Here is a 56,477-nt window from a genome sequence, read left to right on the forward strand (position 1 = left end):
GCACTGCCGGACCGAGCGGCACGTGGTCCCGGTCGGCCCGGACCGACCGAACGGCTCGGCGCCACTGACGGTGATGCTCTGCGGGATGTACCGCCTCGACCGGTCGCGGATCCATCCGCTGCTGCGGGAGTTGCCCGACGTCGTCCATCTCCCGGCTCGGCTCGGGCACCATCCGTCGCTGCGCGCGGCCGTCGACCTGCTGGGCGGTGAGCTGCAGAACCCCCGCTACGGAACGGACGCCGTGGTCCCCGCCCTGCTCGACATGCTGTTGCTCTACATCCTGCGAGCGTGGACGGAGGACCAGCCCTGCGACGAGGCGGATGGCGGGTGGGCCGCCGCGCTCAGGGATCCGGCGGTCAGCGCGGCCCTGTGCGGCATCCACCGCAGCCCCGAACGCCAGTGGACGGTCGAGAGCCTCGGCGCCGAAGCCGGCCTCTCCAGGGCGGCGTTCGCCCGCCGGTTCACCACGCTGATCGGACAGCCGCCGCTGGCCTACCTCACCTGGTGGCGGATGACGACGGCGGCGAAACTCCTTCGCGACACCGACATCTCGTTGCATTCGGCCGCACAGCGGGTGGGCTACACCTCGGAGTTCGCGTTCGCCAACGCGTTCAAGCGGGCTTTCCGCACCGCGCCCGGTGCCTACCGTCGCCAGCACGCGGGCGAGCCGGTCACGGCCGGCGACGCCGCCACTCAGCCGGGGGGGTCGGCCTCGAGCATGAACTGACCCGCGACGATCTCATGGGCCACGTAGCCGATCGACTGCTCGTGGCTGAAGGCGTGGAACTTCACCCGTGCGAGCGCGTCGTCGAGGCTGATGCCGAGGAACTCGGCGACCATACCGGTGGCCTGGTAGACCTCGGCGCGCTCGCCCAGTCGTACCGCCGCGAGACTGCTCCCCACGTCCTCCGGTCCGCCGGCGTGACCGAGGATCGACACCAGTGCGAGTTCCGCGCACATCGCGGCGTCGTGCAACTCGTCCGGGTCCACCAACCGTGGGGTGGTGCGGTACAGCTGGAGGACACCGACCCGGTTCCCGTCCGACGACAGCGGGAGTGCGGCGAGGGCGCGGATCCCCAGGTCGGCGGCCGCCGGAGCGAAGACCGGCCAGTCGTGCGCCGACGCCTCGCTCGCCACGTCCTCGACGATGACCGCGTGGCCGGTCTGCAGGGCATGGATCTTGGGGCCCTGGCCCAACGTGAACTGCAGGTCGGCGAGCGTCTTGGCAAGCTCGCCGGATGTTCCCAACAGCGCTGACCAGCGATGGGCGCTGATCAACGACAGGGCGGCGCCGTCGGCACCCGCCACCTCGGCGCAGGCGTCACACACGTGGTCGCCGGACTCCGGTCCGTCCGTCCGGTCGGCACAGTCGGCAAGCAACCGGTAGAGCCGTGCGTAGCGGGTAGTAGCAACGGCGGATCCCGCTCGAGGTTCAGCGTTCACGAGTGGTCCATTCCTCGCCACTCCGCCCGCGGTGTGGGGGCGCGCCGTTGGCGCACGCCGGCGGTCGACAGGGCGTCGAGAATCCTCGACGAGTCGACGGTTCCGTCGACCACCGACTCGGCGACCTCGACCAGACCAGTCCGGTGCTTGCGGGCGAAACGGAACAATGCCTGGAACGCCTGCGCGACGTCGATGCCGCCCCGTTGTGCCAGCATTCCCTTTGCCTGTTCGATGACGACGCGTGCGTCCAGGGCGGACTGCAGCTGGGTCACGCCACCGTGCAGGCCGTGCGCAGCCGTGTAGCGCTGCAGGAGCCCGACGACGGCGATGTCGGCGATCGCACCCACCAGGCGGACATGATGCACATCGAGACGGTCGTCTTTGGTCGCGAGCAGGCCGAGTGCGCCGATGCTTGTCTCGCGGTCATGAAGCGGAAATGCCAGAACGCCACGGACCCCAGCTTTCCGGGCATCTGTCGCGAACTCCGGCCATCGCCGGTCAGCCCTTGCCAGGTCCGTCTCGATGACGGGCTCCAGCAGGTGACAACTGTCCGCGCAGGGGCTCTCCTCGGGATGCGCGGCGAAGAGATCGCCCAACTCCGGCACGGCAGGGGCAGCCGTCGCCGCGGCGTGGAGGTCGCCGCCCGGGCCGACCAGCATCACGCCCGCCGCCGACACACTGAACAGGTCGGTGCAGTGATGGGCAACCCGGTCAAGGAATTGGTCGGAGTCCTGGGCGTCTTCGGCGGTCGCCGACTCGTCGAGTCCTTCGTATGTGGGGTGTTCGAGCTCCCCGAACATGCTCACCAGCCCTCGCCTGACGTTCGCGGGGGGACGGGTACCCCCGACGCTGATCGCTTCCACGCTCGCTGAGGTGAGGGCCAAAAGTCAACGGGAGTGAGGGGAAAACCCCAGGTCACGCCCTAGTATTCGTACACCTGTCCGAGATGAAGTGAGCCGACGCATTCCCGCGGGATGGTCTGCATAGGTGTCCCGCGACGACTGCCGTGTCCCTGCGGCCATTGTTGGCCATGTCCACTCATCCCCGAGAATATTGACAGCCGTTCGGGTCCGGACCATGCCGGCATTTCATTGAAACGATCCAGAATACTAGTGGACATGGCCGGTCGGGGCGCAGTGTCCGTGGTGGCACCATCCAGCGATCTGCGTCGGCTATGGCGGGGCGACCCTCCGGGTGGTCGTCACGGTCCCACCGCCGGTGCCGACGCCCATGTATGACTTCGAGGACGGCCCCGCCGGGTGGGCCCCGGGGCAGAACGTCGACTCCGTGGCGACGGTGGAGAGCTTCGCCAACGGACCCGGCTCACCGCACGGCGGGGACTGGGCACTGGAGGCGACCACGACGCCCGGGCCGGCGTCGGCCGCGAAGACCGTCGTCGTCGCACCCGCCACCCCACTGGATCTGTCGGCGGCAACCGGTGTCGTCGCCTGGGTCGACGCCTACGGCGGTGCACCCGGCGCGACCGGCTACGAAGCCACGCTCACCCTCGTCAGCGGAGAGGAGCGGCTGACCAGCACGCTCGATTCGTTCAAGCCGGACCAGTGGAACGCCCTCACCGTCGACGTGGCCGACTGGCCGCACCGTGGCCGGATCACCGCGATCGAGATCGGCTTCCGCGCTCTCGGCACCGACGCGCCGTGGGGAGCACGGTTCCAGGTCGACGACGTGGCGTATCTTCACTGAGCTATGTCCTACCCACCGATTCGCTACACCGGTGAGACCGGAGAGGTCAGCGCGACCTTCCGGCCACGTGACCACGAACCCGAGCTGTCGTACACCTCGGGTGGCTCCGTCGACTACCTCACCACCGGGGCGTCGACCGGCGGGGACTTCGGGCTCTACCGCTGGAACTTCGGCCCGAACGAAAGCGGACCCGGACCGCACTTCCACAAGACGATCTCCGAGTCGTTCTACATCCTCGACGGAGCCGTCCGGCTCTACAACGGAGAGCAGTGGGTCGAGGCGACCGCGGGCGACTTCCTCTACGTCCCTCCGGGTGGCATCCACGCCTTCCGGAACGTCGCCGGCGAGCCCGCGTCGATGCTGCTGCTCTTCACCCCGGGTGCCCCCCGGGAGGAGTACTTCGAGACCCTCGCGGAGCTCGCCCGGGGCCGGACGCTCACAGACGAGGAACGCGCCGAGTTCTACCTACGCCACGACAACTACTGGCTCGAGGAGTCCTGAGCCCGGTCCGTACGTCAGCGTCGTACGGCAGAATTTCTGGGGCCGGATGTCCAAGCCGGATCGCCCGCTCCGACGTCTCCGGCGAGAAGGGCCCGAGAGGGTTCGCAAACGTGAGGAGCGAGGACATGAAGTACATCATGCTGGCCTACACCAACCCCGAGGGCTGGGCCAACGCGACGCCGGAAGAGGTCCAGAAGGCCTGCGACTTCTACGCGCAGTTGGGCAAGGAGCTCAGCGAGTCCGGCGAGTTCGTCGCCACCGAGGGCCTGGGCGACCCGTCCCACACCGTGACCGTCCGGAAGCAGGACAGCGGACCGGTCGCCACCGACGGACCGTACGCAGAGGTGAAGGAGGTCCTGGTCAGCTTCGGCATCGTCGACGTGGAGAGCCACGACCGGGCCCTCGAGATCGCCGCCCGGATCGTGGACGCCATCGGGGACACCGTGGAGCTGCGCCCGTTGATGGCACCCGACGGCTTCGAGGCCTGACCGAAGTCCCGATGGCGTACGACACCAGCCTCGAGGACCTGCTGCGCGACCTCGCGCCGCAGGTCCTCGGCGCGGTCGTCCGGCGCTACGGGCACTTCGACATCGCCGAGGACGCGGTCCAGGAGGCGCTGCTCGCCGCGGCCGTCCAGTGGCCAGCCGAGGGTCGGCCGGACAGCCCGCGCGCGTGGCTGATCCAGGTCGCCGCGCGCCGGCTGACCGACCAGCTCCGCAGCGACCAGGCGCGCCGGCGCCGGGAGGACGCCGAGGGGCTGCGGGTCCCGCTGGAGGCCTACGTCGCCCCGGCCGCCGACATGCGGCTGGCGGCCGACGCCGACGACACCCTGATCCTGCTCTTCCTGTGCTGCCATCCCTCCCTCTCGCCCGCGTCGCAGATCGCGCTCACGCTGAGGGCCGTCGGCGGCCTCACCACGGAGGAGATCGCGCGGGCGTTCCTCGTCCCCGACCAGACGATGGGCAAGCGGATCAGCCGGGCGAAGCGGACCATCAGGGCCTCCGGCGTTCCGTTCAGCCTGCCCCCGCCCCACGAACGCGCTGCGCGGCTCGGCGCGGTGCTGCACGTGCTGTATCTGATTTTCAACGAGGGCTACTCCGCGACGTCCGGCCCGGACGCCTGTCGCGTCGAGTTGTCCGGCGAGGCGATCCGGCTCACCCGCATGGTGCGTCGGCTCCTGCCCGCCGACGGCGAGGTCGCCGGACTGCTCGCCCTCATGCTGCTCACCGACGCGCGGCGCCCCGCTCGCACCGGTTCCGACGGCGAGCTGGTCCCGCTCGCCGAACAGGACCGCAGCCAGTGGGACCGCGAGGCCATCGCAGAGGGGACCGCGCTCGTCACCGACGCGATGTCGCGCACCGCCCTCGGTCCCTACCAGCTCCAGGCCGCCATCGCCGCAGTCCACGACGAGGCCGCGCGCGCCGAGGACACCGACTGGCGCCAGATCGTCGCGCTGTACGACCTGCTCGCCCGCATCTGCGGGACCAACCCGGTGGTGACCATGAGCCACGCCGTCGCGGTCGCGATGGTCCACGGACCGCGCGCCGGGCTCGACCTCCTGGCACCTCTGGACGACGACGAGCGGACCGCGACGCATCACCGGCTCTCCGCGGCGCGGGCGCACCTGCTGGAGATGGCCGGCGACCACGAAGCCGCCAGTGAGCACTACGCGACTGCCGCCCGTCGTACGACGAGCCTTCCCGAACGCCGCTACCTCACAGCCCGCGCCGCCCGGGCGGGTAAAACCGCTCTATCGTGAGCGAATGGCGAAGTCGTCGCAGGTTCTGGAGGTCGCCGGTCGCGAGGTGACCATCACCAACCCGGACAAGATGGTCTTTCCGGTCGGCGGCCACACCAAGCTCGACCTGGTGAACTACTACCTCGCCGTCGCCGACGGTGCCCTGCGCGGCATCAACGGCCGGCCGATGATCCTCAAAAGGTTCGTCAAGGGAATCGACGAGGAGGGGTTCTTCCAGAAGCGCGCACCTGCCAACCGGCCCGACTGGATCGAGGTCGCCGAGTTGCACTACCGCTCCGGGACGTCCGCCGCCGAGGCCGTCGTCCGCGACGCCGCCGGCCTGGCGTGGGCGGTGAACCTCGGCTGCATCGACCTCAACCCCCACCCGGTGCAGGCGGAGGACCTCGACCATCCCGACGAACTGCGGATCGACCTCGACCCGGTGCCCGGCGTCGACTGGCGCCAGATCATCGACGTCGCGCTCGTCGCGAGGGAGGTCCTCGAGGACCACGGCCTGACCGCCTGGCCGAAGACCTCGGGCTCCCGCGGCTTCCACGTCTACGCGCGGATCGAACCGCGATGGGCCTTTCGCGACGTACGCAGGGCCGCCGAGACCGTCGCCCGCGAGGTCGAGAACCGCGCGCCCGACCTCGCGACCGCGCGGTGGTGGAAGGAGGAACGCCAGGGCGTCTTCGTCGACTTCAACCAGAACGCCAAGGACCGGACCGTGGCGTCGGCCTACTCCGTACGACCGAAACCCGACGCACGGGTATCCACACCGCTCACCTGGGCGGAGGTACCGGACTGCCGTCCCGAGAACTACACCCTGCCCACCGTGCTTGCGCGGTACGCCGAGCATGGTGACCCGTGGAAGGGCATGGAGGACTCGTCCGGGTCGCTCGACGCGCTGCTCGCCCTCGCAGACCGGCTGGGCCCGGCGGAGAAACCTCCGAAAGGCGTCGGCCGGCGCCAGTCGACGATGCCGCTGATCGAGATCGCGCGCGCGAAGACGAAGGACGAGGCCCTGTCCGGGCTGGAACGCTGGAAGTCTCGGCATCCCTTCGTCGTAGGCCACCTCGAACCCGCCGACATCCTCGTCGACGGCATGCGCGGCCGGAGCTCGGTGTGGTACCGGATCCGCGTCAACCTCCAGCACGTACCCGAGGGTGAACGCCCGCCGCAGGAACCGCTCGAGGTCGACTACGACCCGTGGGCCAATACTCCCTGGGCCCAACCCGACAGCTCGCGCACCGACGCCTGAGCGGCCCCGTCCGTTGGGCGCCCGGGCCGGTCACAGGTGGAGGACGACGTACTCCCGGTCGACCTCGACCCGGTAGGTCTCGGCTTCGTACGGGCCCTTCGCGTATCCCGCGAGGGACTCGTGGGTCTCCACGGTCGCGTCGTAGGACTGGACTCGCGTCTTCGCCGGGTCGAACCACGACTGCCCGGTCATGACGTCGAACTCCCAACCGTGCCACGGACACCGCAGGATCTCGCCGCGCCGGAGATAGTCGTATGTGCCCGCCCACGGCGACCGTACGAGGCCGGAGAGGACGCCTTCACACAGCGGTCCGCCCTCGTGGGGGCACTGGTTGCGCAGGGCGTAGTAGGCACCGTCGACGTTGAACACCCCGATCGAACGCCTCGCCACGGTGACGATCTTGCGGGAGCCCGGCGGGATCTCGTCGACGGTCGCGACGACGTAGCTCGGCATCGTCGACCGTCCCTCACGCCAGCCCGTACAACGCCTTGGCGTTGCCGGCGAAGATCTTCTGCCGGTCCTCTTCAGGCAGCCGCACCCGGAACGCGCGGTCCGGGTCGTCGTAGTCCCAGTGCGGGTAGTCGGTCGAGAACATCACCCGGTCGGTGCCGCCGAGGTGGTCGAAAACCTGCAGGATGTGGCGTGGGTCGTGCGGTTCCTCGATCGGCTGCGTGGTGACCCACATGTGGTCGCGGATGTACTCCGACGGCGCCCGCTTCAGGTGCGGCACCTCCTCCTTCAGCCGCCGCCAGTGCTTGTCGAGGCGCCACATCAGCGGCGGCAACCAGGCGAAGCCGCCCTCGATCAGGACGACCCGCAGTCGCGGGAAACGCTCGAAAACCCCTTCACAGACAAGGCTCACGACGTGTGCCTGGAACGCCTGCGCCATGTCGGTGTGGTCCTCGATGTAGTACGACGGCCAGCCGGAGGCCGTGACCGGAACTCCGCGGGCGCCGCCGCCGAAGTGGATGCCGACCGGAAGGCCGTGCCGCTCGGCCGTTTCGTAGATCTTCCAGTACTTCCGGCGGCCGAGCGGTTCGGCACTGCGCGCGACCAGCAGGACCTGGACGAAACCGGGATGGTCGGCGAACCGGTCGATTTCGGTGACCGCGAGGTCGGCGTCCTCGTAGGGGATCGCGACGCCGGCACGCAGCCGCGGCTCCTTGTCGAGCCACTCGACGATCTGCCATTCGTTGACGGCGCGGGACAGTGCCGCGGAGTAGTCGGCGTTGAGCTGGGTGCCGGCTGCGCTGAGGCAGTTGAGGATGCCGTAGGAGATGCCCTCGGCGTCAAGAAGCTGTTGGCGCATGAAGTCCAGGTCGCCGCCCGCCGGACGGCCCGACGGTGGCCAGGCGTCATGGCGCGCGGCGGCGGGACTTCCCTTCGGATACAGCGATCCCTGGTGCGTACGCGAGCCGAAGAGAGCGCCGTGGCGGCGCCACCGCTTCGGCAGGTACGCATCGAGCGCGCCCGGCCAGACGGCGTTGTGGATGTCGCAGTCGACGATCGGTGGCCGGGTCCGCTTCGCGGTGGTGCGGGTCGGGGCCATCGGCGTGGTGGCGGCCATGCGGCGTACTCCGTACTGTCTGACGTCGCTTTGTCAGAACCGGTAGGTGGCGCGGGCGTTGGCGGCGAGGATCGCGCGTTCGAGATCGTGGCGGAGTCCGGTGGGGAGAAGTCCTTCGCCGGAGTCGTACTGCCAGTGCGGGTAGTCGGTCGCGAACAGCAGCATCGCGTCGTCGCCGAGCTGTTGGATGGTCTCGACGAGCTGGCGCGGGTCGGCCGGTTCGTCGAGTGGCTGCGTGGTGAGGCGGATGTGCCTGCGGATGATCTCCGACGGGGGCTGGTCGACCCAGGGGATCTCCCGCCGCAGGCCCTTCCAGTTCTTGTCGAAGCGCCACATGAGGGCGGGCAGCCAGGTGAAGCCGCCCTCGATGAGCACCACCCGAAGCCCCGGGTGGGTGGCGAAAACCCCTTCGCTGACCAGGCTCACGACCTGGGCCTGGAACGCCTGGGCAATGCTTACGTAGTCCTCGAGGTAGTACGACGGCCAGCCAACGGGTGTGATCGGATTGCCGCTCACCCCGCCGGCATGGATGCCGACGGCCAGGTCGTGGCGTTCGGCGGCCTGGTAGATCGGCCAGTAGCGTCGTCTGCCCAACGGCGCCTCCGCGCGCACGGGGAGCAGGACCTGGACGAAGCCCGGATGGTCGCCGAGCCGGTCGATCTCCTGTGCCGCGAACTCCGGATTCTGCGGCGGTACGACGAGCGAAGCGCGCAGGCGTGGTTCCTGGTCGAGCCACTCCGCGACCTGCCAGTCGTTGACCGCGCGCGCCATCGCGAGAGCCCAGTCGTCGTTGTGGATCGCGGAGATCTCGATGCCGCAGTGGGTGACCGCGTGACTGGCCTGCCAGTGGTCGAAGACGTACGTACGAAGGAGATCGAGGCCAGCGGTGGTCGTGGAGGACGGGGGTGTGGCCACGATTCCAGGGTGGTGGGAAAGTGGCGCGTTCGGCGGATACAGCGGCGGGTTGACGGCACGAACACCGCTCTCCGTCATGTAGTCGCGCCAGCGCTGGTCGAGATGGCGCTCGAGCTGGTCGAACGACGGGACGGGGAGATGGACGTCGCAGTCGATGAGATCCGCGTCGCGCCATCGGTCCGGCCGGCAGGGGAGTGTCGTGTCGCTCGCCTCGCCTGTGTCGAGCATGCCGCCACCCTTGTCTTTCCGTGCCGGACGCGAGAACCGGTGCGGATGTCGCGCGCTGCGTGGAACGGAAATTCCACGATGCGACGAACGTAGGTATGCGCGTCGCGCGACGTCAAGGGTTCGTACAGATGCGGACACGCTCACGCCGAGAGGATTCGCCCGACATTCTCCTCGGAGAAGAACTCAACCGGCGACGTCACCCCCGCGTTCACCCGAACGAACGCGTCCATCGCCTCGCGGTTGCCCTGGATGGCGCCGAGCAGCTGCGCCATCTCCGGCGGCGGGGGCTCCAGCTTGGCGAGCTGGGTGGTGAACTCGTACATCGGCAGGGCGCGCTGGTCGCGGGCGGACTGGTAGCGCGCCATCGCGACCTCGAAGGAGCACACGCCGGAGAACGCCTCGGCTATCGCGCTCACGCACAGCTCTGCGTCTCGGAAAGCGTCGCTGATCCCCTGGGCCGTGATGAAGTCCTTGTTGTAGCCGGCATCACCGACGAGCGCCCAGCCGGGGCCGAACGGCCTGCGGAAGAAGTTCGGCAGGGCCATGCCGACGAAACGCGCCTCGCGACGGGCGGCACGGATCCGCTCGACGAAGGCCGGCACCAGTGCGAACGTCTTGTGGTAGTTGCCCTCGATGTCGGTCTTGTTTGCTTCGAACTCCGCGTACGGCCAGCCGGCGATGACCAGGGTGAGGTCGTCGTTCGTGGGGATCGCGGCAAAGCCCCGCTCCGGGCGAAGGTAGACCTCGAACCGGCCGTCCATCGGCAGGCCGCTGAAGTACGTGTAGTAGCTGGACTGCAACCGGGGTTGGTCGTGGTACTGGTCGGTCTGGACCGCCTTGGCGACGACGGACTGCCAACCGTCGGCTCCGACGACCACGCGAGCGTGTTCGGTCATGGTCGGACCGTTGCGGGTGTGCCCCTGAATTCCCGTCACCCGACCGTTCTCGACCACGACGTCGGAGACGGTGAAGCCCTCCCGAATCTCGGCTCCCGCCGCGGCTGCGGCGTCGACGAGCAGCTTGTCCAGCACCGTCCGCCGAGGACAGTACGACACCGGTTCGGTGTCGGTCCCGGGGCTCCCGGCGATCGTGAATGGCCCGAGGTCGAACGCGTACGTGTGGATCGGCGGGCATCCCGTCCCCTTGACCTGCTCGAGCAGTCCCCACCTGCGCAGTGCCGCCACGCCGGGCGGGTGGACCAGGTGGGTCGAGATCGTGTCACTGGGAAAGGTCGCCCGGTCGACGACAAGGACCCGGTAACCCGCCCTCGCCAGCAGCATGGCGGTGGGCGACCCCGCACAGCGTGCGCCCACCACAATCGCGTCGTACACGTTCTTGGTCACGTCCGGCTCCTTCGTCGAGTACAAGGAGCAGCGTGCGGCCACCGGGCGTCCGGAAGTATCGGGGAACTCCCCTACCTAGATGACCAATTCCAAGGGGAGTCGCCTGACTCCCCTTGAAACTGGCCATCTAGCGGCTGGGATTTCCCCTCGTGACGTGGGCGGCCGCCTCGGCCCGGTTGCGCAGGCCAAGCTTCGCCAGCAGGTTGCCCACGTGGTGTTCGACGGTCTTGCGGGTGATGAAGAGCCGATCGCCGATCTCGGCGTTGGACAACCCTGCGCCGAGCAGGTGGAGGACCTCGGACTCGCGCCTTGTCAGCGTGCCGAAACCCTTCGGCCCCGTGCGGACGGGCGCGCCGAGCGAACGCAGAAGCGCCCCGGCGGCGTCGGCATGCCGGGCGGCCTTGAGGCGCTCGAAGTCGTCGAGCGCCGCCTTGGCGGCCGCGATCGCGACCTCGGGGGACTGTGTCGCGAGTGCCCGGGCCATCTCCAGCCGGGTCTCGGCCAGCTCCATCGGCAGCTGAGCCCGCGTGAAGTCCTGCAACGCGGAGTGCAGGCAGCCGCGGGCGTCCGAATCCCCGCGAGCTACGCAGATCCGTCCGTTCGCCAGCGCTGCCACCGCCCGTAGGTACGGCATGTGTTGCAGCCCGGCGATGCGGTCCAGGCGTTGGGCCACGCGCTCGGCGGCGTCGAGGTCGCCCTGGTCGAGGTGGACTTCGACGAGGAGGGCGAGCAGCGGGCCTATCAGAGTCGTCTCGCCGGCGGTCGGAACCGCGTCGTCGGCGCCGGCGGTGCACCGCTCGAGAAGGTCCCGGGCCAACGCCGTCTCCCCCTTGGCGAGGTGGAGGGCGGCAAGGGTGCGAACCGCGTCCGGATGGGTGTCGAGCCCGTCCAGGAGCAGAGCGGCCTGCTCGAGATCCCCCTGCCGTAGGCGAAGCTCGGCGAGGCGGATGAGCGAGAACGCGCGCCGGTCCGACATCCCTCGGGCGAAGCACCGGGCGGACTCGACGAGCTCAGCCTCCGCCTCCTCCCAGCGTCCAGCCGCGGTGAGAATGCCGCCGTAGTGAGCGCGACAGAGCGCCGCGACGACATTGCTCCGCCGCAGGTGTTCCGCGGCCGCGCGTACCCACTGGTCCGCCCGCGGGACGTCGTTCACCAGTTCGCACATCCAGAAGAACCGGCAGAAGATCGCCTCGACCGTGGCGAGGTCGGTCAGTTCGCCCGCGCAGGCCGCGGCCAGGCCCTCGTCGCAGAGGGTCAGACCCTCGGTGACGCGATCGGTCATGACGAGGACGCAGCCGAGGCATACCAACGCCTCGAACTCGATGTCGGGGTCGCCGAATCGCCGTCCGATGGTGACCGCCTCGCGCAGCAGGTCCTCGCGTACCTGGACGTCTGGTTCTGAGTAGGCGTCGATGAGCAGGACCCATCCGTGCTCGGGGCCATCCTCGCGCGCTTCGGTGAAGATGGTGCGGGCCCGGGCGAACCACCCACTCCCCACAGCCCAGTCACCCAGGACATAGCCGCGGATCCAGCCGGCCGTGCGGGCAGCGAGCCCGGCGGCCATGCTGTTGCCTTCCTGACGGTGGGCGGCGTACGCCCGCTCGTAGTGCGCCGCGGCGGCAGAGTAGTCCCGCTGCCAGTACAGCGCCTCGGCCAGACCCTCGAGGGCCGCACCGGACTCGGTGTCGGCCAGGGCGAGTTCGAACGCAGAACGGGCGGTCACCGTGTCGCCTGCACGGAGGGCCGCAACTCCCTGGTCGATCAGAACCGAGCTCACCCCATGATGATGGCACGACAGGGCGGGCGCTCCCGCAGACTGTGCGGATGACGATCGGATGGCGAACGTCGCCTGGGCGATTCCAGGTGCAAGATATGACGGTGCCGCGGCATGGTCAGCCTGAAGGAAGCGATTTTCCTTGCTGGCAAGGGATTTGACGCCTGCGTACGGAATGAGCATCTGATAGAATCGCTGCTATGTTCGATTTCGGGGGTGTGGATTTCTCGGTGTTGGCTTCGGCTGTGCCGGGTCCTGAGCTTGGTGTGCTGTTGGCGCGGGTGGATCTGGCTGCGGTGAATGGTCATGCGCGTGTGTTGGTGATGCGGGCGTGGGAGCGGCAGGTGTCCTGGGCGAGTGCGCAGTTGTATGGGGCGATGGCATATGTGGCGCGGTCGCCTGCGTGTGAGCCGGACTCGCCGCCCGGATTGAACGCGTCGTTTGGTGAGTTCGCGTCTGCGGAGGTGGGTGCGGCGTCGTGTCTGTCGCCGGGGTCGGCTGATCGTGAACTGTCTTTCGCCTTCGAGCTGACCGAGCGACTTCCCGCGACTCGCGCGGCGCTGTCGGCAGGGACGATCAGTCTGGGTAAGGCGCGGGCGATCGTCGAGGAAACGTGTTGTCTGGCGCCGGAGTTGGCGGGTCAGGCGGAGGAGTTCATTCTTGCCGCGGATGCGGCGTCCGGCGTGGGCTTGACTCGGGCGCAGGTGGTGCGGCGGTTGCGGCGGAAGGTGCTGGAGTTGGACCCGGCGGGTGCGGAGGAGCGTCGGCGGGAGGCGCAGCAGGGTAGGCGGGTCGGGTTCGGTGCGAACCCGGACGGGACGGGGAGTATCGCTGGTCTGGATCTTCCGATGGCGGGGACGGCGGCGGCCAGGGTGTTCATCAAGACCCACGCCAGACGAATCAAACGAGCCGGAGACGTCAGGACGTTGGCCCAGATCGAGGCTGATGTGTTCCTCGACCTGCTCCGCGGCCGCCACCCCACCGCCAACCTCGACCCCGCAGCCACCGCCGACGCCGATACGACCACGTCCGCCGACCCGACCACGTCCGCCGACCCGACAAGTAGTGCCGATCCGCGTTGTAGTGCTGACCCGCCACCCGCCGGCTCCTCCGGCAGGCGCACCGGTGCTGATGCGGCCGCTTCTCCCGGCGCTGGGGCAGGTTGGGGCGGCGGGGACACCGATGTTGATCTGGACGATCCGGGTGATGCCGGTGTGTGCGCCGGGACAGGTGATGAATGGCTGGTGGCGAAGGTCGAACTCGTCGCCGAGCTGGAAACCTGGCTTCGGCTGGGCTCCCGCGCAGGCGAACTCGCCGGACTCGGTGCTATCACCCCCGCGGTGATCGACGACATCAAGGACGCCGCCGCCGGCGGGTTCGAATACTGCCGCACCGTCACCCTCGACGGCGAAGTCGTCTACCACCAGGCCAGCAGCCGCCGCTACAATCCCACCGCCGCCCAACGCCGGTTCATCGAAGCGATGCACCGCACCTGCGCCCAACCCGGCTGCTCCAGAACAGCCACCCAGTGCGACCTGGACCACACGATCGAACACCGATTGGGCGGACCCTCCTGCGCCTGCAACCTCGCACCGCTATGCCGGCGACATCACCGCGCCAAACACCAAGCCGGCTGGTGGTGGACCCACAACCGACCCGACCACCTCACCGCCCAAAGTCCACTCGGCCACACCTACACCATCCAACCCGAACCACCACCCGGCGCACTGCCAGCAGACTCGGCCGCTACGACAGCCGGGCGATGAGGCGCTGGGCGAGGTCATCGAGGATCCCGGTCGCGGATTCATTGATGCCATCGCCCCGGTGTCCGGCGACGGTTCTGCGGAACGCATCGACGAGTTCGCGAGACGGCTTGCCGTCCTCGACCGCCGCCTCGATCGTCGTCAGCTGGCCCTCCAGCGAGGCGTAGGCACCCTCCGCCTCGCCGCGGTCCCGCAACTCGTTCAGCCGAGCTCGACAACCGGGAGGGGATCGGATGTCGGTATCGAGCCATCCCACTCCTCGCTGGGCGTGGGGGTGGCACTTGGCAGACTGGACGGATGAAGATCACCGTGCTCGGCGGATGCGGGGCCTGGCCGGCGGCCGGGCTGGCGTGCAGCGGCTACCTCCTCGACCATGACGGGTTCCTGTTGCTCGTCGATCCCGGCTACGCGACCCTGCCAAGGCTGCTGGAGCTGGTACCGGCCGAACGCATCGACGCGGTCGCCGTCACCCACAAACACCCCGACCACTGCGCCGACCTCAACCCGCTGCTCCGCGCGCGGGCGCTGCGGGACGACCCCGCACCCGCTCTCCCTGTCCACACGTTGCCAGGTGCGCTGGACGCCGTCCTCGCGCTCGACCGTCCCGGAATGCTTGATGAGGCGTACGACCTGCAGGAGTTCGCCGCAGGTGAGGCGTTCGAGGTGGGGCCGTTCGGGATCGAGACGATGCTCCTCCCGCACTATGTTCCCAACGCGGGTCTCCGGATACGCGCCGACGGAGCGACCGCCACCTACACCGGCGACACCGGTCCCAGCCCGTTGGTCGCCGAACTCGCCGCGGGCAGTGACGTGCTGATCGCCGACGCGTCGTACGCCGAGGAGGTGCCGGAGGACTCCGCCGCCTACCTCACCAGTGCGCGGCAGGCGGCGCTCCAGGCGGCGGAGGCGGGCGTCGGGCGGCTCGTCCTGACTCATCTGGTGCCCGAAACGGACCCGGACGCTGCCCTCCGAGCGGCCCGCGACGGGTTCGGCGGTCCGATCGACGTCGCGCGCCCAGGGCTGACACTCGACGTCCCGCGGCAGAGCGGCTAGGGCTAGGGCTAGGTACCGCTCTGGTCGGCGAGGAACGACGCCACCCACGCGAGTGCGGAGTTCCAGTTGATTGCCACCTCGTTGGTGGCGTAGGACTCGATGTGGTCCACGTAGCAGAACTGTGGCGCACAGCCGGCGAGCAGTTCGGCCGCGAACGGGTCCTGCAACGCCGCGTTCGCGCCGCCCGCGAGCGATCCGGCCGGCGGCTTCGGTGTGTTCGGGTCGAGCTGGTGGCCGAAGATCCGGGAGTGCTGGTTCTGCGGTGACTTCGTGCCGTAGTCGGTGACGTAGGAGTGATTCAGCGCGTTCCGGCCGAAGATGTAGTCGACGCCCTGCACCGCACCGTCGCGGAAGTCCGTCCGGCCGGTGAGGTCGTACGCCGTCGCCAACACAACGACGTTGTTGAGGATGCCGCTGTTCGAGCCCCAGTTGTAGAACTCGGCGCGGTCCGGCAATGGCAGCCCGTACGCCTGCCCGTGCAGCGTGTCGAGGTAGCGGTCGGCGGCCGCGACGACGGAGTCGTGGACCTCACGCCGCTGGTCGGTGGGCAGCCGGCTGGGCACCGTCGCCAGCTGGAGGCGCCCGAGCGCCCCCACCGACCCCCAGCTGAAACCGCCGGCCGAGAACACGTCGGCGTCGTGCATCGGCGAGGACAGCACGGCCTTGTGGAAGGACGGCTCACCGGTGGTGAGGTACAGCTCCACCGCCGCCCAGTAGAACTCGTCGTCCACGTTCGGGTCGCCGTACGCACCGCCGCCGTTGGTGTCGGCGTCATCGGCGTAGACGTCCGGGTGCGCCTTCGCGGCCGCCCACGCCGCCTTCGCGGCGCCGAGGCAGCGACCCGCGAACTCCCGGTCGTACGGCTTGAACACCCGGGCACACTGCGCGGCCGCGGCGGCGAGGTTCAGCGTGGCGGCCGTCGACGGCGGGTGCAGCTCACGCAGCTGCGGGTCGGCTTCGGGCTGCATCGGCAGGCCGGTCCAGTTCTGGTCGTGCATCTTGTGGTGGGCCATGCCGGCCAGCGGCTGCCCGGACGGGACCTGCATCCGCAGCAGGAACTCCACCTCCCACCGCGCCTCGTCGAGGATGTCGGGCACACCGTTGCCGCGTTCCGGCACCCGCAGCCGGCCGTCGTCGAGCGGCTCGGTCCTGCCGGTGGCCGCGTGCGTGGCGCGTTCCCAGGTGCTGAGCAGCTGGTGGGCGGCGATCCCGCCGTTGACGACGTACTTGCCGTGATCGCCCGCGTCGTACCACCCGCCGTGCACGTCGAGCGTGTAGTCGCAGACCCCGTCCTGGCAGGGCACGTCGGTGTCGCCCTGGTTGGGTGGGATGCCGACGTGGCCCGCCGGCCGGGTGTACTCCTCGCCGACGAGCGCGCCGTCAATCGGGATGCCGCTGCGCTGGATGTAGAAGAACTGCAGGGAATCCGACCGCAGTTTTTCGTACGCCGAATCAGTGATGACGAACGGATAGCTCGTCTCGCCGTCCACGGTCAGCGTGTAGCCGGAGCCGCGGCCGCGGTAGGAGCTGAAGTCGATCGTCGCGACGTTCTGCTCGGACGCCGCGTCGACACCGCGCGGGGTGGACGATCCCTCGGCGACAGTGCGGCCGCCGGCGTCGCGAAGCTGCCAGGGGAGTGCGTCCGTCGCGTCGGTCACCACCGTGGCGTTCTTAGGGCCGTGCGGCAGATATCCGACCTGGTTCACCCGCACCCGCGGGCCCGTGTCAGGCACATACACCGGCGGTTCTCCCCCACCCCGCAGCGAAACGTCGTCCAGGCAGAACGTCCACGGCTCAGCCGCTCCGCCGACCTGTAGTTGGACGCTACCGGCCGTGGTCTCGGTCCCGGACGTGAACTCGTAGGTGTACGACCCGGCCTCGCCGGTCAGCTCCACCGGTTCGGAGAGTTCGGCGGTGTAGGGCGGGTCGGCGAGCTGGACATTGGTCCGCACGGTGACGGGCGAGCTGGCGGACGCGGTGAACGACAGGGCGTACGACGCGCCGTCCTCCAGGGCGATGCCGTTCTGCCCGACGATGACGTCCCACGGGTTGGCGGTGCCGCCGGGGACGGTGGTGCACAGGCGGCCGTCGACGATCTCCGCCGAGGCGTTTCCGGTCCACCACCACGGGTCGGTGCCGTCGTCGAAACCGCCGTTCTCGACCTGTTCGGCGCCCTCAGCAGCCGTGGCTGCCTTGGTCGTCGTGGGGGCCTCGGCCGCTCCCGCGGCGCTGGTCGAGCCGGCCATGGCGGTCAGGGGGAGGGCGCAGGCCAGCAGGACGGCGGCGTACCGCCTGGTTGCACCGATCATGAAGTTACTCGGGTCATGCAAGCGTCCTTTGCGGTCCGCATCCCCCGTCGTCACAGCGTGGCGCGAGCGGTGCCCGCTGAGGGGGACGCTCGCGCCGTCGCTGATGGTGGCAGCCTGGCTCCGGGGTGTCAATTCCGTCCTGGTCCGGCCGGAGGTGCATGATCATGCGCGACAAACCGGGCGTTTGCCGGCACCGAGACGCCCAGGTTTCCGCGCATGATCATGGTCGCGGCACGTCAGTCGACGCTGTCTCCCGCCCGGGGCTTCGTCGCCCGGATGAGGTACCGGTGGTCGTGCGTGGCGAATTCACCCGTCTCGCGGATGCGTGCGTCGAGCCGGCGTAGCGCCACGTCATACGTGCGTACGTCGAAGTCGTCGATCGTCCACGGCACCGCCCGCAGTTGGTAGACGACGGCCCCGATGTCGCCGAAGACGTAGGCCGGCATCTCCTCCCGCGCCTCGTCCACCCGGAAGCCCTGTGCGCGCAGCGCAGCGACGGCGAGGTCGCAGGTTTCCGCGTCTAAGTCGATCGAGGGCGGCGCGCCGAGCGCGGCGTTGATCTCGGCGCCGTTGCGGCTGCCGACCTGCTGGGTGAGGAACACACCACCTGGTGCGAGAGCGCGCCACGTGTCGGCGGCGTCGAGCCAGCCGTGTCGGTTGAGTACGAGGTCGAACTCGCCGTCGGCGACCGGAAGCCGGCCGTCGTCGGTGGTCTGGCGTACCTCGACGCCGAGCGGTTCCAACCGTCGCCGCGCGACGGCGAGGTTGGGCGCCCACCCTTCGAGGGCGACCGTGTACGCCGGCAGGGGGCGCAGCCCGGCCAACTGCTCCCCGCCGCCGGTGTCGATGTCGAGCAGCCGAGCCGCGTCGGCGATGGCGGCGCGAGCGAGATCGGGGTAGGACCACGACAGGTCCTCGCCCGTCGTGCGGTCCCGCAGCCAGCTGAAGTCCCAGCCCTCGAAGGGCGCGGCGAGTGCTTCGGCCACGAGGTGTTCGTACGGTTCCATGGGTGATCACCTGTTCTGGTGCAGATATGTGCGAGGGGATCGGCGAGCGCGGAGCGGTCACGCACAGGGGCCGACGGGCATGCGGCTGCCCCCACGTGGCGGCACAGGGCCAGAGCCACGGGGGTACGGATCAGCCGCTATCTCGCACGCCTGGCAACCTAAGGGTCCGGCAGGCGTCCCGGCAATCGGCTTTCGGCGCGGCGGCCTTCGTCACACCGGGAGGGTGTCGACGTCGTACTTCTGGATGGCCGGATCGCGGGCGGGTCAGCGGAACTTGGCGAGGATCGCGCGGGCGAACGCCTCGTTTGCCTGCTTCGTCCGGCCGGCGTTGTGGGGCGTGTGGACCACGTTGTGCCGGCCGAGCAGCGGATCGGACAGCGGCAGCGGCTCGACGTCCCACACGTCGGCCGCCAGGGCGATCTCGTCCGCGAGGACCCGCCGGCGGATGGCCGCCATGTCACAGATCAGCGCGCGCGTCACGAGCACGACGAGACAGCCCGCCGGCAGGGCGTCGATGTGGTCGGCGGTGACGAGCCCCTCGGTCGACGGCAGCAACGGCACCATCGGCACGAAGATCTCCGCGTCCCGCACGAGCCGGTCGAGGTGGTGCTCGCGGCGGGCGCCGGAGCGGTGGAAACAGGGCTCAGTGGCGTACGGATCCCACGCGGCGACGTCGGCACCCAGCGCCGACACGAAACCGGCGTAGCGGCTCGCGATGTTGCCCGCACCCACGACCCGCACCCGCGCGCCCGCCACGGTGCCGGCTGTGAACCGCGGGTCGTCGCCGTACTGCCCGCCACGCGCTCCGGGGCGCGGCACACCGCCGGGCGGGCTGTAGTCCCACGGCGCCAGGTCGGTGAGCATCTCGTGGTGCAGCTGCGGTATCCGCCGCAGCCCGCACAGCGTCAGCGCGAGCCCGAACTCCGCGACCGACTGGCCCCAGAAGCCTTCGCTCTCGTGGCGGTGGACCTCGACTCCACGGGCGCGCAGCAGCTCGGCCGGTTCGGCGTTCTCGCCGTACGCATCGAGCAGGGCGGCCTCGCGTAGGCCCGCGAACGCCTCGACCGACTCCGGCGTGAACGGCGCCCCCAGGACGACCAACCGGTGCACGGACGCGGGATCGCGGATGGCCTCGTGCACCGGCCGGGCGTCGTCGACATCCAGGCGTACGCACTCCAACGGGCACTGGCCGGGCGGCCACTCGAGGCGGAACGCCTCGGCCACCCAGGGCCAGTGGCCGTCGAAGCTGGCGTGCGAGACGAGGACGTCGCGCGCGGACTCCCCGAGCACTGGCGCTGTCACCGCAGGCCGAGCTGCTTCAGGATCTGGTCGATCTCGGCCATCTCCTGCGCACCCAGCGGACCGTGCGCGATCGCGCCGGCGTTGTCCTGGGCCTGCGCCACCGTCCGGATCCCGGGGATGGGCACGAACGCCGGACTGCGGGCGAGGAGCCAGCCGAGCGCGCCCTGCGCGAGGGTGCGGCCACCGGAGGTGAGGATGTCGCGGATGCGGTCGAGGGCGTCGAGCGTGCGCCCCTCCTTGCCGGAGAAGTCGAAGCGCCGGCGTACGTCGTCGGCGGCGAACGTCGTCTCGCGGGAGAACTTCCCGGTGAGCGCGCCCATAGCGAGGGGACCGCGGTTGATGCCGGCGAGCCCGGCGGACTCGAGCAAGTCGACCATGGCGGGGTTGTCGTCGATCACGTTGGCGTGCAGCTGGATCGCGGCACAGTGCTGGCTGCGGGCGAAGACCCCCGCCCGCTCGGGGTCGTCCGTACTCCACCCGAACGACCGGATCTTGCCCGCGTCGACCAGCTCCTCCAGCGTCGCCACCACCGTCTCGGCCTGCACCGGGTCGTAGTCACCGATGTGGAACTGGTAGAGGTCGATCACGTCGACTCCGAGCCGGGCCAGGCTCGCGTCGCACTGCTCGCGGATGGAGGTGGGCGAGGCGTCCCGGCCGATGGCCCGCTTGGCCTCCTCGTCGAAGAGGTTGCCGAACTTCGTCGCGATGACCACCTCGTCCCGCCTGCCGGCCAGCGCCCGCCCCACCACGCGCTCGCTGTGCCCGGCGCCGTAGATGTTGGCGGTGTCGAAGAACGTCACCCCCGCGTCGAGCGCGGCATGGATCGCCGCGACCGACTCGTCGTCATCGACCTTGCCCCAGCCGATCGGGTTGCCGTCGCGGAATGCCGGACCGCCGATCGCCCAACAGCCGAAGCCGATCGGGCTGACCGCGAGACCGCTGCGTCCGAGGGTGCGGGTGGTGCTCGTCATCGTCATACTCCTGCGAGATCGGGGACTCCCATCCTTTCCTACCCCCTTGGAACTGGTCAGCTAGCTCCCGTACCGGGCTCCGGCTGGCCGATCGCGGCGCACCCGGCGTGAGCTCATCCGGCGTGAGCCCACCCGGCGTGAGCTCACCCGGAGCGGTCCCACCATGCGGGGGCCGGCGTAGCGGCGTTCTCTCCGGGAGAGCTCTCGACGCAGCGGCTGGCCGAGGAACTCACCGAGGATCACGCCCGCCGCCAGCGCCAGCGCATCGGTCGCCGCGTGCAGGAGACCCGTGACGCCGCTGATGCTGTCGCCGTGGGTCAGTTGCAGCATCGCGCTGTAGATCGTGAGGCCCGGCAGCATCGGGATGATCGCGGGGAGTACGACGGTGAGGGCCGGCAGTCGCCGCCGCGTCGCGAACGTGTAGCCACACGCGCCGATCCCGACGGCGACGAGCGCCCGCGCCATCGACGGCGACGTGAGGACCTGGTTGAGCGCCAGGAACGCGGTGTACCCGGCGCCGCCGAGTCCGAAGGCGGTGGGGAGCAGCCGGAGCGGTGCGTACACCCCGACCGCCATGGCCGCCGCGACGATCCCGGCCGAGGCGAACCGGTACGGCAGCCCGCTCACCGTGAACGGCGCAGGCGGCTGTACCGGCATGATGATGCCCAGCTCCCGGGCGACGACGAGCGCCATCGCCACCCCGCCAGTGATGCCTGCCGCGAGGATCAGCACCTCCATCGCCCGGCCGGCGGCGGTGACGACGTACCCCGTCAACGCGTCCTGGACGCACGACAACAGCGCGAGGCCGGGCAGCAACAGGACCACGCCGGCCGCGACCACCAGGGCCGGCTGCACCGAGACGCCGGTGGCGGTCAGGATGGCCGCCACCGCGGTCGCGATGGCGGCGCCGACGAAGTTCAGGTAGAAGTCGGGGACGTTGCGGCGGGCGAGACGCCGGCCGATCCGGTCGATGGCCACCGTCGCGCAGAACGTGATCAACGCGAGGAGCCAACCCCCGCCCAGCTGCACCGCGACCGCGCTCGCCAGCACGCCCCATGCGCAGGTGACGACCCATCGGGGATAACGCTTCGCGGACCGGACGATGGTGTCCAGGCGTACGTACGCCTCCGCGGGTGTCAGCGTGCCCTCGGTCAGTCCCAACACCATCTCGTGCAGGGCGGCGAGGCGGTTGTGGTCGACGGCGCGGACCCGGACGTTGCGCAGGTCGGTGACCGGCAGCTCGGACTCGCCGAAGGCGACGGAGACCAGCACCTCGGTGTGGGTGACGGAGGCCTCGGCGCCGCGGAGCCCCAGTGCGGACGCGCAGGCGACGATCGACGCCTCGACGTCGACCGCTCCCGCACCGCTGCGCAGCAGCAGCTCGCCGAGCCGGAGCAGGAAGTCGAGGGCCCGTCGCAGGTCGGGCCCGCAGTCTCCGTCCGGCATCCGCACGACGTACGGCGAACGTCGCGGGGGCTGGTCAGTGGGGTCCTCCCGGCTGAGCACGGCGCCGGCCGCGCGGCGCAGTCGGGTACGCAGCTTGGGCCGGGCGGGCGTGTCCGCCTGGCTCTGGCCGAGCACCGGCATGCGATTCACCTCCGTACGTACGGACGAACATCTGAGAGCTTTCCCACCCGCCCAGTCCCGGAACACGCCCGGAACGCCGACCACGGACAAGTCAGGTGCGGGGTTCATGGGCGCTCCGGAACAATCCAGGGTTCGCGTGCCCGCGATGTGGACGGGGTCCTTCGACGCCGACTGGGCCGATGCCGGCAAGCGGGCGTTGATCCTGGAGTTCCTGCGTACGACGGAGGAGGAGCCGACCATCATCGGCTCGGGCTCGCACTTCCTCGGCATCGCCCACCGATAGGCGCACGCGCCGCCGGTCGGGTGGCGCATACGCGGCACGTTCGTTCCTACGTCGACCGACGTGGACCCGGGTGCGGCCCGACGCCGGTCGCGGAACACCGGGCTAGGTCCGGGCTAGGGCGACGCCGCGACGTACTCCTTCAACGCCAGCAGCGTCTTCTCCATGTTGCGGCGGTTGTGCTCGGCACGGTTGGCGACGCCTGTGCCCAGTGGTCCGACGATCCTCCGGAAGAACGGATTGGTGAGGTTCCTCGTCCGCTCGGTGACGCGGCACCCACCGTCGGCCGGCTCGATCTCGTACCGCCACTCGGCGATCGGCCACCTCAGGGCAGTCACCTTCCAGGCGAAACATCGTCCCGGTCGGGCCTCGGTCACGGTCGAGGTGGTCCACCAGCGCAGCGGTCCATGCCGGTTCACACCGCGGAACCTCGCACCGACGACCGGGCCGTCAGCTCCGTCGAGCCACCGGCAGGAGACCGTCTCCGCCGCCCACCGGGGGAGCTGGGCGACGTCGGTCACGATGTCGTAGACGGCCCGAGGGTCCGCGGCCATCTCGATGCTCGCCTGCACGTCGTCGCTCATCGGGTTCACGCGAGGTGTTCGGCGCGGACGGGGGGAGCGGAGGCATCGGTCGCGTACGAAGGCGGCCGCGGCTGGAGCCAGCGCACGAAGGCGGGCTTGACCGCGAAGGCGAAGTAGTGGTTGCCCGCGGGGCTGTAGTGGCCGCCGTCGATGTAGTGCCGGTCGATGTACTCCTCCGGCGTTGTCGTGTACGCCGCATAGTCCGCGACGTGCATGGTCAGCGAGTCGACGTACGCGATCCCGAGGTCGTCGAGGAGGGTGACGAACTCCGCGTCGGGACGTGGCTTTCCCGCGCACGCGTCGGCGACGGCATCACCGGGATAGCTCAACAGAACAAGCAGTTTCTTGCCCTGCTCGGCCAACGCGCTCCGCATCCGGTCGAGCAGGATGATCGAGGCACGGAACGCGCAGCGGTCGTAGAACTCGGTTGCCGCCCGTTCCCGGTCCGCCTCGCTGGTGAGATCGAGGGAGAGCCCGAGGGCGGCGGCGGTCTCGGTGTGCTGGGCGAGGAAGTCGAAGTCCCTGGTCCGCTGCCCGACGAGCAGCTGCACCACAAGGTCGTTGTCGTACGAATCGATGAGGAAGTCCCGATCGCACAGCTGGTAGAGGGATTCCGGCGTGGGGCAGGAGTTCGGCCGCTCGACGAGCTGGCCCGCTCCGTCGAACCGCACATGCACCCAGGGGTTCGCGTGGAACATGCTGGTCCGCTGCGAGCGGTGCATCTCCCACCAGCCATGGCCGACGCGCAGCCGCCGGTAGGCGTCCAGGCTGCGGTAGTGGTCGTCGAGGAAGATGTTGAACACGACGTACTCGGCACCCGCGTCCGTGGCCTCTGTCCGCCGCAGCCGACGGTAGGCCTGGTGGACGCCGAACCCGCCGACCCCGAAGTTGCGGATCGGCTCACCGAAGTGCCCGGCGAGATACTCCTGCCAGGTCTCGCCGTCACTGACCTGGTGGCACTGGGTGAAACTGTCGCCGTAGGTGTTGATCCGGCAGGGTCGGTCCGCGCCGTTGATGACCCGGCGTTCGCCGAACCCGCCGTACCGGTAGGTGCTCACCGCACCGTCGACGCCGTCCTGCACCTCGGACGGATGCGGCAGATATCCCAGTTCGCTGTCGAACCTCGCCCACTTGGGTTCGTCCGGATCGAGGAACCGGTCGACCTCCTCCCGGTCCACCACGGCTTCGGCGAGGAAGCGGTGCACCTGGTCGGCAAAGCCCGTCATGCGTTCCTCCTCGGCAGGGGTTTGCGCGACGCCAGGACTACGGTGACGTCAGGGTCTCGACGACGCGGGCGCACCGGGCCGGGTCGATGGTGAGCCCATTTTCCAGCCCCCACAGCCAGTAGTCGACCGACCGGACGAGGGTCCACGTCCGGGCGAGCTCGCCATCCAGCCCCGCGGCCGACACGATCAGGTCGAGACAGTCCCGCACGCCCTTGTCGCCGGGCATGTCGTCGAGTCGCCACCAGAGCAGCTGGGCGATGCCGTACTCCGGCACGCCGACCAGGACTCTCGGGTCGATCGCCAACCAGGGTTCGCGTTCGGCGGCCAGGATGTTCTCGTCATGCAGGTCGTGGTTGACCAGCAGGTCCCCGGTGGCGGAGGCCAGCTCGCGGGCCAGCCCGACCGCCATGGTGAGGTCGTCCGACGGGACCGGATCACCCAACTTTGCCGAACGCTCGACCGCCGATGCGACGAAGGCCTCGGCGACGCCGACGACGGGCGGCAGGTCCGCGTCGGCCGGGGCGGGAACCGCTTGTCGCCGGAGCAATTCGCCCGCCACCGTGAGCGAGTCCTCGAGCGGCAGCGAACGAAGCGAGCGGGAGGCGTCGAGTCGTTCCAGCAGGAGCGCGCCGTCCTCGACGGAGGCGTCGAGCAGTCGGACCATGCCGTGGCCGTCCCACAGTGCCAGCGCCACGACCTGGTTCCGCAGCTCCTGGTCGAGCCAGGCCACCTTGAGGACGCAGGCGGCCCCACCGTCGCGTCGGACCACCGGCACGGCGATCCCGTTGGCGCCGTGCATAGGCGCGCCGTCGATCGTCAGCGACCACCGTACGCAGAGTTCGTCGACGAGCGCGGGGAGCGACTCCGCCCATGCCCGGCCGGCCGCCCCCTCCCGCGAGACGCGGGTGTAGGAGAAGAACGACGGCGGAAGGCTGATCACGACCAGCCATCCTGGCAGACCAGTCGCGGGAGGCCGGGCACACGCCGCTGTCGAGGCTGGCTTCATGATCAAAGTGCGCAAACTGTAGGTGTCGGACCCCTCGGACCTGCAGTTTGCGCACACTCGCCGGTGCCAGAATGGGGCGTGGGCAACCGCGCGAGTTCCGCTTGGCTGGACGACACCGGGCTGGTGACCCTCCCCACCGGTAGTCAGGTCCGCGGGCGGCGGGCGGGAGACGTCACCATCACACCCGCCGACTTCGCCCTGCTGCTGGTCGGGGGACCGGCGCCGGCCTGGCCACATCGGCGTATCCGCTGGCCCGACTTCTGGATCCCCACCGACCGTACCGACGCGCTCGACGCCCTGCGCGAAGCTCTCCGACGGGCACACGCCGGCGAACGCGTCGAGGTCGCCTGCCGAGGCGGCGTCGGCCGCACCGGAACCGCCTTGGCCGCCCTCGCCATCCTCGACGGACTCCCGGCACCACAGGCCGTCTCCTGGGTCCGCGCCCACTACCACCGCCGCGCCGTCGAGACGCCGTGGCAGCGCCGCTGGCTACGTCGGCTGCCCTGACTCAGCTGGACCACCTGGGAGGATCAACCTGTGACCTCCGAACCTGCGGACGGAACGAGCCGCGCCGGCGTCGGCGAGGGCGGGGACCCGGTGTGCTGGCTTCACCTGTTGTGTCCGGAATGCGGCGCGATGATCGAGGACCAGCCTCCCCCGGACCACTGCGTCCGCTGCGGGGCCGAGCTCCCCGCCGACTGACGTCAGCTGGCCGACGTCAGTCGGCGGGCGTCACCGGGTCGTCGTCACGGGGCCGGACCGAGGTCCTTGGTCAGGTGAATGAGATCGGGTACCGCAGGCTCACGCTCCCGCCTGGTCTCGACGTAGCCGAGCCGGCGGTAGAGGCGCAGGTTCGCCGCACTGAGGTGGCCCGTGAACAGACTCGCCCGGTGCGCCGGCGCACTGGTCTCGGCCGCCCGCAGCAGCGCCGTCCCGATTCCCTGCCCTTGCAGATCTGGCGCGACGGCGAGCCGGTTGATGTACAGGACGTCCATGTGTAGCCGCATGCGGACGGCACCGACGAGGCGGGTGCCCGCTGTCGCTGCGATCCCGCTACTGCTGACGATCTCGTCCTCCAGTTCGGCGAGCGTCTGGGTCAGCGGAGGCAGCCGAGGGTCGTCGTAGAGTTGCGCCTCACCGACGAACGCGGCGCGCTGGAGGGTCAACAGTTCTCCCGCGTCGCCGAGGTCGAGCGGGCGTAGCTGGAATCGCGGTCGCGGTGTCATGTCATGCGGTCCTCGTCCTTGCCGGCGTGCCACAGCTCCGCGAGACGGAGTAGTCCGTCGGCGATGACGTCCTCCGGCGCGGCGAACGCCACCCGCAGCCAGCCGTCGAGCGCGTCCTCGCAGCTGAACGTCGGACCGGCCAGGACGTCGACACCAGCCCGACCCGCGCGTTCGGTGAACGTCGTCGCGGAGTGGCCCGCGGGCAGTTCGATCCACAGCGACGCGCCGCCGGCAGGTACGTACGACCGCCAGTCCGGCAGTTCCTCCGCGAGGATCTGCAGGGCGAAGTCCCGCGCGGATCCGAGGGTGGCCCGGCGGTGGGCGCGGGCCTCGGCGGCGCGGTCGAGCAGCCGGGCGGTCACGATCTGCGCGGGGATGGACGTGCCGAGGTCCTCGGCACCCTTGACGATCGCCAGGCGTTCCACGAGGTCGCGGCCGGCACGCAGCCAACCGACCCGCAGGCCGCCCCAGAAGCCCTTACTCGCCGAGCCGAGTGTCAGCACGTCTCCGCCGTACGACGCGAGTGGGGGAGGCGGTGGACCGTCGATGATGGCGTCGGTGGGTGCCGCGTCGTCGACGATCGTGAGACCGGCCTCGGCGGACAGCCTGGCCACCGCCGCCCGCGCCCGTTCGGGCAGGACCGAGCCGGTGGGGTTGTGCACGGTCGACTGCAGGAGGGCGAACACCGGCCGATGGCGGCGTACGGCGGCGGCGAGGGCGTCGATGTCGACCCCTTCGCGCCCGCTGGGTACGCCGACGAGGTGGGCGCCGACGCTGCGCAGAACCTCGATCGCGCCGCGGAACGTCGGCTCCTCCACGATGACGGTGCCGCCCGGCTCGACGAGCGTCTCGGCGACGATCCGCATCGCCTGCTGGGCGCCCGAGGTGACGAGGACCTGACCGGGGTCCGTCCGCAGGCCGAGGGCGGTGTAGTAGCTGGCGACGGCGGTCCGCAGGACCGGAAGGCCACGGGGGACGTATCCATGCGACGGCAGGGTCCCGGCGAAGTCCGCGGCGGAGAGCCGGTCGAGCTCGTCGGCGACCATCGGGATCCCTGGGAGTGCTGCGCTGCGGAGGTCGATCCGGGCGTTCAGCTGTCGGGTTCCCCGCGGGCCGGCGACCAGCGTGTCGGTGACGAACGACCGGAGCCGGTCGTCCCCGCGGGCGTTCGCGTGTCCGGCCGCGGTCGACACGAAGGTGCCCGTGCCGGTGCGGCTGACCAGGATGCCCTCGGCGCGTAGGGTGTCGAACGCCTGACCCACCGTCGTCCGCCCGAGTCCGAGGGCCGACGCGAGGATGCGTTCGGACGGCAGGCGGGTGCCGGCCGGCAGCTGGCCGGCGCGGACCAGTTGGCGCAGCGCCTCGGCGAGTCTGGTGCTCAGCCCGCCTGGCTGGTCGGCCCACCCGTCCAGCAGCCGGATCAGCCGCGGCGCGCCGAAGTAAACCACCGGCGCCGGATTGGATCTGGTGCTGCTGGTAGCCATCGCCCGATCATCGCCAAGTCGGAACGGAATTGCACTCCCCAGCGGGTAGGCAGGAGGGATGACCGGTGCCAACCGTCGTACTTCTGGGCACTCTGGACACCAAAGGTGCGGAGTACGCCTTCGTCCGCGACCGGCTTGTCGAGGCCGGTGTCGACGTGGTGGTCGTCGACGCGGGAGTGCTCGCGAGCCCGGCGGCCGGCGAAGGCTCGGCCGACGACCTGATCGCGGCGGACGTGCCGGCGAGCGAGGTCGCCGCGGCGGGTGGCGCGGATCTTGCCGCTCTCGCCGCAGCCCGGGACCGCGGCGCGGCCGTCACCGCGATGGCGCGGGGCGCCGCCGAGGTGCTGGGGCGCCTGCACCAGCAGGGATCCTGTGCGGGGGCGCTCGCCCTCGGCGGGACCGGAGGGACGTCGATCGCCGCGCAGGCGTTCCGCGGACTACCCCTCGGCGTACCGAAGGTGATCGTCTCGACGGCCGCCTCCGGCGACACCCGGGCGTACGTCGCCGAGAGCGACCTCGTGCTCTTCCCCAGCGTGACCGACGTCGCCGGCGTCAACCGACTGTCGGCGCGGATCCTCGCCAACGCGGCGGCCGCCCTGGCCGGCATGGTGACCGCGCCGGAACCCGCGGTCGCCGCGGAGCGGCCACTGCTGGCGGCGAGCATGTTCGGCGTGACGACGCCGTGCGTCACCGCCGCCCGTGAGCTGCTCGAGAAGGGCGGCTACGAGGTGCTGGTGTTCCACATGACCGGCGTCGGCGGTCGTACGCTCGAAGGGCTCGCCGCCGACGGCTGGCTGGCCGGCGTCCTCGACGTCACGTCCACCGAACTCGCGGACGAACTCGTGGGCGGGGTGTTCTCCGCGGGTCCGGGTCGGCTCACCGCCGCCGGCGCCGCGGGGGTGCCGCAGGTGGTGTCGGTCGGGGCGCTCGACATGGTGAACTTCGGCCCGAAGGAGACGGTGCCGGAGAAGTTCGCCGACCGGAACCTCTATGTCCACAACCCGAGCGTGACGTTGATGCGTACGACGCCGCAGGAGTGTGCCGAGCTGGGGACCCGGCTGGCGACGCGGGTGTCCGCGACCACCGGACCGGCCGCGGTCTTCCTTCCGCTGAAGGGGATCTCGGCCATCGCCGGCGAGGGCGGGCCGTTCCACGACGCCGACGCCGATGCTGCACTCTTCGACGCGATCCGGTCGACGCTGGACCGTACGCGGGTCGAGCTGATCGAGCTGGACCTCGACGTCAACGACCCGGCGTTCGCGGCGGCGATGGTCGAGAAGCTCGACGCCTACATCACGGGGAGCAAGAGGGGAATGGCATGAGCCGGCTGACCAGGGAGTCCATCCTCACCCGCCTGCGTGCCAAGGTCGCGGCCGGCCAGCCGATCATCGGCGGCGGCGCCGGCACCGGCCTGTCCGCCAAGTGCGAGGAGGCCGGTGGGATCGACCTGATCGTCATCTACAACTCGGGCCGCTACCGGATGGCAGGGCGCGGATCCCTCGCCGGGTTGATGGCGTACGGCAATGCCAACGACGTCGTGGTCGAGATGGCCCGTGAGGTACTGCCGGTCGTTAGGCACACGCCGGTGCTGGCGGGGGTCAACGGGACCGACCCGTTCTACGACCCGGACGTGTTCCTGCCCGAACTGGCCCGGCTCGGTTTCGCCGGCGTCCAGAACTTCCCGACGGTCGGGCTGATCGACGGCGTGTTCCGCGCCAACCTCGAAGAGACCGGGATGAGCTACGCGCTCGAGGTCGACATGATCCGCCGGGCGCGTGGCTTCGACCTGCTGACCACGCCGTACGTCTTCTCCGTCGAGGACGCGGCCGCGATGGCCGAGGCCGGGGCGGACATCGTGGTCTGCCACTTCGGCCTGACCACCGGCGGCGCTATCGGTGCCGAGACCGCGCGCAGCCTCGACGACTGTGTCGAGCTCGCCACCGCCTGGGCGAAGGCCGCCCGCGACGTCCGGGACGACGTGCTGGTCCTGTGCCACGGTGGACCGGTCGCAGAACCCGACGACGCCGCGTACGTCCTGCGTCGGGCGTCCGGTGTCGACGGCTTCTACGGCGCCTCGTCGATGGAGCGGTTGCCGACCGAACGTGCGATCACCGCGCAGATCAAGGCGTTCGTCGACATCGACCCCTCGACCGGCTGAGCCGCCGGAACCGGATCGAACGAGCGGAACGACGAAAGAGGAGCCGATGACGGAAGCCAGCATCACCCGGGCAGGAGACGTCGCCAGCGAGGACTATCCGTGGGGACGCCTCGACTGGTTCGTGTCCAAGGCGCTCGGCAACTCGCGGAAGCTCACCGTCGGCCGCTGCCAGATCGACCCCGGCCAGGCCAACGCGCCGCACTACCACCCGAACTGCGACGAGGTGCTGCACGTCCTGCGCGGCAGGATCCGGCACCGCCTCGGCGACGAGTACGTCGAGATGGCCGAGGGCGACACGATCTCGATTCCGACGGGAGAAGTCCACAACGCCGAGAACATCGGGAACGACCGGGCAGTGCTGCTGATCACGTTCTCCACAGCGGACCGCCAGGTCGTCACCGTGGATTGAGGGTGAGCCAACCTTGTCATCGACATCGCCGGCCGTGACCGCCGTCGTCAACGCCGACGTCCCCGGCCCCCTGATCACACCAATCCGCGTTTCCTGTACCAACAGAACGCTCTTCGTGACGCGCTCGTGGCGAGTCTGCATTTCGATATCTTCCATCGGCACGCCGACCGGCTGGTGATGGCCAACATCGCCCAAACGGTCAATGTTCTCCAGGCGATGGTGCTGACCGACGGTGACCGACTGCTGAAGACGCCGACCTTTCACGTCTTCGAGATGTCGTCGACGTGCCCGACCATTCGTTCCTCACTGTCTCTGCGCGACTCGGCTGACCTGCCTGCTCGACATACTGGCTGGCAGATTCGGCCAGAATGCAAACCATTGAACGCCCAATTGGCTATGGCATCCCCGAATGTGGCCATGCCAGGATGGCTCCGCGACGTTGACCGTGCGTTCGGACCTGGACGCCTGAGGTTGATCTGAATGTCGACGTCTGGACGTTGAACCCACAGGCAAAAGATAGGGGCTTGATGGCTGTTCACGATATTGCGATGGTCGGTTGCGGTGGTGTGTCCGCGATGCATTTCGATGGTTATCAGGTCCATCCTGAGCGGATCCGTATCGCCGCTGCGTGCGATCCGCGACCTGAGCGGCGTGAGTGGGCCCAGCAGACCTACGGGGTGGAGCGGGTGTACGCCAGCCTGGAGGAGATGATCGACGGCAGCGAGTGGACCGCCGCGGTGCTCTGCACGCCTACCAACGTGCGTCAGGACATGGTCAGGACATTGGCCGCCGCGGGCAAACACATACTCGTCGAGAAGCCGCTCTCGGACACTTTCACGGAAGCCAGTCTGATCGTCGACGTCTGCGCGGACGCCGGTGTCCACCTCGCCGTTAACCAGAACTTCCGTGACCACTACGCATTCGACATCGCCCGACGACTCATCTCCGACGGCAGAGTCGGCGAGGTCCACGGAGTGGTTCACACCAACCTGATGTTCCGGCAGGACCGCGGGTGGCGCACTCAGATCCAACGGCATGCAATGTCGGTGATGGGCGTGCACTGGTTCGACGGCTTTCGGCACATGCTCGGACGGGAGGCGGCGTGGGTGTGGTGCCGCACATCGTCCTCGCCGGAGGTCGACTGTGCCGGTGAGACCGACGCATTCACCCAACTGCTCTTCGATCACATTCCGGTGTCGTACGTGCAGAGTTTCTCCAGCCGGTTGCGGCGGACAGACACGGTGGTCCTCGGCCAGCTGGGCACCCTGGAGTTCGGCTACGACACCGTGAGCCTGCGCGACAAGGACGGCAGCACGGAGTGGGAGAATCCGTACGCCGGGCGGGGAAAGCCGGAGTCCACGTACCTCAGCCTCAACCGGCTGCTGGACGCTCTCGACGACGGCGGTGAGCCCTCTAACAGCGGTAAGGACAACCTGCGAACCATCGCATTGCTCGACGCGGCCTACGAGTCCGCGCGTGCGGGGGATCCAGTCACCTTGACGGGAGGCCTTCCCACATGAAGATCGCCTTTTCCAAGCCGACCGCAGGGCCCGAAGAACAGCGGTTGCTCTTCGACAGGTTCCGGGAGGCCGGATATGCGGGCCTGCAACTCAAGGGTGGGCAGTACGGCTCCTACCTTGATGATCCCGAAGCGTTCCGCAACGAGTGGAGTCGCGACTCGGCATGCACGACCGGGCTGATCACCGGCGGCACACTCGACCCGGACGGTCTGGCGCGCTTGCGTTCGACGATCGAATTCGCCAGCGCGGTGGGTTCGGAGCGGATCGTCTTCTGCCACGGCGTTCCGCGCGAAGGGCTCAGCGACACTGACATCGCCGGCTTCGCGCGGGTGCTGTCCGAGGTAGGCCGGGAGGCGGCCGACCAGGGCATCGCCCTTTCGTTGCACCATCACTACAACCAGCCCGTCATGCACCGACGGGACTTCGATGTCTTCTTCGACGCCGCGGACCACTCTGCCGTCCACCTCACCGTCGACACCGCTCACCTGGTGAAGTCCGGTGTGACCGATGTCGCGGGGCTCGTCTCCGACTTCGCTTCGGTGATCGACAACCTTCATCTGAAGGACTTCGCCGACGGGGAGTGGCGGCTCCTCGGCGAAGGAGTGATCGACCTCGACGGGCTGTTCGCGACTCTGGGAAGCATCGACTACCGCGGATGGCTGTGCGTCGACGAGGAGACCAGCACGGGACTCGTCCACGCGATGGACGTCTCGATGGAGTACGTCCGATTGAGGATCTGACCCACCTCGAGGACCCAGCCCACTGCCCGACGGACCGAGCTGTCCAGCAGCTGTCCGGCAGGCGTCCACGCCCACTTTCGAAGAGGAAAGACGATGGCGAGAAGACCAGATCCACGAGGTATGAACAGGCGGCAGCTGCTGGGGACAGGAGGAATGGCGGTCCTCAGCGGCATCGCCATGTCCGGATGCGACCTGCTCTCCACCGATCCAGGCCAGCAGGAGTCGCGGCAAGGCGGTGGAACCGGCGCCAAGGAGTCACCGATGCTGACCGACATGGTCAAGCGCGGCGATCTTCCACCGTTGAAGGAACGCCTCCCCCGGTCTCCGCTCGTGGTGAAGCCAGTGGACGAGGCCGGTGTCTATGGTGGAGAGCTGAGACTGATCAGTGTCGGTGGGCCGAGCAACGTCGGGGGGAACCTCGATCGCACCCTGGCCTATGACCACCTGGTCCGCTGGAAGCCGCAGATGACCACGTGGACCGCTGAGGACGTCATTCCCGACATCGCGGAGAGCTATTCGGTCAACGACGATGCCACCGAGTACGTCTTCAAGCTGCGTTCGGGCATGAAGTGGTCCGATGGTGAACCGTTCACGGCGGACGACATCGTCTTCTGGTGCGAGGACGTTGCTCTGAACACCGAGATCACACCGGCCATGCCGACGTGGCTCGTTGCCGGCGACGAACCCTTCACGGTCGAGAAGCGGGACCACCACACCGTCGTGTTCCGCTTCGCAGGCCCGAACGGTCTGCTGCTCGGCAACCTCGCCACGGCCAACGGACTGGGACCGACGCGCCACCCGGCGCACTATCTGCGTGACTTCCACAAGAAGTACGCCCCGGATGCCGAGGAGAAGACCAAGGACGCCGGTTTCGACAGTTGGGCGGACTTCTTCCTCCAGAAGGCGACGCCGTGGGAGAACCCTGAGCTGCCGGTGCTCACCGCATGGCAGGTGACGAAGGCGGTCGGCGATGTCACCGACCGGGTGGTCGCCAGGCGCAATCCGTACTACTGGAAGGTGGACACGGCAGGGAGGCAGCTGCCCTACATCGACGAGGTGTCCACCCAGCTCGTGGCCGACAACGAGGTCGCCAAGCTGAAGACGCTCGGTGGCGACGTCGATCTGGTCTACTCCACCATCACCATGGACATCCGCGACAAGCCACTGATCGCCCGAGGCCGACAGGAGGGGAAGTACCAGATCCTCGACCTGACCTACGAGGACTCCAACACGATGGCCTTCGCGGTCAACCTCACGCACCGCGATCGGCAGATGCGCAAGGTCTTCCGCGACATCAACTTCCGGATCGGGCTGTCTCATGCGATGAACCGGCAGGAGATCATCGACACGGTGTTCCTCCGGCAGGGCGAGCTCCATCAGATCGCGCCCCATCCCGATACCGCCTACTACAACGAGAAGCTCGCCACGCAGTACACGGAGTACTCCGTCGAGACGGCCAACCGTTACCTCGATCGGGTCCTCCCGGACAAGGACGGTGACGGCGCGCGCCTCGGCCCGGACGGCCAGCCATTCAGGTTCAACGTCGATGCCATGTCCGACATCAGGGCCAGGGACATCGCCTGCCTGGAGATGATGCGCGAGCACTTCAAGGCCGTCGGCATCGACATGCGGATCAAGTCCGAGTCGAGCACGCTCTTCTGGGAACGCGTGGACGCGAACTTCCACGATGCCTGCGTCTTCGGCTCCGGCGGCGGCCTCGACCCGGTCTACCAGCACGACTTCATGGTGCCGCTCGCGATCACGGCCATCCCGTGGGCCAACTGGTACGACGCCGGCGGGCTTCGCGGTGCGATCCCGCAGGACGCGGTCGGCCCATTCGAGGAGCCGCCGCCCGCGGCGCGGGAGCAGATGTCGCTCTACGAACAGCTCAAGAGCACGGCCAACGGCGAAGAACAAACCGACCTGATGAAGCGCATCATCGCGATCGCCCAGGAACAGTTCTGGTACATCGGGATCAGCCTGCCGAAGGGCAACTACGGAGTGGTCAGCAATCGCCTTCACAACGTTCAGAATCCGATGATCGACGACTGGCCCTGGCAGACGCCCGGCCCGACCACCATGGCGCAGTACTTCATTCGCGAAGGCGAGGCATCGTAGGAACCGCGACGGCGGATGAGGCACCATGGGGCGGGTGGAAACCAAGGCGACGCGCACAGGGATTCTGGCGTTCCGCCACGCGCGGGTTCTGCCGTGCACCGGGGCCGATCCGCTCGACGACGCGACCGTGGTGGTCGAGGACGGTGTGATCAAGGACGTCGTGGCGGGCGTCTCCAGGGTGCGCGCGGACGACACGGTCGACTGCCGTGGCCGCACGTTGATGCCCGGACTGATCGACGCGCACGTTCATGTCTGTTCGTTGGACGTCGAGGTCGGGCGGGAGCAGCGGGACTATCCGACCAGCCTGTTGGCGTACGCGATCGGGCGGGTGATCGGGCAGACGCTCGACCAGGGCTACACGACCGTCCGGGACGCGGGTGGCGCCGACTGGGGGATGAAGGAGGCCGTCGACCGCGGCCTGATTCCCGGGCCGAGGATGTTCGTGAGCGGGCGGCCGCTGTCGCAGACCGGCGGGCACGGGGACAGTCGGTCGCGCGCGCAGGACAGCGTGGGCTGCCTGTGTGGCGCGCACCTCGGCATGGTCGACAACATCGCCGACGGCGTGGACGGCGTCCGCCGGGCCGTGCGGAAGCAGCTGCGTCGCGGTGCCGACGCGATCAAGGTGATGGCGAGCGGTGGGGTGGCCTCGCCGACGGACAAGCTCGAGAGCCTGCAGTACACGGATGCCGAACTTGCCGCGGCCGTCGAGGAGGCGGCGCACGCGGGGACGTACGTCCTCGCTCACGCCTACTCCGCCGAGGCGATCCGGGTCGCCGTCGAGGCCGGCGTCCGCTCGATCGAGCACGGCAACTTCCTCGACGAACCGACCGCCGCGTTGATGGCCGCGCGCGGCACCTTCCTCGTCCCGACGTTCGTGGCGTACGAGAAACTGCACGAGCACGGCCGCGCGCTCGGTTTCGCGCCGGAGAAGCTCGCCAAGCTCGACGACGTGCTGGGGGCAGGGCTCGACGGCCTGGTGCGCGCCCGCGACGCCGGCGTGCGGATCGCATCCGGCTCGGATCTGCTGGGGCCGCTCGCGGTGCACAAGACGCGGGAGTTGGCGATCAAGGCCAAGGTGCTCGGTGCCGCGGAGACGTTGGTGGCGACCACACGGACCAACGCCGAGCTGCTGGGCATCTCGGCCGAGGTGGGCACCATCGAGCCGGGCAAGCGGGCTGATCTCCTCGTCGTCGACGGTGACCCGCTCGCGGACATCACCGTCCTGCAGGACCTCGAGAAGCTGCCCGTGATCGTCAAGGCCGGCGCCATTCACAAGCGCACATTCTGACGCATTTGACGGGTCGATGTTCACGCGGCGCGCGGGACCGCCGGGTCGATGAGATTTCCCAACTGGGGCAGGGCTCCCACCATCCGGCAGTAGTAACAGCGCCGGGTCCACGGCAGGAGTGGACCGGAGTCGACGTCGCCCACCACGCAGGTGACGTTGTCGCGTCCGCCGGCCTCGAGTGCGGACCGGATGAGACCTTGCACCGCGCCCGTGCGCGGTGTGCTCGTGAGACAGAAGCCGACGTCGTTGTCGGAAACGAGATCGGTGAGCCCGTCACTGCACAACAGGACGCGATCGCCCGCCTGGAGGTCGAGAAGGGCGAGATCCGGCTCGTGCTCGTCCGTGGCGCTGACGGATCGCGTGATGACCGACTGGAACGGGTGGTCGCGTACCTGCTCCGGCGTGATCCGTCCTTCGTCGACGAGGAACTGCACGAAGGTGTGATCGGTGGTGAGCTGGCTGAGCTGCCCGCGACGCAGGAGGTACGCCCGGGAGTTTCCGATGTGGGCCAGGCCGAACCGTTCGCCATCGGTGAGGATTGCGGTGAGGGTGGTCGCCATGCCGGCACGTTCCGGATCTGTCGCCACCCCCTCGCGCAGCTGCCGGAAGGCGTACTGGACCGATTCGCGGAGCACAGCGAGCAGGTCCGACGGCGCCGCCCGCAGCGATCCTCTCGGCGTCAGGGAGATCGCGCTCATCACGAACGCCACGCTCGCCGACGCCACCTCACCCGCGGGGGCACCGCCCACGCCGTCAGCGACGAGGAGCAGGTGCGGTCCGGCGAACCCCGAGTCCTCGTTGGTGTCACGAACATGGCCGACGTGACTCTCGGCGGCGTACGTGAAACGCATCTCGCGACCTCCCGGTGTGGGCGTCCCAGCATCGTGCCACGGGCAACCGTGGAGGTGGAAGCGTCCGCACGCGTCGCGGGCGGCGCGTCAACTCCGTCGATGCGTTCGCGGTCGAAGGGCAGTCAGTGTGTTCCTTAACGGCCTTCAGGCTCGCTCTTCGTACATTCCGACCAGCAGTCCGTATCGCGCGGCGGTCTCGTCTGCGGTGTCGATGTCGGTGGCGAGTTCGTACAACGCGTCGCGTAATTTCTCCGCGGTGGCGGGCGTCAACCGGACGTGTCGCAGCACCAGGAGAGGTTCACCTTGGGCGGCAATGAGTTCCTGCCCGAAGCCCTCGAGCATCGCGGCGGTCGGTGCCGGTGCCTTGGTGGCGATGTCCAGCCGGGCGGCGGCTCGACGGTAGTACTGCTCGGTGCCGCCGCGCACCCGGCGAGTCTCGGACACCTCGACCATGCCGGCGTCGCGTAGGACCTTGAGGTGGTGGGAGATGCTGCCCTTGGCGATGCCCAACCGGGACGCCAACTGGCTGATGGTCGCGGGTTCACCGAGGAGGAACAGCAGGCGTTGCCGTAACGGATGGCCCATCGCCTTGAACTGTGCGGGCGAGGAGATGTTCATGCTGGCTTCGGTCACGAATAAAGTGTCCATGTTCCTTGACGCTTTGTCGAGTCGTTGCTCTACTTGCCCGCATGGACGTGAAACAGATCATCACCGACAGCTCCCGCGCCATCGCGGACCAGTACGTGCTCCCTGAGGTCGGCTCGACTATCGCGCAACGGCTCACCAGACAGCTCGCGGAGGGGCGGTACGACGGGGCCGCGACCGCGCAAGAGCTGGCCAACCTGGTGACCGTGGATCTCCAGTCCGTCAATGGTGACGGGCACCTGCGGCTCATCCACCATGTCGACGAAGTGCCGGACATGCCCAGCGAGGAGATGTACCTGGCCATGGCGGTCAAGCAGGCAAGCTCCACCATGGACGGAGTTCGGCGAGTTGAGCGGCTGGATGGCAACATCGCCCTGTTGGTGATCGACCCGGTCCTGTTCGACCCACCCATTGCGGGGAACTCGATCACCGCGGCCCTCCAACTGGTCGCCAAGGCCGACGCGCTGATCATCGACGTGCGCACCGTCCGCGGTGGAGACCCGTACACCGTGGCTCTGATCTGCAGCTACCTCTTCGACGGTCCCCCAACGCATCTGTTGGACATGCACGACCGACAAGGTAAGCACCTGCAACAGTTCTGGACGCTCCCCTACGTGCCAGGGCCACGATTCGGCGGTACAAAGCCGATCCGGGTACTCACCAGTGCGGGCACGTTCTCTGGCGGCGAGGAACTGGCCAACGACCTGCAGTTCCTCGGCCGGGCCATGATCGTCGGTGAACGGACCGGCGGCGGCGCCCATCCCCGTGTCGGGCTCCGCGTACATCCGCACCTCGAACTTGCCGTCCCCGTGGCGCGCCCGACGAACCCGGGCACCAACGACAACTGGGAGGGCGTGGGCATCATCCCTGATATCGAAGTCCCTGCCGAGGGTGCCTTGGACGCTGCGCTTCAATCACTCCAAACCCAGACCGCCACCGCTTGCAAGCCCCGATCCACGGATCGCGGCTAAGCACCGGGTGGGGGTTCGGGTCGGACGGTGTAGGTGTGGCCGAGGGGGCTTTGGGTGGTGAGGTGGCCGGGTTGGTTCTGGGTCCACCACCAGCCGGCTTCGTGTTTCGCGCGGTGGTGCCGTCGGCACAGGGGTGCGAGGTTGCAGGCGCAGGAAGGTCCGCCGAGGCGGTGTTCGATGGTGTGGTCGAGGTCGCAGGCGATCGCGGGTCTGGAGCAGCCGGGTTGGCTGCAGGTGCGGTCGGTGGCCTGGATCAGGCGGCGTTGGGTGGTGGTGGGTTTGTAGCGTCGGCTGGAGGCCTGGTGGTAGACGACTTTGCCGTCGAGAGTGACGGTGCGGCAGTACTCGAACCCGCCGGCCGCGGCGTTCTTGATGTCGTCGATCACCGCCGGGCTGATCGCGCCGAGGCCGGCGAGTTCTCCTGCCTTCTCGGCGAGGCGGAGCCAGGTCTCCAGGTCGGCGACCAACTCCACCTTCGCCACCAACTGCTCATCGCCGGTCTCGACACACGCACCACCATCACCCGGAGCATCCCAGGCACCCACGTCATCGACACTCACGTCGCCGAACGCGCGGTCGGACGCGGGGTCGGCTGCGGGGTCGGGGTTGCCGGGCGCCGGGTCGGGGTTGGTGGTGGGTCCTCGGCCGCGGAGCAGGTCGAGGAACACGTCCGCCTCGATCTGGGCCAACGTCCTGACGTCTCCGGCTCGTTTGATTCGTCTGGCGTGGGTCTTGATGAACACCTTCGCCGCCGCGGTCCCCGCCAACGGCAGATCCTGACCCGTGATACTGCCGGTGCCGTCGGGGTTCGCACCGAACCCGACCCGCCTACCCTGCTGCGCTTCCTTACGGCGTTGCTCGGCACCGTCCGGATCCAGTTCCAGCACCTTCCGCCGCAACCTGCGCACCACCTGCGCCCGAGTCAGACCCATCCCCGACCCAGCGTCGGCAGCGAGGATGAACTCTTCCGCCTCCCGCGCCAGCTCAGGCGCCAGACAACACGTCTCCTCGACGATCGCCCGCGCCTTCCCCAGATTGACCGTGCCCGCGGCAAGCGCGGCGCGAGTGGCGGGCAGCCGCTCAGTGAGTTCGTACGCGAACGACAACTCCCGGTCAGCAGACCCCGGCGACAGACACAACGCCGCACCCACCTCCGCAGACGCGAACTCACCAAACGACGCGTTCAATCCGGGCGGCGAGTCCGGCTCACACGCAGGCGACCGCGCCACATATGCCATCGCCCCATACAACTGCGCGTTCGACCAGGACACCTGCCGCTCCCACGCGGCCATCACCACGACACGGACATGACCATTCGCCGAAGCCATGTCAACCCGCGCCAACACCGCGGCAAGCTCAGGGCCCGGCGCAGCCGACGCCAGCACCGAGAAGTCCACACCCCCGTGGTCGAACATACCTGCGATTCTACCCAATAGTGCCGGTAAGATCAATTAAGAGATCCTTGCCAGCAAGGAGTTTCGGTGCCGCGCGTCGGCTCACGCCCTCGTGGCAAGCGACGACTCTGGCGCACGGATCTTCCTTCTGCCGAAAGAAACCACGTGCGCCGAATTGGATCTGTCCGGCAGGTGGCGGCCGGTGGAGGATGTGACCGATCCCTTCGTACTCAGGAGACTCGGATGAGACCTGTCACCACCGGAAATGATGTCGGGCACAGCCGTCGAGACATTCTGCGGTTCGGAGGAATGGCGGCTGCAGCGGGGTTGCTGCCGGGCATCGCGGCCTGCAGCGGAAATGGCAGCAACCAGGGCGCGACGTCCGATGTCGCACTGGAGTTCATGTACTGGGGCTCGTCGTTCGAGAAGACCGCCATCGAGAAGATGCTGCAGGAGTTCGAGGCGAAGCACGCGGGCAGCCAGGTCCAGGCGGTGCACGTGCCCGGCGACTACCTCACCAAGGTCAACACACTGGTCGCGGCCAACCGACTGCCCGACGTGGCCTACATGGACGCACCGACGGCGTACCGGCTCGCCGAGCAGGGCAAGGTCAAGAACATCTACAAGTACATCAAGAAGTACCCGCAACTCTCCGGACGGGCGCCAGAGAACTTCTTCTGGTACGGCGACAAGGAAACCTGCGGTACGCCGGCCGCGAGCGAGATCACCCTGCTCTGGTACAACAAGGAGATCATCTCCGAGGCTGATCTGGACCTACCGCCGGCCGAGGCCGGGCGTGCATGGACGTGGGACACGTTGGTGGAGACCGCCGACAGGCTGACCTTCGACCAGGCCGGAAAGCGTCCCAGCGAGTCCGGGTTCGACCGCGGCAGGGTGCGGCAGTTCGGTGTCTCCGCGCCATTGTCGTCCCAGTGGACGTGGTATCCGCTGGTCCGCAGCAACGGCGGTGACATTGTCGACGAGACGGGGAAGAAGTACACGCTCAACAGTCCTGAATGTGTCGAGGTCTTCCAGAATCTGCAGGACCTCATCCATGAGCACCGCGTCGCACCGAGCCCGGCGCAGCTCGGCGGTGGTGAAGGAACGAATGCACCGACCACGACCGTGCAGTTGCAGACCAAGCGGGTCGCCATGGCTATCGACGGCCAATGGGTCCTGCTCGACATGGCGCAGAGCGACGTGGACTTCGGCATCGGTGTTCTTCCGTCCTACCAGGAACCGATCACGATGCAGGCCGCCAGCTGTCGCGTCCTGTCGGCCAACACTAGACATCCCGAGGAGGCGATCGAGCTGTACGTCTTCAGTGTCGACGGTGAGAACAGCGATCTCTTCCAGCAGGGCTTGTGGATGCCGGTCGAGACGAAGTACTACGACGACGCCGCGAGTATCGACAGCTGGATCAAGAATCCCGCGCATCCTCCGGAGTACAAGACCGCGGCGGTGGACTACCGGATCAACAACTCGGTCCGTGACTACAGCCAACTTCTGCGCAACATTCCCGCCATCAACGAGGTTCTCACGCCCGCGATCCAACAGATCGAGACCGGCAAGCTCCCGGCCCAGCAGGTTCTGGACGCGCTGCAGGACAAGATGGAGCCACTCCTGCAGGGGTGGTACCCGACACCATCCAGCCTGTGAGGCGTCGGTGTGGCGCAAGGCCTCACGTACGAACGGATTCCGGTCGGCCAGCCCAGCTGCCGCGGACATGGCTGAGGTGCTGTCGCATCAAGGTCTCCACCGCCTCCGCGTCTCCGGCATCGAGCAGGTCGAGCAACTTCAGATGCTCCTCCGCTGACGCCACCAGCCGGTCCGCCTCGAGCTGGGTGAGGCCGTAGAGCCGGGACCGCTTCCGCAGGTCGCTGACGGTTTCGACGAGGCGGGTGTTGCCGGCAAGGGCGAGCAGGTCGAGGTGGAATCTCCGGTCCGCCTCGACATAGCCGATCACATCGCCCTCGCGAGCGGCGTCGACGATCTGCTGGGCGATCGGCCGGAGGCGTACGAACGCATCGGAGCTCACGTTCGGCACAAGTTTCACCACGGTCGGGACCTCGATCAGCTCGCGCAGCTCGGTGATCTCGTCCAGGTCGGCGTCGGAGAGGACGGTGACGCGGAAGCCCTTGTTGCGAACGACTTCCACGAGACCTTCCTTGGCGAGGTCGAGCATCGCTTCGCGGACGGGGGTGGCGGAGACGTCGAATCGCGCCGCGAGCGCCGGTGCCGAATAGACCGTGCCAGGACGCATCTGACCGGCGACGAGTGCGGCCCGCAACGCATTCGCCACCTCCTCCCGCAGCGACCGGTAGCCTCGCAGGGGCGGAAGGTCGAGCCCGTCGACATCCGCCGACTTCACCACTGCGCTCACCTCGGGCTCCACTCTGCTCACGCCTGCGCTCGCCCCGCTCACAGGAGGAACCCTTGGGGGAAGGGGTCTTCGGGGTCGAGGAAGTACTGCGCGGTGCCGGTGAGCCAGGCCCGTCCGCTCACCGTCGGGATGACGGCCGGGCGGCCGCCGACCGTCGTCTCGCCGATCAGCCGCCCGACGAAGGTCGTCCCGATGAACGACTCGTTGACGAAGTCCCTGTCCACCTCGAGGGCACCCCGGGCATGCAGTTGGGCCATCCGCGCACACGTGCCCGTGCCACAGGGCGAGCGATCGAACCACCCCGGGTGGATCGCCATCGCATGCCGGGAGTGCTTCGCGTCGGAACCCGGCGCGGCGAAATAGACATGGTGGCAGCCATGAATTCCCGGATCCTCGACATGTCGCGGCGGTGCGGTGTCGTTGATGGCCGCCATGATCGCGAGACCGGTCTCAAGGATCGCTTGCTTCTCCGCGCGGTCGAACGGCAGGCCGACGGACTCGATCGGCACGATGGCATAGAAGTTCCCGCCGTACGCGAGGTCGTAACCGACGTCACCGACCCCCCGCACGGCGACCGTCTGGTCGAGGGCATGGACGTATGCCGGAACATTCTGCAGCGTCACCCGTCGCGCCACCCCGTCGGAAACCTCGACGTCGGCGACGACCAGTCCGGCGGGGGTGTCAAGGCGCACCTGTGTCACCGGTTCGGTCACGGTGACCATGCCGGTCTCGACCAACACCGTGGCGACGCCCATCGTCCCGTGCCCGCACATGGGAAGGCAGCCGGAGACCTCGATGAAGAGGACGCCGTAGTCGGCGTCCGGCCTCGTCGGCGGTTGCAGGATCGCCCCGCTCATGGCGCTGTGGCCGCGCGGTTCGTACATCAGGAGGGTACGCAGATGGTCGAGATGAGCAACGAAGTGCTGCCGGCGTTCGGCCATCGTCGCGCCCGGAATCACGCCGATGCCGCCGGTGATGACGCGGGTGGGCATGCCCTCGGTGTGGGAATCGACGGCGTGGAAGACGTTTCGCGTCCTCATCGCCCCGGCACCTCCACGGCGTGGTCGGCATCGAGAGTGGCGAGCACGGTCTCGGTTGCCTTGCGTACGGCCGCGTCCTGCTCGGGGGTCAGCGGCAACCGGGGCGGGCGGCAGGGTCCGCCGTGACGTCCGGCGATGTCCATCGAGGCCTTGATCGCCTGCACGAACTGGGTCTTGGAATCCCAACGCAGCAAGGGATGCAGCAGCCGGTAGAGCGGAAGTGCCGTGGTGAGGTCGCCGGCGACAGCCGCGTCATAGAGCCGCACGCACACCTCGGGCAACGCGTTCGGATAACCCGCCACCCACCCGACCGCACCGGCGACTCCCAGCTCCAGCGCCACGTCGTCCGCGCCGATGAGGACGTCGAGGTCGGGCGCCAGCTCGCGGATCTGGTAGATCCGCCGGACGTCGCCGCTGAACTCCTTCACCGCCGCGATCAACCCCTCGCCGTGCAGCCGCGCGAGCAGTTCCGGAGTGAGGTCGACGCGGGTGTCGTGGGGATTGTTGTACGCGACGATCGGCAGGCCCGCCTTCGCGACCTCGGCGTAGTGCGCGAGGACGATGCGGTCGTCGGCGCGGTAGGCGTTCGGGGGGAGGAGCAGCACGGCCTCCGCGCCTGCCTCGGCCGCGTCCTCGGCCCAGTGGCGAGCGGTGAGGGCGCTGTAGGCCGAGACGCCAGGCACGACGGAACCATGGTCGGGAACGGCGGCAAGGGCGGTACGCAGGACGCGGGAGCGCTCGTCGTCGGTCAACGACTGGTACTCGCCGAGCGAGCCGTTGGGCATCACGCCGGCGCAGCCGTGGTCGACGAGCCACCGCACATGATCGGCGAACCTGTCATGGTCGACGGTGAGGTCGTCGTGGTACGGCAGTGCGGTCGCGACCATCACACCGTGCCAGGGCTTGCGGGTCGTCGGCGTCATCATCGTTCTCCTTCTCCGCTACGTCTGCTCGGACCGGGGCTCGGGGTCGGGGACGTCGAGGTCGGCGAGGACGCCGAGCGGGACGGGGTGCGCGAAGGGGCGGCGTGCCAGAGCGATCGTGTCCTCGACGGCCACCGGCCGGCTCGTCAGCGCGGCCGTCAACTCCACGGTGGCGGCGGTGCAGATCCGGCCCTGACACCACCCCATGCCGGTACGGGTGAGGAGCTTCACCGACCGCGGGTCCGTCGCGCCGAGTTCGCGGACTGCCCGGCGGACCGTACCGGCGGTGACCTCCTCGCAGCGGCAGACAAGCGTGTCGTCGGGGAGTCCGGCAGTCCAGCCGTCCGGTGGCGCGTGGACCTGGTCGAGGACGGCAGCGAAGGCCCGCAGCCCGGCCCTGCGGGTCCGGAGCCGCCGCACCTGGCGCTCGTCCACCGCGATCCCGTGCGCGGCGGCGACGGCCAGGCCGGCCAACTCGCCCTCGACCTGTGCCAGTGCCGCTCCACCGATGCCGGTCGTCTCCCCGGCGGAGTAGGCGCCCTCGACCGTGGTCCGTTGGTCGAGGTCCACCGCCACGACAGGTGACCCTCCTCCGTGGTCGCCGGACAGCTCGCAGCCAAGCTCGACGAGCAGGTCGACGTGCGGGGTGAACCCGAACCCGACCGCCAGAGCGTCGCAGGGGACCGCCGACTCCGTGCCGCGGATCGGCCGGCGCTGCGCGTCGAGCCGAGCGACAGTGACACCGGTGAGGGAGGCGTCGCCGTACGCCGCGACGACCGCGTGGCCGGTGCGGTAGGGCACCCGGTGCCGGGCGAGTCTCGCGGCGTACGACGCGGCTTCGGCGAGCCGCGCCGGGTGCCTCGCGACCGCGCGCACATGCTCGAGATAGCCGCGCATAGGGCTCGCTTCGTACACCCCGACGACCCGTGCACCACCCTCCGCGAGCCCGGCCGCGACGGGCAGCAGGAACGGACCGCTCCCGGCGACCACCACCCGTTTACCGACGAGGACGCCGCTGCCCTTCAGGAGCGCCTGCGCCCCACCCGCCGCCACGACGCCGGGCAGATCCCAACCAGGGAACGGAAGCTGCCGGTCGTACGCACCCGTCGCCACGACGAGGGTGTCGGCCTCCGCCCGGCACGGCCGTGGTTCACCGTCGCCGGACTCGTCGAGGGCGTGAACGGTGAACCGGCGGGCCGCGCGTTCGACCGTCCAGACCTGGTGTCGTGGTCGGTAGGTGAGCCGGCCGGCGGCCACCTCTGCGGCGAGAGTGGAGCGGAGCGCGCGGAAGCCGGGACCGTGGGCGTCGGCGGCCGCGTCGTCGCGGTGCCGGAAGAACTGCCCGCCCGGGCGCCCGCCCGCATCCAGCAGGACAACCCGGAGGCCGTGGCCGGCCATGGTCGTCGCCGCGGTGAGCCCGGCCGGACCCGCACCGACGACCGCGACGTCGTGCGCCTCCTCAGTCATCTGGCTCCGACCCGGTGCTCACCACGTCGCCAGGCCGGGCCTCGGCCACGCAGGCGCGCACCGACCCGCGGCCGTTGACGGTCACGAGACAGTCGAAGCAGACGCCGATGCCGCAGAACAACCCACGCTGCTTGCCGGTTCTCGTCGTACGCCAGGATCGGATCCCGGCGGCGAGCAGGGCGCCCGCGACGGACTGCCCCGGACGTACAGCGACCCGCCGCCCGTCGACGACGATCGCGGCCGGCTCTGGGCTCATGCCGGCACCGCCGTCGAGTCGAACCGCTCCGGCCGAAAGGGCCGCACATCAAGACCTGGGTCCTGGCCGGTGAGAAGCGCGGCTACGACGGACCCCGTGACCGGTGCGAGGCCGACGCCCGCACCTTCGTGCCCGCACGCGTGGAACAGCCCGGGCGCGCGAGGATCGTGGCCGATCACCGGCAGGTGGTCCGGCGCGTACGGACGGAATCCACGGTACGCACGGATCGCGGACACCCCGGCCAGGAACGGGAACAACCGCACCGCCTGGGTTGCGAGCCGCTGCAGGACCCGCAGCGACAGGGTGCGGTCGAAGCCCACCCGCTCGCGGCTCGCGCCGATGAGGATCGTGCCCGAGGCCGTGCCCTCGACGACGGCCGACGTCTCGAGGTCGGGGGAGCTGCTCGCGACGTTCGCGACGTACTCCGCGCTGTAGACCTTGTGCCGCACCATCGGCGGCAGCGGCTCGGTGACGAGGACGAACCCACGCCGGGGCAGGATCGGCACCTCGACACCCGCCAGCACGGCGACCTCGCCGCCCCAGGTGCCGGCGGCATTGACGACGGCTCCGGCGGCCACGGTGCCGCCGGTCGTGACGACCCCGGTCACCCGCCCGTGCCGGTCCCGCTCCAGGGCGGTGACCCGGGTGTGCGGGTGGACCGTGGCGCCGTGCGCCCGGGCCGCGCGCAGCAGCGCCGCCGCCGCGAGCATCGGCTGGACCTGCGCGTCCTGCGGGTAGTGGATGCCGCCCGGCAGGCCTGGCGCGAGCCGAGGTTCGAGGTCGGCGAGTTCGGCGTCGCGCACAGGTTCGGCGGTGATGCCGGCGGCGCGCTGGCCGGCCGCGAACGCCTCCAGCCTGGCGTGGGCCTCGGCGGACTCCGCGACGACGACGCCGCCCTTGCGTTCGTACTCGAACCCGCTGTCGCACCCGAGGTCGCCGTCCAGCTCGCGCCACAACGCGAGCGAACGCAGGGCCAGCGCGAGCTCCGGACCGGGTTCCTTGTCCGAGACGAGCAGGTTGCCTTCACCGGCGCCCGTCGTACCCCCTGCGATCCCGGCGGCGTCGACCACCGCGACGGCGAGCCCTGCCCGCGCGGAGTAGTAGGCACAGGCCGCACCGACCACGCCGGCCCCGACGACGACCACGTCGACGGGCGTACGCGAGAACCCGGCAGGCACGGCAGTACTATGTCACATACCGTGCGATCTCCTGCCGAGCCGACTGCTGCCTACGCCTGCGCGGCCGCCGCCAGCGCCGGGATCAGGCTCTCCTCCTCGTAGCGGAAGTGTTCCTCCAGGTTCACGGCGAGCTGCTCCAGCTCGGCCCGCATGGTGACGGCGTCCGCCGCGCCCGGAGTGGAACCAAGCCGTGCCACCAGCTCCCGCAGCCGCGTCAGGGTCTGCCCCACTACCCGATGCTCCCGGCGCAGCCGTTCGACCAGGGGCGCGACGCCGGGCACTTCCGTCTCGAAGGCGGTGAACCCGCCGTCCTCGCGGAGGTGGTGCATGTGGAGGGCGGCGCAGAAGCTCAGGCAGTGCTCCAGCAGCACGCCGTCCAGGCTGTGCCCGTCGTGCGCCCCGTCGGCCGGTGCCTGGCGGCCGGCCACCAGGTCGTCCGCTCGGGAGCGGAGGTCGTCGAGTGCACGTCGTAGCTCCTGGTGGACCTGGGTCAGCTGCGCGCCGATCGCCGTCACGCGGTCCGCGCCGCCAGTCAGGTCCACCGGGCGGAGGGCGACGACGGGGATCCTGCGCGAGGTCATCGCCTGGTACTCGGCGTACGCGGGGACCCGTTGTGCCTGCAGCGCGTAGAGCCGGTCGCGTTCCTCGCCGTGGAGCGGCTCCGCCAGGACCAGGTGGGTGCGTACCTCGCCCTGCTCGCCGATCTCGACGACGACATTCGGGTCGGCGAGCAGGTTGTGGTACCAGTCGGGGTTCCTCGGCCCGCCCGCGTTGGAGGCGAAGATCACGAGCCGGTCGCCGTCGCGGGCATAGGTGGCCGGCGTGGTGTGTGGCCTGCCCGTCCGCGCACCCCCCGTTGTGAGCAGGAGGAGTGGGGTGCCTTCGAAGCGGCCGCCCACTACTCCTCCTCGGGCGCGGAACTCGTCGATCACCTGCTGCTGGAGGGAGTCGTGTGCTGGAGGTCGGTCGTCGGGCACTGGGATACTCCTCGTCAGGATTGCTGTCGACACAGAGTCAATTGGCTTTGATAGCAAAACTACTCTGAGGACGAAGGTAAATGGAGGCTGGTGGGGTGTCAACCCGGAAACGGAGAGTCGCTGCCGACCCAGGGCTGGGTGTCGACGACGCTGTCCGCGCGCTGATCCTGCTCCTGCCGCGGATCGTCGGGCGGGCGAAGCGCGCTCGGATCCCCGACGAGCTGCGGGGGTTCTCCCTGGCGCCACGCCATCTGTCGTTGTTGTCCTACCTGCTCTTCGACGGGCCCATGACCGTCAACGACCTCGCCACCAGGCTGGAGGTCGCGCCGGCGACGGTGAGCCTCATGGTCGGTGAGCTGAGCCGCCAGGGGATCCTCGAACGGCGCGAGGACGACGACGACCGGCGGCGCCGGATCGTGAGCATCGCCGACGCGCACCGACCGGCGATCGACGGCTGGCTCGCCCGTGGCGCGACCGCCTGGCGAAACGCCCTCGAGCCACTCAGCCCCGCCGAGCGCCGGCTGTTCGTCCACACGCTGCGGGCGTACGAAGAGGGCATCGCCGACGGCCAGGACGGCCCCGGTGATCCGCTCTGAGCGAATCCACTAGGCAGGCTGCCGTCCACCAGGATTGGCTGGACGCCATGCAGATCCTGATCCTCGGCGGCACCGCATGGCTCGGCCGGCAAGTCGCGCGACAGGCACTCGACCAGGGACACTCCGTGACCTGTCTGGCGCGCGGAACGAGTGGTGAGGTTGCCGCGGGCGCGGAGCTGGTGGCCGCCGACCGGCGGCATCCAGAGGCCTACGACGCCGTGGCCGGCCGTGACTGGGACGCCGTCGTGGAGGTGTCGTGGCAGCCGGGCATGGTCCGCAGCGCGCTGACGGCACTCGCGGACCGGGCGCGGCACTGGACCTACGTCTCGTCGGGCAACGTCTACGCCTCCCACGCGACGCGCGGCGCCGACGAGAGCGAGGAGACTCTCGCCCCGACCGACCGGGACGAGGTCGACCGCGCGCTCTACGGCGAGGCGAAGGCGGCCTGCGAGCAGGCGTCGGCCAACGCCCTCGACGACCGGCTGCTGATCGCCCGAGCCGGACTGATCGGCGGCCCGGGAGACCACACCGACCGCTCCGGCTACTGGGTGGCGCGGAGCGCACGCGATCCCCACACCCCGCTGCTGGTGCCGGCCACGCCGGACGCGCCGACGCAGGTGGTCGACGTTCGGGACCTCGTCGACTGGCTGCTGGGTGCTGCGTCCGCCGGGACCGCCGGGCTGTTCAACGCGGTCGGACCGACGGTGCCGTTCGACGAATGGATCGAGCTGTGCCGCGCGGTCGGCGGGCACACCGGCAAGGTCGTTCCCGCCGAGCCGGCGTGGCTCGCCGAGCACGGCGTGCAGGAGTGGAGCGGGTCGGTGTCGCTGCCGATGTGGATCCGGGAGCCGGGCTGGGAGGGATTCGCGGCCCGCGACGGGTCCGCTGCAGTGGCGGCCGGCCTGCGGCATCGCCCCCGCGCGGAACTCCTCACCGACCTGCTCGCCTGGGAGCGTACGCAGGGCCTGGACCGTACCCGCTCCGCCGGCCTGGCCCCGGACCGCGAGCGCGAGCTGCTCGACCTCCTCGCCATTTACGGACGCTGAACGTCGACGCGCGCGAAGGCGGCTTCGACCCGCGCCCGGTCATCGGCGGCGTAGTCGCGGGAGAAGTGCGGGATCTCGAGCATGTACCTGCACCGTTCTCGCGGGATGACGCGGAGGAACTCGCCCATGTCCGCCTCCATCTGGTCGAGCATCGGCCCACCCCCCACCCCCAGGAGGTCGATCAACTTGAGGTGACCGTCGGCGGCGCGCATCACGTGGTCGCCGATGTCGATGCCCATCCAGAACCGCACGTTCTCCTGGCAGTGCTTGTTCAGCGCTTCCGTGGCTGCCCGGGCGGCCCGCAGGTCAGGGTCTGGGTCGGCGTCGCTCTTCCAGCGCGCGAGGAACGCGGCCTCCTCATCCGCGCTGACCTGGGTGAGGAACTCGAGGATCGCGAGGTGGCCGCCGCCTTCGAGCTCGGAGACGAGATCGATCCGGGGGAAGTACGGATTTCCCTCCATCCGCCGGCAGAGCTCGACGAACCAGGCGTACGACGGTTCGAACGCACTGACCCGTGCCGCCAGCCCGCCACCGGGCGAACGGAACGCGAGCGCCCAGTCGCCCTCTCCACACGGCGTCCAGCCGTGCGCCTCCAGCCGTACGCGAGTGTCGCGATGGTTCAGGTCCGCCCAACGCACGCCGGCGAACACGGCCATGTCCGGGTCGGTCACCTGCGCAGGCTAGATCGCCGGCGCCAGGACGCGCGACGCGTTTTCGACCCGGTGTTCTGACACAGGACGGTGCTCGGGATTCATGGCCCGCCCGGTGTGAGCTCCTGGAGCTTCGTCTTCGCTCCCTGCACGATCAGGTGCCAGGCCGCCGGGTCGCCCTTCAACACCGACTGGGTGGTGGCCTTGATCTGGTCCCAGGTCGCGTGCGGCGGGATGGGCGGCACCTCGGGATCACAGTGGACGTCCAGGAGGGCGGGCCGGTCCGCCTGCAGGCAGCGTTCCCATGCCGCGCCGAGGTCGTCCGGTGAGTCGACGGTCACCGCCTCCAGTCCGAAGCCGCGGGCGATGTCGGCGTAGGAGATGTCGGGAATCGTCTGCGACTCCTCGAACTTCGGCGCGCCGCCCATGGCCCGTAGCTCCCAGGTGACCTGGTTGAGGTCGTTGTTGTGCAAGACGCAGATGACGCAGCGCGGGTCGGCCCAGAGTTCGTAGTACTTCGCCAGGGTGATCAGCTCGGCGAGGCCGTTCATCTGCATCGCGCCGTCACCGACCAGGGCGACGACCGGCCGGTCGGGGCAGGCGAACTTCGCTCCGATCGCGTACGGCACCCCGGGACCCATCGAGGCCAGCGTGCCGGACAGGGACCCGCGCATCCGGCCACGCATCTTCAGGTCGCGGGCGTACCAGTTGGCGGCCGACCCGGAGTCGGCGGTGACGATCGCGTTGTCGGGGATCCGCTGCGACAGCTCCCAGACGATCCGCATCGGGTTCACCGGGCGCGCGTCGAGCATGGCCTGCTTCTCGACGGTCTCCCACCAGGAGGTCACGTTACGCTCGACCGCTTCCCGCCAGGACCGGTCGGTCTTGCGTTCCAGCCGGGGGATCAGTGCGGCGAGCGCGGCATGGGCGTCGCCGACCAGGTTGACCTCGGTCGGATACCGCATCCCGATCAGGCTGGGGTCGAGGTCGACCTGGACCGCACGTGCCGTGCCGAACTCCGGCAGGAACTGTGAGTACGGGAAGCTGGAGCCGACGATCAGCAGTGTGTCGCAGTCGCGCATGAGTTCGTAGCTCGGCCGGGTGCCGAGCAGGCCGATGGCCCCCGTCACGTACGGCAGGTCGTCAGGCAGGACGTCCTTGCCCAGAAGGGCTTTCGCGACTCCCGCGCCGGTGATGTCGGCGACCCGCATGACCTCCTCGACGGCGCCGCGGGCGCCCTGGCCGATCAGCATGGCGACCTTCGAACCCGAGTTGAGGACCTCCGCGGCGCGGGCGACCTCGCGGTCCGGTGGCGTCACCAGCGAGTCGACCGGCCCAGGTGGACTCGACGGCACGTGCTTGAACGCGTGCTGGGGCGCGGAGTACTCCTCCTCCTGCAGGTCGTTCGGGATGATCAGCGCGGTCGGAGCCCTTCGGGCCTGGGCGGTCCGGATCGCGCGGTCGAGCGCGTTGGGCAACTGCTCGGCGACGTTGACCTCGACCAGGTAGTCACTGGCGACGTCCTTGAACAACGCCTGCAGGTCGACCTCCTGCTGGTAGCTTCCGCCCATCGCACTGCGCGCGGTCTGCCCGACGATGGCGACGACCGGCACATGGTCGAGCTTGGCGTCGTAGAGACCGTTGAGCAGGTGGATCGCTCCCGGCCCACTGGTCGCCATGCAGACACCGACCCTGCCGGAGAACTTCGCGTAGCCGACTGCCTGGAAAGCCGACATCTCCTCGTGGCGGGACTGGATGAAGCGTGGCTGGTTGTCCGCCTCACCGAACGCTGCGACCAGGCCGTTGATGCCGTCGCCCGGGTAGGCGAACACGTGCTCGACACCCCAGTCGCGGAGCCGTCCGAGGACGAAGTCGCCGACTGTCTCGGCCACTGTCCCTCCCTTTTCGTTCCGACGCCTGCAACCGCAGAGTTACCCGCGCACGAAGGTCCGACACCTGCACTTGTCCGGCGGTCGGCGTCCACGCGCGGCCCGTCACCTGGTAGAGAGCAACTCCTTCGCGCGGGACAGCGCGTGGCTCGTCACCTGCTCCAGGGTGCCGGCGCCGTAGGCGGTCTGCCACACCTGGTAGATGTCGTGGTCGTACGCATCCAGCGGCGGCAGGTAACCGAGGCTGTGGCCGTTGGTGAGGTTGAGGACGAAGACCGCCGCCTCGGGCACCTGGTCCCGCAACGTGCGCTGGAAAACGGAGTACGCCTCGCCCGGCTGCGCGACCATCACGACGTCGCCGAGCCGCCACGTCCAGACCGGCTGGGTGGTCGTCGTACCGGTGGGGAGGTTGTCCCGCTGGTCCATCGCGCGGTGGATACGTTCGGCCCGGGCGTGGGCATCGATGCCGGCCCACCGGCGTTCGAGTTCTTCGAACGTAGGAAGGGGTTTGACGGGGACCGACAGCTCGGTCCGGTCGGCGACGACGTGCCTCGGCCAGGTGGCTGCGCGCGGTCGCCAGACCGCGAGCGGCGCGCCGGACTCGACGATCCGCTCCAGCGCCAGCCCGTGCGCAGGTGGCGGCAACGTCTGCAACGCGCCGAGGGCGGCGTGGCCGAGCGCGAACCCGTGCCGGTCCGCCACGCTCGTGTCGCCGGTGTACTGCTCGCGAGGGGCGAGGTCACCGGACGCACCCTGCAGGAAGACGCACGGCGCACCCTCCGTACCGTCCTCGACGATCGCGCGCAGGCCGCCCACATAGTCGGCGGAGACCAGGGTGTTCTCCCACGCGAGGGTCGTGGGATGGCAGGCGTAGTTGATGATGGTCGCCAATACCCGGCCGTCGTCGGCCGCCGCGATCCGGGCGACCATGAGGGTGTCGTCGGCCCTCGCCTGCGGGTTGAACCCGACGACGTACCGGTCGCCGGCGGGAAGGTCGCGGATGGCGGCGACGCTGCTGCGTCCGGTCGCGACCGTCATGCTGGCGGGAACACAGGTGGCGAGCGCTTGGCCGGTGGCCGCCACCGCGGCATCGCGGAGCGTGGCCAGATAGGCGGGTACGCAGGCACCGCCTGGTTGGTCCACCTCGGATGCGTGAATCGATGGACTGGCGTGGGTGTGGACCAGGTGCAGCATCACCCTGGTGGCGTCCAGCCCATGGGCTTGCAGGACCGCGCCGCGGACGTACCACTCGTCCTCGGCGCGCCGCCACACCGACAGGTCGGCCGTGATCAGCACGACCGGCTCGGCGTCGGGGCCGGCCCGCAGGGCGACGGCGGTCAAGGTGAGCGGGCGGTGCGCGCCGGTGGAGACGTCGGTCAGCGCGGCGCCCCAGTTCTTCGCCCTGATGCCGGTGGGCGGAGTGATGTCGCGCCGGCCGACGCCGACCTCTCCCTGCCAGCCGGGTGGTGCCCACGTGTCGTCGCTCATCGGTGCTCCTGCTCCCACCTGTCAGTCACTTCGCGCGTTCGGATCGGTCTCCAGGCGTAGGTCCTCGCCTCGGGAAGCTGCTGGCCTCCTTGGAAGGCTCCAGCATCACGGCGTGGAACCGATGCCGCCCATGGTGCTGGCGGACGCACTCACGGCCGGTCGGTTGGTGAGGGCCTTCGTCAACGCCTGCCGGGTGGCGTCGATCAGCTGGTCCACGTGGCTTTCGGTGTGGGCGTACGACAGGTGGTTGCGTTTGAGGTTCAACGGGAGTTCGAAGATGAGATGGTCGCGCAGGTGGTTCCGGTAACCGATGAACAGCTCGGTGTCGTTGGCAAGGAGATCGCGGTAGGTCCGGGGTGGCGTGTCCATGAAGTACGTGAGGAAGACCGAGCCATAACCGGTGACCACTGCGGGTATGTCGAGATCGGCGCAGACCTCGCGAAGCCCCGCGCGCACCTGGTCGCCGAGGGCGTGGACGTGGGCGAGGACGGGCTCGTCCTGCAGCTTCGCGATCGTCGCCGCCGCAGCCGCGACCATCGCCGGATGTCCGTTGTACGTACCAGCCGCGAAGACCGGCGCACCAGGACGTGAGCTGAGCTGGTCCATGAGGTCAGCCCGCCCACCGAGGGCGGCCACGGGAAGGCCGTTGGCCATGGACTTGCCCAACGTGGTGAGGTCGGGTGTGACCCCGGAGATCGCCTGGTAGCCGCCGAGGTGGTGCCGGAAGCCGGTGATGACCTCGTCGAAGACGAGCACGGAGCCGTGCCGGCTGGTCAGGTCGCGGCAGGCCCGCAGGAACGCCTGGTCCGGCAGGAGCGCACCGACATTGTGCGGGATCGGTTCGAGGATCACTGCCGCGATGTCCGGGCCGAGCGCGTCGAACAGCGTGGTCAGCCCGTCGACGTCGTTGAACTCAGCTACCAGCGTGGCCTCGATCACCTCGGGCAGGATGCCGGCGGAGATCGGGTCCTTGTGGCCCACGGCATCGGCCCTCGAGATGACGTTGAGGCTGACCGCGTCGTGCCAACCGTGGTAGCAGCCCTGGAACTTCACGATGTAGCGGCGTCCGGTCACGGCTCGCGCGAGTCGCAGGGCGTGGAAGGTCGCCTCGCTGCCGGTCGAGGTGAGGAGCAGCTTGTCCACCGAGGGAACGAGACCGGCCACCGTCTCGGCCAGCTCGACCTCCTGCGCGGTGACGCCGACGCCGCACAGGTCGAGGCGCCCAAGAGCGGAGGTGACCGCGGCGTTGACGTCCGGATCATTGTGGCCGAGCAGCGGTGGGCCGAAGGCGGCGTGGTAGTCGACGAAGGTACGCCCGGTCGTGTCGGTGAACGTCGCGCCCGACGTGGAGGCGACCACGAGGTTCTCGAGGCCGGGCACGCACCGCTGGCCGCTGTTGACGCCGCCCGGGATCACGGCACGCGCGCGGTCGGCGACCCGTGAGGACTGACGCTCGGGCTCCGCGGTCCCGGCCATCCGGGCCACCTCCTGCGTTCGGGCTGCGCTCGCGCTCCGCGCGTCTGCGTTCGGTAGAACAGAACGGCGTTCGGAAAACAGGCTATGCTCGTTCCGGAGGGCCCGTCAATGGCTCCGGCGGACCCGTATCGTCGTGGCGGAATCACTCAGGAGTCGTCGTACGGAATCACCTGTCGTACGCAATCACTCAGGGAAGAGGGGCGCAGAGGTGGCACGAGCGCAGCGCGATGCCCAGCCCCAGCGCGCCGACGGCGACCGCTACACGGTGCGCAGCGTCGTGCGTGCGATCGGTGTCCTCGAGGTCCTCGCCGAGCACGGCACCAGCGACGGGATGAGCGTCACCGAGATCGCCCAGGCGTGCGGACTGTCGAAGAGCATCGTCTTCTCCGTCCTCCATACCCTCCGCTCCCACGGCCTCGTGGCCGACCATGGCGAAGGTCAGAGCCGGCGTTACCGACTCGGCATGGGCCTGTCCCGGCTCGGCGAACGCGCCCGCGAGCAACTGTCGCTCATCGACCTTGCCCGGCCGGTCCTGCGGGAGCTCACGCAGACCGTGGGGTTGTCCGCCCGGCTCGCAGTGCTCCAGAACGACTCCGCCGTCTCCGTCGACCGCGTCGTCGTACCCGCCCACGTGCACATCGATCTCCGCATGGGGGCACGGGAGATGATGCATTGCACCGGGATCGGCAAGGCGATGCTGGCGTACCTCCCCGACGCCGAGGTCGAACGCATCGTCGCGGCG

56 protein-coding genes (2 of these 56 running past the window's edge) are annotated in these 56,477 nt (G+C 69.3%); 24 read left to right on the top strand and 32 right to left on the bottom strand.

The window, feature by feature from the left end:
- Positions 1-727, top strand: the 3' portion of a protein-coding gene (locus tag ABN028_RS01250) for an AraC family transcriptional regulator (protein ID WP_349695283.1). Its footprint begins 269 nt before the window's first position; 727 of the gene's 996 nt are visible here — the last part of the coding sequence; the start codon falls outside the window, past its left edge; it ends in the stop codon at positions 725-727.
- On the opposite strand, the gene ABN028_RS01255 is transcribed toward ABN028_RS01250, so the two are convergent.
- Positions 694-1,443 (bottom strand): GAF and ANTAR domain-containing protein, encoded by a 750-nt coding sequence (locus tag ABN028_RS01255; protein ID WP_349695284.1) that lies wholly within the window; start codon positions 1,441-1,443, stop codon positions 694-696. The genes ABN028_RS01250 and ABN028_RS01255 overlap by 34 nt on opposite strands.
- The gene (locus ABN028_RS01260; protein WP_349695464.1) at positions 1,440-2,243 is read right to left on the bottom strand and encodes a GAF and ANTAR domain-containing protein; all 804 of its coding nucleotides are present in this window, start codon (positions 2,241-2,243) and stop codon (positions 1,440-1,442) included. The genes ABN028_RS01255 and ABN028_RS01260 overlap by 4 nt, the downstream gene beginning before the upstream one ends.
- A gap of 430 nt (positions 2,244-2,673) precedes the next feature.
- On the opposite strand from ABN028_RS01260, the gene ABN028_RS01265 reads away from it, so the two are divergent.
- The 5 genes from ABN028_RS01265 to ligD all read left to right on the top strand — a co-directional run bounded on the left by ABN028_RS01265 (position 2,674) and on the right by ligD (position 6,647).
- Positions 2,674-3,147 carry a hypothetical protein gene (locus ABN028_RS01265; RefSeq protein WP_349695285.1) on the top strand — a complete coding sequence of 158 codons (474 nt, stop codon included), beginning with the start codon at positions 2,674-2,676 and terminating at the stop codon, positions 3,145-3,147.
- A 3-nt stretch (positions 3,148-3,150) separates the two neighbouring features.
- Entirely contained in the window at positions 3,151-3,648 is a 498-nt protein-coding gene (locus tag ABN028_RS01270) for a cupin domain-containing protein (protein ID WP_349695286.1), read from the top strand.
- A gap of 125 nt (positions 3,649-3,773) precedes the next feature.
- Positions 3,774-4,136, top strand: coding sequence for a YciI family protein (locus ABN028_RS01275; RefSeq protein ID WP_349328998.1), 363 nt, complete (start codon positions 3,774-3,776; stop codon positions 4,134-4,136).
- A gap of 11 nt (positions 4,137-4,147) precedes the next feature.
- Entirely contained in the window at positions 4,148-5,407 is a 1,260-nt protein-coding gene (locus tag ABN028_RS01280) for an RNA polymerase sigma factor (protein ID WP_349695287.1), read from the top strand.
- Between the two features lie 4 nt (positions 5,408-5,411).
- The gene (gene ligD, locus ABN028_RS01285; RefSeq protein WP_349695288.1) at positions 5,412-6,647 is read left to right on the top strand and encodes a non-homologous end-joining DNA ligase; all 1,236 of its coding nucleotides are present in this window, start codon (positions 5,412-5,414) and stop codon (positions 6,645-6,647) included.
- A 30-nt stretch (positions 6,648-6,677) separates the two neighbouring features.
- Here the strand turns inward: ligD and ABN028_RS01290 are convergent, their stop codons facing one another.
- The 5 genes from ABN028_RS01290 to ABN028_RS01310 all read right to left on the bottom strand — a co-directional run bounded on the left by ABN028_RS01290 (position 6,678) and on the right by ABN028_RS01310 (position 12,477).
- Positions 6,678-7,100: a Rieske (2Fe-2S) protein gene (locus ABN028_RS01290; RefSeq protein ID WP_349695289.1), complete on the bottom strand. Its 423-nt coding sequence runs from the start codon at positions 7,098-7,100 to the stop codon at positions 6,678-6,680.
- Between the two features lie 13 nt (positions 7,101-7,113).
- Complete coding sequence (locus ABN028_RS01295; RefSeq protein ID WP_349695290.1) at positions 7,114-8,214, bottom strand: amidohydrolase family protein; 1,101 nt, start codon at positions 8,212-8,214, stop codon at positions 7,114-7,116.
- Positions 8,215-8,247: 33 nt separating this feature from the next.
- The gene (locus tag ABN028_RS01300) at positions 8,248-9,357 is read right to left on the bottom strand and encodes an amidohydrolase family protein (RefSeq protein ID WP_349695291.1); all 1,110 of its coding nucleotides are present in this window, start codon (positions 9,355-9,357) and stop codon (positions 8,248-8,250) included.
- A gap of 140 nt (positions 9,358-9,497) precedes the next feature.
- Entirely contained in the window at positions 9,498-10,700 is a 1,203-nt protein-coding gene (locus ABN028_RS01305; RefSeq protein ID WP_349695292.1) for an NAD(P)/FAD-dependent oxidoreductase, read from the bottom strand.
- 127 nt (positions 10,701-10,827) lie between these two features.
- Positions 10,828-12,477 (bottom strand): LuxR C-terminal-related transcriptional regulator, encoded by a 1,650-nt coding sequence (locus ABN028_RS01310; RefSeq protein WP_349695293.1) that lies wholly within the window; start codon positions 12,475-12,477, stop codon positions 10,828-10,830.
- A 197-nt stretch (positions 12,478-12,674) separates the two neighbouring features.
- Between ABN028_RS01310 and ABN028_RS01315 the strand changes: the two genes are divergently transcribed.
- Positions 12,675-14,240 (top strand): HNH endonuclease signature motif containing protein, encoded by a 1,566-nt coding sequence (locus tag ABN028_RS01315; RefSeq protein ID WP_349695294.1) that lies wholly within the window; start codon positions 12,675-12,677, stop codon positions 14,238-14,240.
- Here the strand turns inward: ABN028_RS01315 and ABN028_RS01320 are convergent.
- Entirely contained in the window at positions 14,221-14,433 is a 213-nt protein-coding gene (locus ABN028_RS01320) for a hypothetical protein (protein ID WP_349695295.1), read from the bottom strand. The two genes, ABN028_RS01315 and ABN028_RS01320, sit on opposite strands and share 20 nt — an antisense overlap.
- A gap of 101 nt (positions 14,434-14,534) precedes the next feature.
- Between ABN028_RS01320 and ABN028_RS01325 the strand changes: the two genes are divergently transcribed.
- Entirely contained in the window at positions 14,535-15,290 is a 756-nt protein-coding gene (locus tag ABN028_RS01325; RefSeq protein WP_349328989.1) for an MBL fold metallo-hydrolase, read from the top strand.
- 8 nt (positions 15,291-15,298) lie between these two features.
- Here ABN028_RS01325 and ABN028_RS01330 read toward each other — a convergent pair whose 3' ends face one another.
- From ABN028_RS01330 to ABN028_RS01350, 5 genes are all read right to left on the bottom strand, one after another.
- Positions 15,299-17,599: a glycoside hydrolase family 9 protein gene (locus tag ABN028_RS01330; protein WP_349695296.1), complete on the bottom strand. Its 2,301-nt coding sequence runs from the start codon at positions 17,597-17,599 to the stop codon at positions 15,299-15,301.
- Between the two features lie 236 nt (positions 17,600-17,835).
- On the bottom strand, positions 17,836-18,606 hold the full coding sequence (locus tag ABN028_RS01335) for a methyltransferase domain-containing protein (RefSeq protein WP_349695297.1): 771 nt from the start codon (positions 18,604-18,606) through the stop codon (positions 17,836-17,838).
- Positions 18,607-18,870: 264 nt separating this feature from the next.
- Positions 18,871-19,908, bottom strand: coding sequence for an NAD(P)-dependent oxidoreductase (locus tag ABN028_RS01340; RefSeq protein ID WP_349695298.1), 1,038 nt, complete (start codon positions 19,906-19,908; stop codon positions 18,871-18,873).
- Positions 19,905-20,879 (bottom strand): aldo/keto reductase, encoded by a 975-nt coding sequence (locus tag ABN028_RS01345; protein ID WP_349695299.1) that lies wholly within the window; start codon positions 20,877-20,879, stop codon positions 19,905-19,907. Before ABN028_RS01345 ends, ABN028_RS01340 begins: the two co-directional genes overlap by 4 nt.
- 60 nt (positions 20,880-20,939) lie before the next feature.
- Complete coding sequence (locus tag ABN028_RS01350) at positions 20,940-22,466, bottom strand: threonine/serine exporter family protein (protein ID WP_349695300.1); 1,527 nt, start codon at positions 22,464-22,466, stop codon at positions 20,940-20,942.
- Here ABN028_RS01350 and ABN028_RS01355 point away from each other — a divergent pair.
- Positions 22,465-22,749 carry a hypothetical protein gene (locus tag ABN028_RS01355; RefSeq protein ID WP_349695301.1) on the top strand — a complete coding sequence of 95 codons (285 nt, stop codon included), beginning with the start codon at positions 22,465-22,467 and terminating at the stop codon, positions 22,747-22,749. The two genes, ABN028_RS01350 and ABN028_RS01355, sit on opposite strands and share 2 nt — an antisense overlap.
- 113 nt (positions 22,750-22,862) lie before the next feature.
- On the opposite strand, the gene ABN028_RS01360 is transcribed toward ABN028_RS01355, so the two are convergent.
- The 3 genes from ABN028_RS01360 to ABN028_RS01370 are packed head-to-tail and all read right to left on the bottom strand — an operon-like array spanning position 22,863 to position 25,496.
- Positions 22,863-23,330: an SRPBCC family protein gene (locus tag ABN028_RS01360; RefSeq protein WP_349328982.1), complete on the bottom strand. Its 468-nt coding sequence runs from the start codon at positions 23,328-23,330 to the stop codon at positions 22,863-22,865.
- 5 nt (positions 23,331-23,335) lie between these two features.
- On the bottom strand, positions 23,336-24,556 hold the full coding sequence (locus tag ABN028_RS01365) for an SGNH/GDSL hydrolase family protein (RefSeq protein WP_349695302.1): 1,221 nt from the start codon (positions 24,554-24,556) through the stop codon (positions 23,336-23,338).
- Between the two features lie 37 nt (positions 24,557-24,593).
- Complete coding sequence (locus tag ABN028_RS01370) at positions 24,594-25,496, bottom strand: aminoglycoside phosphotransferase family protein (RefSeq protein WP_349328980.1); 903 nt, start codon at positions 25,494-25,496, stop codon at positions 24,594-24,596.
- A gap of 144 nt (positions 25,497-25,640) precedes the next feature.
- Between ABN028_RS01370 and ABN028_RS01375 the strand changes: the two genes are divergently transcribed.
- Together ABN028_RS01375 and ABN028_RS01380 are read left to right on the top strand one after the other, a co-directional pair.
- Positions 25,641-26,069, top strand: coding sequence for a protein-tyrosine phosphatase family protein (locus ABN028_RS01375; protein WP_349695303.1), 429 nt, complete (start codon positions 25,641-25,643; stop codon positions 26,067-26,069).
- A 30-nt stretch (positions 26,070-26,099) separates the two neighbouring features.
- A complete protein-coding gene (locus tag ABN028_RS01380; RefSeq protein WP_349328978.1) occupies positions 26,100-26,264 on the top strand; it encodes a hypothetical protein in 165 nt (54 codons plus the stop codon).
- 44 nt (positions 26,265-26,308) lie between these two features.
- Here the strand turns inward: ABN028_RS01380 and ABN028_RS01385 are convergent, their stop codons facing one another.
- Together ABN028_RS01385 and ABN028_RS01390 are read right to left on the bottom strand one after the other, a co-directional pair.
- A complete protein-coding gene (locus ABN028_RS01385; protein WP_349328977.1) occupies positions 26,309-26,788 on the bottom strand; it encodes a GNAT family N-acetyltransferase in 480 nt (159 codons plus the stop codon).
- The gene (locus tag ABN028_RS01390; protein WP_349695304.1) at positions 26,785-28,272 is read right to left on the bottom strand and encodes an aminotransferase-like domain-containing protein; all 1,488 of its coding nucleotides are present in this window, start codon (positions 28,270-28,272) and stop codon (positions 26,785-26,787) included. The genes ABN028_RS01385 and ABN028_RS01390 overlap by 4 nt, the downstream gene beginning before the upstream one ends.
- Before the next feature lie 65 nt (positions 28,273-28,337).
- Between ABN028_RS01390 and ABN028_RS01395 the strand changes: the two genes are divergently transcribed.
- The 8 genes from ABN028_RS01395 to ABN028_RS01430 all read left to right on the top strand — a co-directional run bounded on the left by ABN028_RS01395 (position 28,338) and on the right by ABN028_RS01430 (position 36,505).
- Positions 28,338-29,594, top strand: coding sequence for a Tm-1-like ATP-binding domain-containing protein (locus tag ABN028_RS01395; RefSeq protein ID WP_349695305.1), 1,257 nt, complete (start codon positions 28,338-28,340; stop codon positions 29,592-29,594).
- Positions 29,591-30,430, top strand: coding sequence for a phosphoenolpyruvate hydrolase family protein (locus ABN028_RS01400; protein WP_349695306.1), 840 nt, complete (start codon positions 29,591-29,593; stop codon positions 30,428-30,430). The genes ABN028_RS01395 and ABN028_RS01400 overlap by 4 nt, the downstream gene beginning before the upstream one ends.
- 46 nt (positions 30,431-30,476) lie before the next feature.
- Positions 30,477-30,839: a cupin domain-containing protein gene (locus ABN028_RS01405; RefSeq protein ID WP_349328973.1), complete on the top strand. Its 363-nt coding sequence runs from the start codon at positions 30,477-30,479 to the stop codon at positions 30,837-30,839.
- A gap of 24 nt (positions 30,840-30,863) precedes the next feature.
- Positions 30,864-31,319, top strand: coding sequence for an alpha-L-arabinofuranosidase C-terminal domain-containing protein (locus ABN028_RS01410; RefSeq protein ID WP_502879158.1), 456 nt, complete (start codon positions 30,864-30,866; stop codon positions 31,317-31,319).
- A 68-nt stretch (positions 31,320-31,387) separates the two neighbouring features.
- Entirely contained in the window at positions 31,388-32,359 is a 972-nt protein-coding gene (locus ABN028_RS01415; protein ID WP_349695466.1) for a Gfo/Idh/MocA family protein, read from the top strand.
- Positions 32,356-33,099, top strand: a complete 744-nt coding sequence (locus tag ABN028_RS01420; RefSeq protein WP_349695307.1) for a sugar phosphate isomerase/epimerase family protein — start codon at positions 32,356-32,358, stop codon at positions 33,097-33,099. Before ABN028_RS01415 ends, ABN028_RS01420 begins: the two co-directional genes overlap by 4 nt.
- Before the next feature lie 120 nt (positions 33,100-33,219).
- Complete coding sequence (locus ABN028_RS01425; protein ID WP_349695308.1) at positions 33,220-35,217, top strand: ABC transporter substrate-binding protein; 1,998 nt, start codon at positions 33,220-33,222, stop codon at positions 35,215-35,217.
- Between the two features lie 34 nt (positions 35,218-35,251).
- The gene (locus ABN028_RS01430; protein WP_349695309.1) at positions 35,252-36,505 is read left to right on the top strand and encodes a metal-dependent hydrolase family protein; all 1,254 of its coding nucleotides are present in this window, start codon (positions 35,252-35,254) and stop codon (positions 36,503-36,505) included.
- A 20-nt stretch (positions 36,506-36,525) separates the two neighbouring features.
- Here the strand turns inward: ABN028_RS01430 and ABN028_RS01435 are convergent, their stop codons facing one another.
- The gene (locus ABN028_RS01435) at positions 36,526-37,356 is read right to left on the bottom strand and encodes a PP2C family protein-serine/threonine phosphatase (RefSeq protein ID WP_349695310.1); all 831 of its coding nucleotides are present in this window, start codon (positions 37,354-37,356) and stop codon (positions 36,526-36,528) included.
- 144 nt (positions 37,357-37,500) lie between these two features.
- Positions 37,501-37,989: an ArsR/SmtB family transcription factor gene (locus ABN028_RS01440; RefSeq protein ID WP_349695311.1), complete on the bottom strand. Its 489-nt coding sequence runs from the start codon at positions 37,987-37,989 to the stop codon at positions 37,501-37,503.
- 56 nt (positions 37,990-38,045) lie between these two features.
- Between ABN028_RS01440 and ABN028_RS01445 the strand changes: the two genes are divergently transcribed.
- Complete coding sequence (locus ABN028_RS01445; protein ID WP_349695312.1) at positions 38,046-38,972, top strand: S41 family peptidase; 927 nt, start codon at positions 38,046-38,048, stop codon at positions 38,970-38,972.
- Here ABN028_RS01445 and ABN028_RS01450 read toward each other — a convergent pair.
- Positions 38,969-40,387, bottom strand: a complete 1,419-nt coding sequence (locus ABN028_RS01450) for an HNH endonuclease signature motif containing protein (protein ID WP_349695313.1) — start codon at positions 40,385-40,387, stop codon at positions 38,969-38,971. The genes ABN028_RS01445 and ABN028_RS01450 overlap by 4 nt on opposite strands.
- Before the next feature lie 222 nt (positions 40,388-40,609).
- Here ABN028_RS01450 and ABN028_RS01455 point away from each other — a divergent pair, with 222 nt between their 5' ends.
- Positions 40,610-42,025, top strand: coding sequence for an extracellular solute-binding protein (locus tag ABN028_RS01455; protein WP_349695314.1), 1,416 nt, complete (start codon positions 40,610-40,612; stop codon positions 42,023-42,025).
- Positions 42,026-42,047: 22 nt separating this feature from the next.
- On the opposite strand, the gene ABN028_RS01460 is transcribed toward ABN028_RS01455, so the two are convergent.
- The 7 genes from ABN028_RS01460 to ABN028_RS01490 are packed head-to-tail and all read right to left on the bottom strand — an operon-like array spanning position 42,048 to position 48,590.
- Positions 42,048-42,749 (bottom strand): GntR family transcriptional regulator, encoded by a 702-nt coding sequence (locus tag ABN028_RS01460; RefSeq protein ID WP_349695315.1) that lies wholly within the window; start codon positions 42,747-42,749, stop codon positions 42,048-42,050.
- Between the two features lie 38 nt (positions 42,750-42,787).
- A complete protein-coding gene (locus ABN028_RS01465; protein ID WP_349695316.1) occupies positions 42,788-43,789 on the bottom strand; it encodes a proline racemase family protein in 1,002 nt (333 codons plus the stop codon).
- Positions 43,786-44,715: a dihydrodipicolinate synthase family protein gene (locus ABN028_RS01470; protein ID WP_349695317.1), complete on the bottom strand. Its 930-nt coding sequence runs from the start codon at positions 44,713-44,715 to the stop codon at positions 43,786-43,788. Before ABN028_RS01470 ends, ABN028_RS01465 begins: the two co-directional genes overlap by 4 nt.
- Before the next feature lie 15 nt (positions 44,716-44,730).
- On the bottom strand, positions 44,731-46,179 hold the full coding sequence (locus ABN028_RS01475) for an FAD-dependent oxidoreductase (RefSeq protein ID WP_349695318.1): 1,449 nt from the start codon (positions 46,177-46,179) through the stop codon (positions 44,731-44,733).
- Positions 46,172-46,435 carry a (2Fe-2S)-binding protein gene (locus ABN028_RS01480; protein ID WP_349328960.1) on the bottom strand — a complete coding sequence of 88 codons (264 nt, stop codon included), beginning with the start codon at positions 46,433-46,435 and terminating at the stop codon, positions 46,172-46,174. Before ABN028_RS01480 ends, ABN028_RS01475 begins: the two co-directional genes overlap by 8 nt.
- A complete protein-coding gene (locus ABN028_RS01485; RefSeq protein ID WP_349695319.1) occupies positions 46,432-47,613 on the bottom strand; it encodes an NAD(P)/FAD-dependent oxidoreductase in 1,182 nt (393 codons plus the stop codon). Before ABN028_RS01485 ends, ABN028_RS01480 begins: the two co-directional genes overlap by 4 nt.
- A 50-nt stretch (positions 47,614-47,663) precedes the next feature.
- The gene (locus ABN028_RS01490) at positions 47,664-48,590 is read right to left on the bottom strand and encodes a nitroreductase/quinone reductase family protein (protein WP_349695320.1); all 927 of its coding nucleotides are present in this window, start codon (positions 48,588-48,590) and stop codon (positions 47,664-47,666) included.
- Positions 48,591-48,685: 95 nt separating this feature from the next.
- Here ABN028_RS01490 and ABN028_RS01495 point away from each other — a divergent pair, with 95 nt between their 5' ends.
- Positions 48,686-49,186 carry a MarR family winged helix-turn-helix transcriptional regulator gene (locus ABN028_RS01495; RefSeq protein ID WP_349328957.1) on the top strand — a complete coding sequence of 167 codons (501 nt, stop codon included), beginning with the start codon at positions 48,686-48,688 and terminating at the stop codon, positions 49,184-49,186.
- 47 nt (positions 49,187-49,233) lie between these two features.
- Entirely contained in the window at positions 49,234-50,232 is a 999-nt protein-coding gene (locus ABN028_RS01500) for an NAD-dependent epimerase/dehydratase family protein (protein ID WP_349328956.1), read from the top strand.
- Here ABN028_RS01500 and ABN028_RS01505 read toward each other — a convergent pair.
- From ABN028_RS01505 to ABN028_RS01520, 4 genes are all read right to left on the bottom strand, one after another.
- Positions 50,220-50,903, bottom strand: a complete 684-nt coding sequence (locus ABN028_RS01505) for a hypothetical protein (RefSeq protein WP_349328955.1) — start codon at positions 50,901-50,903, stop codon at positions 50,220-50,222. The two genes, ABN028_RS01500 and ABN028_RS01505, sit on opposite strands and share 13 nt — an antisense overlap.
- Positions 50,904-50,983: 80 nt before the next feature.
- Positions 50,984-52,774 (bottom strand): thiamine pyrophosphate-requiring protein, encoded by a 1,791-nt coding sequence (locus ABN028_RS01510; RefSeq protein WP_349695321.1) that lies wholly within the window; start codon positions 52,772-52,774, stop codon positions 50,984-50,986.
- Between the two features lie 102 nt (positions 52,775-52,876).
- Positions 52,877-54,259, bottom strand: coding sequence for a hypothetical protein (locus ABN028_RS01515; RefSeq protein ID WP_349695322.1), 1,383 nt, complete (start codon positions 54,257-54,259; stop codon positions 52,877-52,879).
- A gap of 105 nt (positions 54,260-54,364) precedes the next feature.
- The gene (locus ABN028_RS01520; RefSeq protein ID WP_349695323.1) at positions 54,365-55,735 is read right to left on the bottom strand and encodes an aspartate aminotransferase family protein; all 1,371 of its coding nucleotides are present in this window, start codon (positions 55,733-55,735) and stop codon (positions 54,365-54,367) included.
- A gap of 208 nt (positions 55,736-55,943) precedes the next feature.
- Between ABN028_RS01520 and ABN028_RS01525 the strand changes: the two genes are divergently transcribed.
- Positions 55,944-56,477 carry the 5' portion of an IclR family transcriptional regulator gene (locus ABN028_RS01525; protein ID WP_349695324.1) on the top strand. Its footprint extends 294 nt past the window's final position, so only the first 534 of its 828 coding nucleotides appear in the window; the start codon lies at positions 55,944-55,946; its stop codon lies beyond the right edge, outside the window.

It is taken from the genome of Actinopolymorpha sp. B17G11, assembly GCF_040196095.1.
Classification (GTDB): Bacteria; Actinomycetota; Actinomycetes; order Propionibacteriales; family Actinopolymorphaceae; genus Thermasporomyces.

Coding starts and splice junctions, on each gene's coding strand:
- ABN028_RS01330 (WP_349695296.1), bottom strand. CDS start 17,599: ATGATCGGTGCAACCAGGCGGTACGCCGCCGTCCTGCTGGCCTGCGCC.
- ABN028_RS01385 (WP_349328977.1), bottom strand. CDS start 26,788: ATGACACCGCGACCGCGATTCCAGCTACGCCCGCTCGACCTCGGCGAC.
- ABN028_RS01295 (WP_349695290.1), bottom strand. CDS start 8,214: ATGGCCGCCACCACGCCGATGGCCCCGACCCGCACCACCGCGAAGCGG.
- ABN028_RS01400 (WP_349695306.1), top strand. CDS start 29,591: ATGAGCCGGCTGACCAGGGAGTCCATCCTCACCCGCCTGCGTGCCAAG.
- ABN028_RS01315 (WP_349695294.1), top strand. CDS start 12,675: ATGTTCGATTTCGGGGGTGTGGATTTCTCGGTGTTGGCTTCGGCTGTG.
- ABN028_RS01355 (WP_349695301.1), top strand. CDS start 22,465: ATGCGATTCACCTCCGTACGTACGGACGAACATCTGAGAGCTTTCCCA.
- ABN028_RS01300 (WP_349695291.1), bottom strand. CDS start 9,357: ATGCTCGACACAGGCGAGGCGAGCGACACGACACTCCCCTGCCGGCCG.
- ABN028_RS01420 (WP_349695307.1), top strand. CDS start 32,356: ATGAAGATCGCCTTTTCCAAGCCGACCGCAGGGCCCGAAGAACAGCGG.
- ABN028_RS01435 (WP_349695310.1), bottom strand. CDS start 37,356: ATGCGTTTCACGTACGCCGCCGAGAGTCACGTCGGCCATGTTCGTGAC.
- ABN028_RS01425 (WP_349695308.1), top strand. CDS start 33,220: ATGAACAGGCGGCAGCTGCTGGGGACAGGAGGAATGGCGGTCCTCAGC.
- ABN028_RS01280 (WP_349695287.1), top strand. CDS start 4,148: ATGGCGTACGACACCAGCCTCGAGGACCTGCTGCGCGACCTCGCGCCG.
- ABN028_RS01350 (WP_349695300.1), bottom strand. CDS start 22,466: ATGCCGGTGCTCGGCCAGAGCCAGGCGGACACGCCCGCCCGGCCCAAG.
- ABN028_RS01415 (WP_349695466.1), top strand. CDS start 31,388: ATGGTCGGTTGCGGTGGTGTGTCCGCGATGCATTTCGATGGTTATCAG.
- ABN028_RS01360 (WP_349328982.1), bottom strand. CDS start 23,330: ATGAGCGACGACGTGCAGGCGAGCATCGAGATGGCCGCGGACCCTCGG.
- ABN028_RS01390 (WP_349695304.1), bottom strand. CDS start 28,272: ATGGCTACCAGCAGCACCAGATCCAATCCGGCGCCGGTGGTTTACTTC.
- ABN028_RS01325 (WP_349328989.1), top strand. CDS start 14,535: ATGAAGATCACCGTGCTCGGCGGATGCGGGGCCTGGCCGGCGGCCGGG.
- ABN028_RS01515 (WP_349695322.1), bottom strand. CDS start 54,259: ATGAGCGACGACACGTGGGCACCACCCGGCTGGCAGGGAGAGGTCGGC.
- ABN028_RS01500 (WP_349328956.1), top strand. CDS start 49,234: ATGCAGATCCTGATCCTCGGCGGCACCGCATGGCTCGGCCGGCAAGTC.
- ABN028_RS01290 (WP_349695289.1), bottom strand. CDS start 7,100: ATGCCGAGCTACGTCGTCGCGACCGTCGACGAGATCCCGCCGGGCTCC.
- ABN028_RS01475 (WP_349695318.1), bottom strand. CDS start 46,179: ATGACTGAGGAGGCGCACGACGTCGCGGTCGTCGGTGCGGGTCCGGCC.
- ligD (WP_349695288.1), top strand. CDS start 5,412: ATGGCGAAGTCGTCGCAGGTTCTGGAGGTCGCCGGTCGCGAGGTGACC.
- ABN028_RS01265 (WP_349695285.1), top strand. CDS start 2,674: ATGTATGACTTCGAGGACGGCCCCGCCGGGTGGGCCCCGGGGCAGAAC.
- ABN028_RS01275 (WP_349328998.1), top strand. CDS start 3,774: ATGAAGTACATCATGCTGGCCTACACCAACCCCGAGGGCTGGGCCAAC.
- ABN028_RS01520 (WP_349695323.1), bottom strand. CDS start 55,735: ATGGCCGGGACCGCGGAGCCCGAGCGTCAGTCCTCACGGGTCGCCGAC.
- ABN028_RS01365 (WP_349695302.1), bottom strand. CDS start 24,556: ATGACGGGCTTTGCCGACCAGGTGCACCGCTTCCTCGCCGAAGCCGTG.
- ABN028_RS01465 (WP_349695316.1), bottom strand. CDS start 43,789: ATGAGGACGCGAAACGTCTTCCACGCCGTCGATTCCCACACCGAGGGC.
- ABN028_RS01260 (WP_349695464.1), bottom strand. CDS start 2,243: ATGTTCGGGGAGCTCGAACACCCCACATACGAAGGACTCGACGAGTCG.
- ABN028_RS01270 (WP_349695286.1), top strand. CDS start 3,151: ATGTCCTACCCACCGATTCGCTACACCGGTGAGACCGGAGAGGTCAGC.
- ABN028_RS01345 (WP_349695299.1), bottom strand. CDS start 20,879: ATGACGAGCACCACCCGCACCCTCGGACGCAGCGGTCTCGCGGTCAGC.
- ABN028_RS01335 (WP_349695297.1), bottom strand. CDS start 18,606: ATGGAACCGTACGAACACCTCGTGGCCGAAGCACTCGCCGCGCCCTTC.
- ABN028_RS01455 (WP_349695314.1), top strand. CDS start 40,610: ATGAGACCTGTCACCACCGGAAATGATGTCGGGCACAGCCGTCGAGAC.
- ABN028_RS01450 (WP_349695313.1), bottom strand. CDS start 40,387: ATGTTCGACCACGGGGGTGTGGACTTCTCGGTGCTGGCGTCGGCTGCG.
- ABN028_RS01445 (WP_349695312.1), top strand. CDS start 38,046: ATGGACGTGAAACAGATCATCACCGACAGCTCCCGCGCCATCGCGGAC.
- ABN028_RS01480 (WP_349328960.1), bottom strand. CDS start 46,435: ATGAGCCCAGAGCCGGCCGCGATCGTCGTCGACGGGCGGCGGGTCGCT.
- ABN028_RS01405 (WP_349328973.1), top strand. CDS start 30,477: ATGACGGAAGCCAGCATCACCCGGGCAGGAGACGTCGCCAGCGAGGAC.
- ABN028_RS01470 (WP_349695317.1), bottom strand. CDS start 44,715: ATGATGACGCCGACGACCCGCAAGCCCTGGCACGGTGTGATGGTCGCG.